This window comes from Nocardia callitridis (genome assembly GCF_039543305.1).
GTDB lineage: Bacteria > Actinomycetota > Actinomycetes > Mycobacteriales > Mycobacteriaceae > Nocardia > Nocardia callitridis.
The window spans coordinates 288,358-344,788 of sequence record NZ_BAABJM010000001.1; the positions used below are offsets into that span (position 1 = coordinate 288,358).

The 56,431-nt window shown below is 66.7% G+C and carries 56 protein-coding genes and 1 pseudogene (1 of these 57 cut by a window edge); 30 read left to right on the forward strand and 27 right to left on the reverse strand.

The window, feature by feature from the left end:
• Positions 1-187: 187 nt before the first annotated feature.
• Positions 188-709 carry a PH domain-containing protein gene (locus tag ABEA50_RS01285; RefSeq protein WP_345493098.1) on the forward strand — a complete coding sequence of 174 codons (522 nt, stop codon included), beginning with the start codon at positions 188-190 and terminating at the stop codon, positions 707-709.
• Complete coding sequence (locus ABEA50_RS01290; RefSeq protein ID WP_345493099.1) at positions 706-2,268, forward strand: PH domain-containing protein; 1,563 nt, start codon at positions 706-708, stop codon at positions 2,266-2,268. The genes ABEA50_RS01285 and ABEA50_RS01290 overlap by 4 nt, the downstream gene beginning before the upstream one ends.
• Before the next feature lie 149 nt (positions 2,269-2,417).
• On the opposite strand, the gene ABEA50_RS01295 is transcribed toward ABEA50_RS01290, so the two are convergent.
• From ABEA50_RS01295 to typA, 7 genes are all read right to left on the reverse strand, one after another.
• On the reverse strand, positions 2,418-2,861 hold the full coding sequence (locus ABEA50_RS01295) for a hypothetical protein (protein ID WP_345493100.1): 444 nt from the start codon (positions 2,859-2,861) through the stop codon (positions 2,418-2,420).
• A 38-nt stretch (positions 2,862-2,899) separates the two neighbouring features.
• Positions 2,900-3,058, reverse strand: a complete 159-nt coding sequence (locus ABEA50_RS01300; RefSeq protein WP_345493101.1) for a hypothetical protein — start codon at positions 3,056-3,058, stop codon at positions 2,900-2,902.
• A gap of 57 nt (positions 3,059-3,115) precedes the next feature.
• Positions 3,116-3,433: a type II toxin-antitoxin system PemK/MazF family toxin gene (locus tag ABEA50_RS01305; RefSeq protein WP_345493102.1), complete on the reverse strand. Its 318-nt coding sequence runs from the start codon at positions 3,431-3,433 to the stop codon at positions 3,116-3,118.
• On the reverse strand, positions 3,427-3,630 hold the full coding sequence (locus ABEA50_RS01310) for a hypothetical protein (protein ID WP_345493103.1): 204 nt from the start codon (positions 3,628-3,630) through the stop codon (positions 3,427-3,429). The genes ABEA50_RS01305 and ABEA50_RS01310 overlap by 7 nt, the downstream gene beginning before the upstream one ends.
• A 19-nt stretch (positions 3,631-3,649) precedes the next feature.
• The gene (gene mshB, locus ABEA50_RS01315) at positions 3,650-4,522 is read right to left on the reverse strand and encodes an N-acetyl-1-D-myo-inositol-2-amino-2-deoxy-alpha-D-glucopyranoside deacetylase (protein WP_345493104.1); all 873 of its coding nucleotides are present in this window, start codon (positions 4,520-4,522) and stop codon (positions 3,650-3,652) included.
• Positions 4,519-6,261 carry an ABC transporter family substrate-binding protein gene (locus ABEA50_RS01320; RefSeq protein ID WP_345493105.1) on the reverse strand — a complete coding sequence of 581 codons (1,743 nt, stop codon included), beginning with the start codon at positions 6,259-6,261 and terminating at the stop codon, positions 4,519-4,521. The genes mshB and ABEA50_RS01320 overlap by 4 nt, the downstream gene beginning before the upstream one ends.
• A 153-nt stretch (positions 6,262-6,414) precedes the next feature.
• Positions 6,415-8,313, reverse strand: a complete 1,899-nt coding sequence (typA, locus tag ABEA50_RS01325) for a translational GTPase TypA (RefSeq protein ID WP_345493107.1) — start codon at positions 8,311-8,313, stop codon at positions 6,415-6,417.
• A 156-nt stretch (positions 8,314-8,469) separates the two neighbouring features.
• Here typA and ABEA50_RS01330 point away from each other — a divergent pair, with 156 nt between their 5' ends.
• On the forward strand, positions 8,470-8,646 hold the full coding sequence (locus tag ABEA50_RS01330) for a hypothetical protein (RefSeq protein ID WP_345493109.1): 177 nt from the start codon (positions 8,470-8,472) through the stop codon (positions 8,644-8,646).
• Positions 8,647-8,702: 56 nt separating this feature from the next.
• Positions 8,703-8,999, forward strand: coding sequence for a 4a-hydroxytetrahydrobiopterin dehydratase (locus ABEA50_RS01335; protein WP_345493110.1), 297 nt, complete (start codon positions 8,703-8,705; stop codon positions 8,997-8,999).
• On the opposite strand, the gene ABEA50_RS01340 is transcribed toward ABEA50_RS01335, so the two are convergent.
• A complete protein-coding gene (locus ABEA50_RS01340) occupies positions 8,938-10,200 on the reverse strand; it encodes a mannosyltransferase (RefSeq protein ID WP_345493111.1) in 1,263 nt (420 codons plus the stop codon). The genes ABEA50_RS01335 and ABEA50_RS01340 overlap by 62 nt on opposite strands.
• A gap of 344 nt (positions 10,201-10,544) precedes the next feature.
• Between ABEA50_RS01340 and ABEA50_RS01345 the strand changes: the two genes are divergently transcribed.
• A complete protein-coding gene (locus ABEA50_RS01345; protein WP_345493112.1) occupies positions 10,545-11,327 on the forward strand; it encodes an Rv1157c family protein in 783 nt (260 codons plus the stop codon).
• 151 nt (positions 11,328-11,478) lie between these two features.
• Positions 11,479-11,841, forward strand: a complete 363-nt coding sequence (locus ABEA50_RS01350) for a hypothetical protein (protein ID WP_345493113.1) — start codon at positions 11,479-11,481, stop codon at positions 11,839-11,841.
• Between the two features lie 22 nt (positions 11,842-11,863).
• Here the strand turns inward: ABEA50_RS01350 and ABEA50_RS01355 are convergent, their stop codons facing one another.
• The 3 genes from ABEA50_RS01355 to ABEA50_RS01365 form a co-directional block, all read right to left on the reverse strand.
• Positions 11,864-12,580: a DUF1906 domain-containing protein gene (locus tag ABEA50_RS01355; RefSeq protein WP_345493114.1), complete on the reverse strand. Its 717-nt coding sequence runs from the start codon at positions 12,578-12,580 to the stop codon at positions 11,864-11,866.
• A 347-nt stretch (positions 12,581-12,927) separates the two neighbouring features.
• Positions 12,928-14,166 carry a hypothetical protein gene (locus tag ABEA50_RS01360; RefSeq protein ID WP_345493115.1) on the reverse strand — a complete coding sequence of 413 codons (1,239 nt, stop codon included), beginning with the start codon at positions 14,164-14,166 and terminating at the stop codon, positions 12,928-12,930.
• A 245-nt stretch (positions 14,167-14,411) separates the two neighbouring features.
• Positions 14,412-15,035, reverse strand: a complete 624-nt coding sequence (locus ABEA50_RS01365) for a CHAP domain-containing protein (RefSeq protein WP_345493116.1) — start codon at positions 15,033-15,035, stop codon at positions 14,412-14,414.
• Between the two features lie 342 nt (positions 15,036-15,377).
• Between ABEA50_RS01365 and ABEA50_RS01370 the strand changes: the two genes are divergently transcribed.
• Genes ABEA50_RS01370 through ABEA50_RS01390 form a run of 5 tightly spaced genes read left to right on the forward strand, consistent with a single transcriptional unit; the run spans position 15,378 to position 20,091 of the window.
• A complete protein-coding gene (locus tag ABEA50_RS01370; protein ID WP_345494600.1) occupies positions 15,378-16,028 on the forward strand; it encodes an ABC transporter permease in 651 nt (216 codons plus the stop codon).
• Positions 16,021-17,295, forward strand: a complete 1,275-nt coding sequence (locus tag ABEA50_RS01375) for an ABC transporter ATP-binding protein (protein ID WP_345493117.1) — start codon at positions 16,021-16,023, stop codon at positions 17,293-17,295. Before ABEA50_RS01370 ends, ABEA50_RS01375 begins: the two co-directional genes overlap by 8 nt.
• On the forward strand, positions 17,292-18,062 hold the full coding sequence (locus ABEA50_RS01380) for an ABC transporter permease (protein WP_345493118.1): 771 nt from the start codon (positions 17,292-17,294) through the stop codon (positions 18,060-18,062). The genes ABEA50_RS01375 and ABEA50_RS01380 overlap by 4 nt, the downstream gene beginning before the upstream one ends.
• The gene (locus ABEA50_RS01385) at positions 18,062-19,033 is read left to right on the forward strand and encodes a glycine betaine ABC transporter substrate-binding protein (RefSeq protein ID WP_345493119.1); all 972 of its coding nucleotides are present in this window, start codon (positions 18,062-18,064) and stop codon (positions 19,031-19,033) included. Before ABEA50_RS01380 ends, ABEA50_RS01385 begins: the two co-directional genes overlap by 1 nt.
• A 50-nt stretch (positions 19,034-19,083) precedes the next feature.
• On the forward strand, positions 19,084-20,091 hold the full coding sequence (locus tag ABEA50_RS01390; protein WP_345493121.1) for an alpha/beta fold hydrolase: 1,008 nt from the start codon (positions 19,084-19,086) through the stop codon (positions 20,089-20,091).
• A gap of 199 nt (positions 20,092-20,290) precedes the next feature.
• On the opposite strand, the gene ABEA50_RS01395 is transcribed toward ABEA50_RS01390, so the two are convergent.
• Positions 20,291-21,745 (reverse strand): MFS transporter, encoded by a 1,455-nt coding sequence (locus tag ABEA50_RS01395; protein WP_345494601.1) that lies wholly within the window; start codon positions 21,743-21,745, stop codon positions 20,291-20,293.
• A gap of 70 nt (positions 21,746-21,815) precedes the next feature.
• Between ABEA50_RS01395 and ABEA50_RS01400 the strand changes: the two genes are divergently transcribed.
• The 5 genes from ABEA50_RS01400 (at position 21,816) to ABEA50_RS01420 (ending at position 25,942) form a co-directional block, all read left to right on the forward strand.
• Positions 21,816-22,298 carry a MarR family winged helix-turn-helix transcriptional regulator gene (locus tag ABEA50_RS01400; protein ID WP_345493123.1) on the forward strand — a complete coding sequence of 161 codons (483 nt, stop codon included), beginning with the start codon at positions 21,816-21,818 and terminating at the stop codon, positions 22,296-22,298.
• Positions 22,299-22,363: 65 nt separating this feature from the next.
• Positions 22,364-22,699 carry a hypothetical protein gene (locus ABEA50_RS01405; protein WP_345493124.1) on the forward strand — a complete coding sequence of 112 codons (336 nt, stop codon included), beginning with the start codon at positions 22,364-22,366 and terminating at the stop codon, positions 22,697-22,699.
• A gap of 559 nt (positions 22,700-23,258) precedes the next feature.
• Complete coding sequence (locus ABEA50_RS01410; protein WP_345493125.1) at positions 23,259-25,286, forward strand: lipase family protein; 2,028 nt, start codon at positions 23,259-23,261, stop codon at positions 25,284-25,286.
• 136 nt (positions 25,287-25,422) lie between these two features.
• Positions 25,423-25,680, forward strand: coding sequence for a type II toxin-antitoxin system Phd/YefM family antitoxin (locus ABEA50_RS01415; protein ID WP_345493126.1), 258 nt, complete (start codon positions 25,423-25,425; stop codon positions 25,678-25,680).
• On the forward strand, positions 25,673-25,942 hold the full coding sequence (locus ABEA50_RS01420; protein ID WP_345493127.1) for a Txe/YoeB family addiction module toxin: 270 nt from the start codon (positions 25,673-25,675) through the stop codon (positions 25,940-25,942). Before ABEA50_RS01415 ends, ABEA50_RS01420 begins: the two co-directional genes overlap by 8 nt.
• A gap of 170 nt (positions 25,943-26,112) precedes the next feature.
• Here ABEA50_RS01420 and ychF read toward each other — a convergent pair whose 3' ends face one another.
• Both ychF and ABEA50_RS01430 read right to left on the reverse strand, forming a co-directional pair.
• Positions 26,113-27,192: a redox-regulated ATPase YchF gene (gene ychF, locus ABEA50_RS01425; protein WP_345493129.1), complete on the reverse strand. Its 1,080-nt coding sequence runs from the start codon at positions 27,190-27,192 to the stop codon at positions 26,113-26,115.
• Positions 27,193-27,257: 65 nt separating this feature from the next.
• A complete protein-coding gene (locus ABEA50_RS01430) occupies positions 27,258-28,184 on the reverse strand; it encodes a quinone oxidoreductase family protein (RefSeq protein WP_345493131.1) in 927 nt (308 codons plus the stop codon).
• A 303-nt stretch (positions 28,185-28,487) separates the two neighbouring features.
• Between ABEA50_RS01430 and ABEA50_RS01435 the strand changes: the two genes are divergently transcribed.
• Together ABEA50_RS01435 and ABEA50_RS01440 are read left to right on the forward strand one after the other, a co-directional pair.
• Positions 28,488-29,324, forward strand: a complete 837-nt coding sequence (locus ABEA50_RS01435) for an AraC family transcriptional regulator (protein WP_345493132.1) — start codon at positions 28,488-28,490, stop codon at positions 29,322-29,324.
• A gap of 10 nt (positions 29,325-29,334) precedes the next feature.
• Positions 29,335-29,766 carry a VOC family protein gene (locus tag ABEA50_RS01440; protein WP_345493133.1) on the forward strand — a complete coding sequence of 144 codons (432 nt, stop codon included), beginning with the start codon at positions 29,335-29,337 and terminating at the stop codon, positions 29,764-29,766.
• A 6-nt stretch (positions 29,767-29,772) separates the two neighbouring features.
• Here the strand turns inward: ABEA50_RS01440 and ABEA50_RS01445 are convergent, their stop codons facing one another.
• The 3 genes from ABEA50_RS01445 to ABEA50_RS01455 form a co-directional block, all read right to left on the reverse strand.
• Positions 29,773-30,585, reverse strand: a complete 813-nt coding sequence (locus ABEA50_RS01445) for a carbohydrate ABC transporter permease (protein ID WP_345494602.1) — start codon at positions 30,583-30,585, stop codon at positions 29,773-29,775.
• 101 nt (positions 30,586-30,686) lie between these two features.
• On the reverse strand, positions 30,687-31,631 hold the full coding sequence (locus tag ABEA50_RS01450) for a carbohydrate ABC transporter permease (RefSeq protein ID WP_345493134.1): 945 nt from the start codon (positions 31,629-31,631) through the stop codon (positions 30,687-30,689).
• A complete protein-coding gene (locus ABEA50_RS01455) occupies positions 31,628-32,968 on the reverse strand; it encodes an ABC transporter substrate-binding protein (protein ID WP_345493135.1) in 1,341 nt (446 codons plus the stop codon). The genes ABEA50_RS01450 and ABEA50_RS01455 overlap by 4 nt, the downstream gene beginning before the upstream one ends.
• 206 nt (positions 32,969-33,174) lie before the next feature.
• On the opposite strand from ABEA50_RS01455, the gene ABEA50_RS01460 reads away from it, so the two are divergent.
• Genes ABEA50_RS01460 through ABEA50_RS01475 form a run of 4 tightly spaced genes read left to right on the forward strand, consistent with a single transcriptional unit; the run spans position 33,175 to position 37,717 of the window.
• Positions 33,175-35,427, forward strand: coding sequence for a carbon starvation CstA family protein (locus tag ABEA50_RS01460; protein WP_345493136.1), 2,253 nt, complete (start codon positions 33,175-33,177; stop codon positions 35,425-35,427).
• Positions 35,424-35,642 carry a YbdD/YjiX family protein gene (locus ABEA50_RS01465; protein ID WP_345493137.1) on the forward strand — a complete coding sequence of 73 codons (219 nt, stop codon included), beginning with the start codon at positions 35,424-35,426 and terminating at the stop codon, positions 35,640-35,642. The genes ABEA50_RS01460 and ABEA50_RS01465 overlap by 4 nt, the downstream gene beginning before the upstream one ends.
• Positions 35,643-35,690: 48 nt before the next feature.
• Positions 35,691-37,211 carry an Ada metal-binding domain-containing protein gene (locus tag ABEA50_RS01470; RefSeq protein WP_345493139.1) on the forward strand — a complete coding sequence of 507 codons (1,521 nt, stop codon included), beginning with the start codon at positions 35,691-35,693 and terminating at the stop codon, positions 37,209-37,211.
• Entirely contained in the window at positions 37,208-37,717 is a 510-nt protein-coding gene (locus ABEA50_RS01475) for a methylated-DNA--[protein]-cysteine S-methyltransferase (RefSeq protein ID WP_345493140.1), read from the forward strand. The genes ABEA50_RS01470 and ABEA50_RS01475 overlap by 4 nt, the downstream gene beginning before the upstream one ends.
• 102 nt (positions 37,718-37,819) lie before the next feature.
• Here the strand turns inward: ABEA50_RS01475 and ABEA50_RS01480 are convergent, their stop codons facing one another.
• Together ABEA50_RS01480 and ABEA50_RS01485 are read right to left on the reverse strand one after the other, a co-directional pair.
• Positions 37,820-40,963, reverse strand: a complete 3,144-nt coding sequence (locus ABEA50_RS01480) for an SMC family ATPase (RefSeq protein ID WP_345493141.1) — start codon at positions 40,961-40,963, stop codon at positions 37,820-37,822.
• Positions 40,964-41,036: 73 nt separating this feature from the next.
• Positions 41,037-42,224: an exonuclease SbcCD subunit D gene (locus tag ABEA50_RS01485; RefSeq protein ID WP_345493142.1), complete on the reverse strand. Its 1,188-nt coding sequence runs from the start codon at positions 42,222-42,224 to the stop codon at positions 41,037-41,039.
• A gap of 410 nt (positions 42,225-42,634) precedes the next feature.
• Here ABEA50_RS01485 and ABEA50_RS01490 point away from each other — a divergent pair, with 410 nt between their 5' ends.
• The gene (locus ABEA50_RS01490) at positions 42,635-43,711 is read left to right on the forward strand and encodes a DUF6542 domain-containing protein (RefSeq protein ID WP_345493144.1); all 1,077 of its coding nucleotides are present in this window, start codon (positions 42,635-42,637) and stop codon (positions 43,709-43,711) included.
• A gap of 317 nt (positions 43,712-44,028) precedes the next feature.
• On the opposite strand, the gene ABEA50_RS01495 is transcribed toward ABEA50_RS01490, so the two are convergent.
• Complete coding sequence (locus ABEA50_RS01495; protein WP_345493145.1) at positions 44,029-45,039, reverse strand: 4-hydroxy-3-methylbut-2-enyl diphosphate reductase; 1,011 nt, start codon at positions 45,037-45,039, stop codon at positions 44,029-44,031.
• Between the two features lie 186 nt (positions 45,040-45,225).
• Here ABEA50_RS01495 and ABEA50_RS01500 point away from each other — a divergent pair, with 186 nt between their 5' ends.
• The 4 genes from ABEA50_RS01500 to ABEA50_RS01515 all read left to right on the forward strand — a co-directional run bounded on the left by ABEA50_RS01500 (position 45,226) and on the right by ABEA50_RS01515 (position 47,835).
• Complete coding sequence (locus ABEA50_RS01500) at positions 45,226-45,843, forward strand: lipid droplet-associated protein (protein WP_345493147.1); 618 nt, start codon at positions 45,226-45,228, stop codon at positions 45,841-45,843.
• Positions 45,844-45,977: 134 nt separating this feature from the next.
• Positions 45,978-47,228 carry an exodeoxyribonuclease VII large subunit gene (gene xseA, locus ABEA50_RS01505; RefSeq protein WP_345493148.1) on the forward strand — a complete coding sequence of 417 codons (1,251 nt, stop codon included), beginning with the start codon at positions 45,978-45,980 and terminating at the stop codon, positions 47,226-47,228.
• A gap of 2 nt (positions 47,229-47,230) precedes the next feature.
• Entirely contained in the window at positions 47,231-47,491 is a 261-nt protein-coding gene (locus tag ABEA50_RS01510) for an exodeoxyribonuclease VII small subunit (RefSeq protein WP_345493150.1), read from the forward strand.
• Positions 47,488-47,835 carry a VOC family protein gene (locus ABEA50_RS01515; RefSeq protein WP_345493151.1) on the forward strand — a complete coding sequence of 116 codons (348 nt, stop codon included), beginning with the start codon at positions 47,488-47,490 and terminating at the stop codon, positions 47,833-47,835. The genes ABEA50_RS01510 and ABEA50_RS01515 overlap by 4 nt, the downstream gene beginning before the upstream one ends.
• A gap of 402 nt (positions 47,836-48,237) precedes the next feature.
• On the opposite strand, the gene ABEA50_RS01520 is transcribed toward ABEA50_RS01515, so the two are convergent.
• The gene (locus ABEA50_RS01520) at positions 48,238-48,804 is read right to left on the reverse strand and encodes a DUF4245 domain-containing protein (protein ID WP_345493152.1); all 567 of its coding nucleotides are present in this window, start codon (positions 48,802-48,804) and stop codon (positions 48,238-48,240) included.
• Positions 48,805-48,924: 120 nt separating this feature from the next.
• Between ABEA50_RS01520 and glpX the strand changes: the two genes are divergently transcribed.
• Complete coding sequence (glpX, locus tag ABEA50_RS01525; RefSeq protein ID WP_345493153.1) at positions 48,925-49,968, forward strand: class II fructose-bisphosphatase; 1,044 nt, start codon at positions 48,925-48,927, stop codon at positions 49,966-49,968.
• Positions 49,969-50,091: 123 nt separating this feature from the next.
• Positions 50,092-51,498, forward strand: a complete 1,407-nt coding sequence (locus ABEA50_RS01530; RefSeq protein ID WP_345493155.1) for a class II fumarate hydratase — start codon at positions 50,092-50,094, stop codon at positions 51,496-51,498.
• Positions 51,499-51,744: 246 nt separating this feature from the next.
• On the opposite strand, the gene ABEA50_RS01535 is transcribed toward ABEA50_RS01530, so the two are convergent.
• The 3 genes from ABEA50_RS01535 to ABEA50_RS01545 form a co-directional block, all read right to left on the reverse strand.
• Positions 51,745-52,590 (reverse strand): acyl-ACP desaturase, encoded by an 846-nt coding sequence (locus ABEA50_RS01535; RefSeq protein ID WP_345493156.1) that lies wholly within the window; start codon positions 52,588-52,590, stop codon positions 51,745-51,747.
• 182 nt (positions 52,591-52,772) lie between these two features.
• Positions 52,773-53,330, reverse strand: coding sequence for an LGFP repeat-containing protein (locus tag ABEA50_RS01540; RefSeq protein ID WP_345493157.1), 558 nt, complete (start codon positions 53,328-53,330; stop codon positions 52,773-52,775).
• 232 nt (positions 53,331-53,562) lie between these two features.
• Positions 53,563-54,942 carry a PhoH family protein gene (locus ABEA50_RS01545; RefSeq protein ID WP_425577500.1) on the reverse strand — a complete coding sequence of 460 codons (1,380 nt, stop codon included), beginning with the start codon at positions 54,940-54,942 and terminating at the stop codon, positions 53,563-53,565.
• Positions 54,943-55,228: 286 nt separating this feature from the next.
• Between ABEA50_RS01545 and ABEA50_RS01550 the strand changes: the two genes are divergently transcribed.
• Entirely contained in the window at positions 55,229-55,501 is a 273-nt protein-coding gene (locus ABEA50_RS01550) for a hypothetical protein (protein WP_345493158.1), read from the forward strand.
• A 78-nt stretch (positions 55,502-55,579) separates the two neighbouring features.
• Here ABEA50_RS01550 and ABEA50_RS30870 read toward each other — a convergent pair.
• From ABEA50_RS30870 to ABEA50_RS01565, 3 genes and pseudogenes are all read right to left on the reverse strand, one after another.
• Positions 55,580-55,663: pseudogene (locus ABEA50_RS30870) on the reverse strand (preprotein translocase subunit SecA); the annotation flags it as partial.
• Positions 55,664-55,751: 88 nt separating this feature from the next.
• On the reverse strand, positions 55,752-56,186 hold the full coding sequence (locus ABEA50_RS01560) for a limonene-1,2-epoxide hydrolase family protein (RefSeq protein ID WP_345493160.1): 435 nt from the start codon (positions 56,184-56,186) through the stop codon (positions 55,752-55,754).
• A 25-nt stretch (positions 56,187-56,211) separates the two neighbouring features.
• On the reverse strand, positions 56,212-56,431 hold the 3' end of the coding sequence (locus ABEA50_RS01565; RefSeq protein WP_345493161.1) for a TetR/AcrR family transcriptional regulator. 515 nt of this gene lie beyond the right edge of the window; 220 of the gene's 735 nt are visible here — the last part of the coding sequence; its start codon lies off the right edge, out of view; it ends in the stop codon at positions 56,212-56,214.

Genomic DNA, 56,431 nt, shown 5'->3' on the forward strand with positions numbered 1-56,431 from the left:
GGTGAGCACACGGTGGCCGCTCAACACACACACGACCGCGCGGGGCCATCGGCGAGGCGCGGTCGTGAGCGTTCACAACCTCGGGGAACTCGGGCCTATTCCATCCGGCGGCACCGAATGTCTTTCCAGCGTTCACCGCGGGCGACGCTGCGCCACCCCGCCGCGCGGGTCATGGGACCATGGCGAGATGTTCGAGCCATCCGAGCCGAGGGCGGCAGCGCCACAGACCATCATGGCCGCCCCCGCCTGGCGACCGAGCCCGAAGGCCAAGCTGCTGTGGGGGATCAAGGCCGCGATCGTCTGGGTGGTGCTGTTCGTGGTGCAAATCGGCTATGCGATAGCCGATTCCGCGCATCTGGCGATCCACCTCGTGATTCTCGTGCTCACGGTATTGTTCGCCGTCGCACACGTCGTCGGTGTTCCCTCGTGGCGCTACCGGGTCCACCGGTGGGAGATCACCGACGAGGCGGTCTACATCAGGGTCGGCTGGTTCAGTCAGTCGAGCAGGGTCGCGCCGATTTCGCGAGTGCAGACCGTCGACACCGAGCGCGGACCGCTGGAACGGCTGTTCGGGTTGGCCACCGTCACCGTGACGACGGCGTCGTCGGCGGGGGCGGTGCGCATCTCCGAGCTCGACAACGACGTCGCCGAGGAAACCGTCCTCCGGTTGACCAGGATCGCCTCGCTACACCGCGGAGATGCGACATGAGCGAGCCGGTCGCCGGTACACAGGACCAGCAGCCATGGTTACGGCTGGACAAGCGAATGTTGTTGGTATATCCCGTCACCGAGCTGGTGAAGTACATTCCGGTGCTCGTCGTGACGGTGATTCTCGGCACCAACAACGGGAACCCGCTGTGGGGTGTGATCCCCCTTGTCCTCGTCGTCGGATTCGCGCTCGCGCGCTGGTTCACCACGACCTACCGGGTCGGCCCGACCCATATCGAGTTGCGCACCGGGGTCCTTCAGCGCAAGAAGCTCTCGGTGCCGCGCGCACGGGTCAGGTCGGTCGACATCGAAGCCGATCTCCTGCACCGGGCACTCGGACTCTCGGTGCTCGCGATCGGCACCGGCCAGCAGACCGAGGACAAGGACAAGTTCAAGCTCGACGCGCTCGATGCCACGCTGGTGCCCGCGCTGCGTGCGGAACTGCTCGCGCATACCGCGGGCGCGCCCGAACCCGCCGACTCGACCGAGAGCCGGGAAAGTCTGTCCGACAACACTTCCGACACATCGCCCCCGCTGCACGAGATCGGACACTGGCAGCCGAGCTGGGTGCGCTACGCGCCCCTGTCCCTGACCGGGTTCGCGATCATCGGCCCCCTCGTCGGCGTCGCGTTCCAGGTCGGGCTCGGCGAGAAGATCTTCGCCTCGGACGCCGTGCACAACGTCGGCAGCGGCGGGGTGCTCGCGATCGCGCTCGGCATCGTCGCGCTCCTCGTCGCGATCGTGGTGGTCGTGAGCCTGCTCGCCTGCTTGCGTTACCTGACAACGTATTTCGGCCTGCGCGTCACCGAGAACGGTCGCACACTACAGTTGCGCCACGGGCTGTTCACGACCCGGCAGATCACCCTCGACCTCGCCAGATTTCGCGGCGCGACGCTCCAGCAACCGCTGCTGCTTCGCCTCGCCGACGCCGCCGAGCTCAGGGCCATCATGACCGGTGCGAGCCCGAGCCAGAAAATCCTGCCCCAGGCACCACGCGCTGCCGTGGAGCACACCCTGAGCCATCTCTTGTCGCCAACCACGGTGGGCGACAACGAGAAAACGCTGTGGGCACCGGACGACGCCGGGCCCGTTCGCGTACCGCTGATCGCGCACGGCCCGCTCGCGCGCCGCCGCCGCTATATCCGCGCGATGGTTCCGGTCGAGGTCGTCGCCGTCGCGCTCTTGGTGATCACGCTCGTCATCGATGGCGTCTCACCGTGGTGGTGGCTACTGCCGATTCTTCTGGTCCCACCGTCGATCGCACTCGCCGAAGATCGCTATCGCGGCCTCGGCCACGCGGTCATCCCCGCCACCGCGACCACCCCCACCTGGCTGATCACCCGCTCGGGCTCTCTCGATCGCAACCGAGACTGCCTCGAAGCTCCCGGCATCATCGGCTGGACCGTCCACCAAACCTTCTTTCAACGCCGACTCGGCCTGGCCACGGTGATCGCCGCGACGGCGGCGGGCAGCAAGCACTACTTCGTCGTCGACATCCCGCTCGACGACGCGTGGCAACTCATCGAGTCGGTCACCCCCGGCCGTCTCGGTGTCCGCTGAGCCCTTCGGCGCCAACATTTCACGAGCGACTCCGTCATCGTGATCCAGCCCCGAGACGAGGGTCGATCGCGGCGGCGGATCGCAGCAGTCGCGCCCGGTCGATACGACCGGGTCTCATTCGCGGCGAAAGCCGCACTCCGCTGAGGTGTTCAACGGGTTCGAGGGCGTGGCTTTCCGCCGCCAGGGGCTGGTCGATCGCGGCTGAACAGGTTCGCGTTCACGCGGACATAGATGTACAGCAGTGGTGGAACCAGGCCGCAGAACAGCAAAAGGACTGTGCGCCAATTGCTCCCGAGCAGAATGTCACCACCGGGGCCGGTGCTGGCCGAGATCAGGAAGCCGAACGCCCACGCGACGATCGGCAGCGTCATGATGACCATGCGGTGGCTTACCGTGCGCACGCCCATCACCAGCAGCACGTTCACCACACCGGCGAGGACACCCGAGACCGGGACGACCGTCGCGCCGACGTAGGTGGGCAGGAACAGGACTTCCAGCGCGAGGGTGATCAGCGCGTCGAGCACCAGGAAGAAAACGATGACCGGCCCCAGCGCACGCAGTGCAGCCTCGACGCGACCGCGACCGGGTTCCACGGGGGCGCTGTCGCCTGCGTGGTTATCGACCGCCGTCGTCACGGCACCGGTGGGTAGCCGAGGAGGGTGAGCAGGTGGCTCTGCATATCGACGAAACCGTACAGCACCGATAGATACAGGTCATGCGCGGCAGGCCCGAAGGGCCTTGCCCCCTCCACGAGCGCCGCGATGGCGTTCTGGAGATCCCAGTTGTACATGCGTCCAGTCTAGGTCCGCGCGCCGATCGAAGCGGCTGCCAACCGGACCGGAAACACTCAGTTCAACCCCAAGTATCGCCCGATCGTCACATCGAGGCGGGCCATCTCCTCGAGCGAGAGGCATCCCGTCGGCTCGCCCGTCATGTAGTCGACATCTATGGAACAGATCTGATCAACCAGCAGACGCGTTGGCACACCGTCCACTTCGACTTCAGGACGAAACTGCGACGCCCCCGCGCTCGTTGATGTCGGCACTACCGTAACCATGTTCCAGTCGGTCCTCGACAGTACGACACCGTAGCGGCGGCCACGCTGCTCGTGGCCACGATTCGCCGTGCCGACGTCGATGCGGTAAACCAGCCCGCGTATCACCATGCGTCCGGTTCGTTACCGAGGTTCTCACCACTGGCCATGAGTCGGTCGGCATCGGCCTGTGCCACCCGATGCCACCGCTCCCGATCCAGCACCCGTAGAGCACGGCGCAAGACGTCGGAGGACGTCTCACCGGGCTCGGCCAAATCGCGAACTAGTTCCTTGTCGACTTCGGTCGCACGGAACGCGATAGTACTCATAACCGAAGTCTAACAAACGTTAAACGCCAAGGTAGGGGGTGGTGATCCCGGCGAAGAGATCGTTTTCGCGACCGTCAGCATCGACCGGTCCGAGTGCCCCTCGCACCAGGGTGAAGTGCTCCTCGGGCAGTAGTGGCTGGGCGATCAGGTTCGACAGCGCGAACCCACGACCCGACGGCGCGACCGTGACCTGAGTGGCGTGGGCACGGAGCGCGGCACGTTTGGCGGGGAGGGCGGCGCAGATGTCGAGGGTGGTGGTGACGGTGTCGCTCGGGACGCTGGCGAGTTCGTCCTCGCGCGGGAGCCGCCACGCGGACGGAAGCTCGGCCTCGACCAGTGCCGCCGTGCGCTCGCGCAATCGGTCGCCATCGGTGACCGTCCAGTAGAACTTCGGTGTGTCCCAACCGAGTTCGGCGGCGGTGTGCACCGCTTCGGTCGTAATCTCATGTGCGCGAATGTGATCAGGATGACCGTAGCCGCCGTTCGGATCGTAGCCGACCACCACGCTCGGCCGTAGTTCCAGCACGATCTTCGTCAACGCCTCGACCGCCTCGGCACCCGAGCGCACGAAGACGCCCGGCTTGTCCGCCGCCGGTGTGCCCGCCATTCCGGAATCACGCCACCGACCCGCACCGCCGAGGAATCGTGGCGGCGCGGCGTCCAAAGCGTCCAGGGCACTGGTCAATTCGAGAACTCGGTAGCCGCCGAGTTGGTCGGCACGATCGGCGACAAGGCCCGCCCATCGCTCGCCGATCACCTCACCCTCCTCGCCGAGCGTGCAGGTCACCACCGTCACCGGAACGCCGAGCGCGCTGTAGTGCGCGATCGTGCCACCGGTCGTGATCGATTCGTCGTCGGGGTGCGCGTGCACCAGCAGCAGGCCGCCGGTCATGGCAGCTTGTGCCAATTCGCGGCGTCACCGAAGATGCCGACCTGGATCGCTCCGCTCAGCGACGCGCCATCCACCCTGGGACCAGAGGCGGCCACCACATTGTCCTGCACGATCGGCAGCACCGTCGACAGGTCCCACAGCTTCGGTTCCAGGTCCGCGATCACCCGCCCGACATCCTGGCCGCGCAACGCCTCATCGATCGCCGGTTGCAACGCGGGATCACACACCCCGGACAGATTGCTCGGTGCGCGCTTGGCCGCCTCCGCCGTCGCCTGGGTATCCGGTTGGCCTTCGACCGGAGGCAATTCCGCTGGCGGGCAACCGAATCGGGAGGCCAGAGCGTTGGCCGGGTCCGAACCCGCGGTCTCCCAACCGACGATCGCGTCGACGGTACCCTCCACCAATTCCTTGCCGTACAACTCGTCGGCGGCGACGCTGCGCACCGTGGCATCGATTCCCGCGCTGCGCAATTGGTCGGCGGCGGTGTTCGCGACCGCGAGCGCGGTCTCGTCCTTGTCCACCGCGCCGATGCGCACCGACAACGGCTTGCCCTCCTTCACGATCTGCCGCGGGCGTGGCGCGGGCGAGGTCGTCGAGGTGACCGGCGGCGGTTCCGGCGCACGGCCGAACCCGGCCTCGGACAACAGGCCGAACGCTTCGTCGGGGGACTTGCGCGGCGGCGCGGTCGGCGCGTAACCGGGATCCGACGGCGCGAGAATTTGCGCGCGCACCGGGTCCACCCAGTCGCCGGTCTGCGCACCCACCGTCGCCAGCAGCGCGGGATCGAGCAAGGCCAGCACACCGGCACGCACCCGTGGATCGGCCAGGTCGCCGGAGCGCCCGTTGAGCACGAATTGCAGCAGCCGCGACTGCGGCATGATCGCGGTACGCACCGAGGGAATCGCCCCCAATTGGGCACGGGTGGCGACACCACCATGCACCAGGGCCATCTGTACGTCACCGGTGCGCAGCGAACCGGCCAGCTGCGCCGTGGTGCCGCCGCGACGCAGCAGAATCTGATCCGGCACCGCGGGTGTACCCCAGAATCGGTCGTTGCGCTCGAGCATGATCTCGTCGCGACCAGGATCCGAGGACCGGATACCGAAAGGCCCACCGGAGACGCGCACGCCGGTGAACTGTCCGTTCATTCCCCGCGAGAAACCACCCGGCGCGTCCTTCAACAGATGCGAAGGGAGCAGATTGTTGAACAGCTCGCGCCAGCCGGGATACGGCTGGGTCATGGTGACGGTGACGGTTTTGCCGCCGGCCGAGGAATTCACATCGGAGATCAGCCGATACCCCGCCGGGTCCACGACACCGGGTTCGGAGATCATCTCCTGCCACAGGAATCGGAAGTCTTCCGCGGCGATCGGCGCACCGTCGGACCACGACGCCTCATCACGCAGCTTGTAGGTGATGGCGAACGGACCCTCCGCGGTCACATCCGCCGATTCGACCAGCGACTGGTCGGGCACCCACGCCGAGAATCCCGGTGCCTCCGGATTCGGCACCGGCCGAAACGGACTCGGCAACACCAACGAGGCGATCGCCGAGGTGGCGGGTGATTGATCGGACCGAAGATGCGGGTTGAACGCGGTGCCGATGGTGTCGAGCGCGACGATCACGGTCGTCTCGGCCGGTTTCACCACCGTGGTCTTCGGACTATCGGTGCTCTCGATGGGCGGCGGCGGATTCGCCGCGCAACCACCGACCGCGAGCACCACCAGCACCGAAAGCATCGGCAATATCGTGCGCAATATCGTGCGTTTTACCGCGCCCACTTCCACGCTCGGGGACTCTACCGGCCCTCTCGCCACGCGTGGGCTCCGGCTAGCCACCGAGACCACGACACCGTGTCGAACGGTGTCGCGATCCCGGTGTGCGGCAAGCGATTACAGCACCGCCCTGTCACGCGCCTTGCGGCGGGACAGGTCACGGGCACGCTCGTTGGAACCCAGGATCACCTTGCGTACCCTGACCACCTCCGGCGTCACCTCGACGCACTCGTCGCCCGAACAGAACTCCATCGCGGCCTCGAGGTCCAGCTGCAACGGCTTGGCGAGGGTCTCCATCACGTCGGCGGTCGAGCTGCGCATATTGGTCAGCTTCTTTTCCCTGGTGACATTGATATCCAGGTCCTCGGCACGCGGATTGACGCCGACGACCATGCCCTCGTAGGTGTCCGCACCCGGTTCGACGAAGAACTGGCCGCGATCGGAGAGCTGGATCATCGCGAACGGCGTCACCGAACCGGCGCGGTCGGAGACCAGCGAACCGGTGTGGCGAGCGCGAATCTCGCCCGCCCACGGCGCGTAGCCGTGCGAAACCGCGTTCGCGATACCCGTTCCCCTGGTTTCGGTGAGGAAGTCGGTGCGGAAACCGATCAGGCCACGCGAGGGAACGATGAACTCCATCCGCACCCAGCCCGCGGCGTGGTTGCTCATCTGCACCATCTTGCCCTTGCGCGCCGCCAGCAGCTGCGTGATTCCGCCGAGGTGCTCGTCGGGACAGTCGATGGTGAGCTCCTCGAAGGGCTCGTGCACCTTGCCGTCGACCTGCCTGGTCACCACCTGCGGCTTGCCGACGGTCAACTCGAAGCCTTCACGACGCATCTGCTCGACCAGGATCGCCAGCGCCAACTCACCGCGGCCCTGCACCTCCCAGGCGTCGGGACGACCGATATCGAGCACGCGCAGCGACACGTTGCCGACCAGTTCCTGGTCCAGCCTCGACTTCACCATGCGCGCGGTGAGCTTGTGCCCCTGCACCCTGCCGACCAGCGGCGAGGTGTTGGTGCCGATGGTCACCGAGATCGCCGGCTCGTCGACGGTGATGCGCGGCAACGCGACCGGGTTGTCCACGTCGGCGAGGGTGTCGCCGATCATGATCTCCGGAATGCCGGCGATGGCGACGATGTCGCCCGCCACGGCCCGCTCCCCCGGCTGACGCTGCACGCCGACGGTTTGCAGCAGCTCGGTGATCTTCACCTGCTTCACGCCGTCGCCGTGCATCCACGCGACGGTCTGCCCCTTGTTCAGCTCGCCGTTGTGGATGCGAACCAGCGCGAGACGACCGAGGAACGCGGAAGCGTCGAGGTTGGTGACGTGGGCCTGCAACGGCGCGTTCAGGTCACCCTTGGGCGCCGGAATGTTGTTGAGCAGGATGTCGAACAGCGCGTCCAGGTTTTCGGCGTTCGGCGCGTTCCCGTTTTCCGGGCGCTCTTTGGAGGCCTTGCCCTCACGACCCGAGGCGTAGAGCACGGGCAGGTCGAGCGCGAGTTCGGCGGCCTCCGCGGCGGCGTCGTCCAGGTCGGAGGCGAGGTCGAGCAGCAGATCGTGACTCTCCTCGACGACCTCGGCGATGCGCGCGTCGGGACGGTCGGTCTTGTTCACCACCAGGATCACCGGCAGCGAGGCGGCCAGCGCCTTGCGCAGCACGAACCTGGTCTGCGGCAATGGCCCCTCGGAGGCGTCCACCAGCAGCACGACACCGTCGACCATGGACAGGCCGCGTTCGACCTCACCGCCGAAGTCGGCGTGGCCAGGGGTGTCGATGACGTTGATGACGGTTACCGAACCATCGGGGTGATGACGGTGGACGGCGGTGTTCTTGGCGAGAATGGTGATGCCCTTCTCGCGCTCCAGATCTCCTGAGTCCATGACCCGGTCGATGGGCTCGGCGCGTTCGGCAAAGGCACCCGACTGGCGCAGCATGGCGTCGACCAGCGTCGTCTTGCCGTGGTCGACGTGGGCCACGATGGCGACGTTGCGAAAATCGCGTGCAGACGACACGCTGGAATCCTCCTGCTGTTAGGTGTTGGTACCGGCCGACCCCTGCAAACAGGTGGTGAAGCGAAGACTCACCGGCATTGCGGCCAGGTCATAGCGTAGCGGCAATCGGACCAACCCCCGGTGTCAGCCCCCAATACTTAGGTTAAGCTAACCAACGTGGGCAAGGTGAAGGCGAAAGAGGTCTCGAGCCTCAAGCCGAAGAAGAAATGCTGTCGCAAGAAGACGCGCTGCGTGAAATGCCCTGTCGTCGTTATGCGCATGAAGAAGTGCGAAGCCGCAGGCATCAGCGGCAAAGACCTGCGCAAGGCGTTGAAGCAGGCACGCGCGGCCTGAGCGGAATTCGTCGCGCGTTCACCCCGGCTCGGCGCAGACCGGAGTAGAACCGGGTTATGACATCACCGCTGCTGAGCGAGACCGAAATCACCGAAATCCTCACCGAACTGCCGGACTGGACCCGCCGAGGCGAGGCCATCACGCGCACCGTGGAGGCGCCGACATTTCTCAGCGGAATCGAATTGGTCCGCAGAGTCGGCGACATCGCGGAGGCCAACGATCACCATCCCGATATCGATATTCGGTGGCGGCGCCTCACCTTCACCCTGTCCACCCACTCGGCGGGCGGACTCACGTCGAAGGATGTGCGACTGGCTCGGGAGATCGATCGGCTGGCCTCGGCGACCGCTTGACCGCACGCGCCGCCCAGATCATCCACCCCCACAACACGAGCACGCCGAGCAGATCGACCGCCCCGAACCATGCCAGCCACGCGGGCCGGGGGATGGTCCAGATCGACTCCTGCGCGAACGACAAGATCCACGGCACGCCGACCAGCGCGTTCACCAGCCAATACCCGGCAATGATCTTCGCACCGACCACTGTGCGCAGCGGACCGTAGACCAACCACAGCACGGTCGGCAGCAACCACACCCAATGGTGTGACCAGGAGATCGGCGACACCAACAGCCCGAACAGCTGCACCACGATCAGCGTGCCGAGCAGGTCACCCGGCCGCAGTGAACGCCACGTGAAGTAGGCGAGCACGGCCACGATCAGCACGCCGAGGAGCCACCACACCCCGGATTCCACGTCGTAACCGAGGATTCGGCTCAGCGTTCCGCGCAGCGACTGGTTCCACACCGAACCCACCGGGCCGATCCGGTCGGCGTCGCCGAGCAGCGTGCCGAAATACTGTCGTGCTTCGCCCGGCGCGATCAGGAAGCTGCCGCCGACGGTCGCGGCGAAGACCAGTGCCGAGCAGACCACCGTCGCCCAGCGGCGGCGCGCGACGAAGTAGAGGCCGGTGATCGCCGGTGTCAGCTTGATGCCCGCGACAATGCCGACCAGTCCACCCGAGAGCCACCACCGCGAGCTGCGCACCGCGATCATCGCGCCGAGCACGAGAAACACATTGACCTGGCCGTAGTCGATGGTCGTTCGCACTGGCTCGAACCACAGCCCGACCGCCGTCCACCCCACGCTCGCCGCACGCCATCCCGGTTCGCTGGCCAGCCGCGCGCCGAGGATCAATTCGAAGCTGATCCTTACGACGCCGTAGAGCGCGGCGGCGATGGCGAACAACCAGCCGATCGCGACCACCGTGAACGGCAGGTAGTGCAGCGGGAAGAAAACCAGCGCGGCGAAGGGTGGATAGGTGAACGGCAGCGGGAAATCGGGGGTTTTCTCCGCGTAGGTGAAGTCGTAGAGGTGCTCGGTGAGCAATGCCGCCGAGCCGTCGACGTAGACGTGCAGATCGACAAGATTCATGCCGTTGGGCGCCAACAACATCCAGAGCAATCTGGCCGCGATCGAGAGGCCGAGCGCTGGCAGTGCCCAGCGCAGATGTGCTGCGGTCGGGGCGCGGCCCGGCCGGGCACTCTGGAGATTCACATCGCAGGCTTTCGACTCGGCGGCGGTGGGTCGACCCCGACACCCACGATTACGGGGGCGTTCGCGGACAGGAGCGGAGGGCACCGACTAGATTAACGGTCGTGTGTTTCGCCGTTACCGCGCCCTCACGTCGACCACGTGGGTATCAGTGAATAACATTTGCATCAACATTCACATCCGTCACATTCAGGCGCGCTATGTTTCTTTCGTCTATGGCATGAGTCGCGGGCGCTGCGGCTGTACAACCGAGCCGCGATGTCCTTAGAGTGACCCCGAAACGATGACTTTTGGCCGTGTGGCCGGAGCGTCGCCCAGACGTAACCGAGGTAAGGACGGCTAGACCAGTGCTTCGCACCAGAGCATCGCGGATCGCATTGTCCGCGCTCGCCATCGCGGCGAGCGCCACGCTTGCCGCGCCGATGACAGCCGTCGCGCAGCCCGAGCCTGCCGCCACCCCGCACACCGTGCCGATGGTGCCGGAGGGCGTCCCCGTCGACGGTCTGGCAGCGCTGGCACCCGCCGTCGTCGGCCTGATCGCCAACACGAACGAAGTGGCGACAGGACCGCAGGCCACCCTGCTGGGTGCGGCCCGCAATCTGCTTGGGGCCGTGAACCTTCCGCCCGAGATCAAGTCCACGCTGGAACGCATCATCACCTTCCTCGACGGCAGCGGCGGTGGCGGCCCCGAGCTTCCCGGCGACGGTCCGGTCATCGCGCAGTACCTGTACCCGACCATCGGCAAGGGCTGTATCGGCCCCGGCGCCGATTCGGTGGGCACCGCGCTCGCCGTACCGGGTCCCGCGCAGTTGCCACCACCGGGACCGGCCGCCGGCCAGACCGGATTCGTGTTCACCGCGCTGGGCACCACGGCACCCGCACCCGAACAGACCGCGCCGATGACGGTGCAGTGGCTCAACCTCGACTCCCGCAAGTCCGGCGTCGCGACGCTGACCGACGACGCCAAGATCAACCACCCGGACGGGCCAGCGACGCTCTCGGCGATCGCCGACACCGGCCCCGGTCGGATCGTCTCGGTCGTCGCGGGCGGTCTGACCACGCAGGCGGCGGACGCGGCCCCCATCAGCTGCTCCTTCCTGCCGACGCTCGGATTCTTCACCGTCGCTTGAGAAGCTCGATCGAAAGCTGGCGTCCGCACTGCGCGGGCGCCAGACTTTTTGTCGCGGCCCGGCGGCGCGGTTGAGCGCGAAAGACGACACCCATGGCACATTTGAGTGTGATCCCTGTCTCTACGACGAAGAGTGTGGTAGACCGCTAAACATGGCGAAAATCGATCATCCGACCCCGTCGGGTACCTCGATCCGCAGCAGGCGTTCCCGGCGATCGATCCTGTCGATTCGCTCCGAAGGCTCGATCCTCTCGATCGGTTCCGCGTACTCGGTCCTCTCGATCGGCAGCGTCGGCTCCATCTTGTCGATCGGCTCGATCGGGTCGTTCGGTTCGGGCCTGTCGTCGATGTCGTTCGCCAGTCTCGGCTCCGCGTTGTCCGGCCTGTCGCGCTGGTCGCTCATGTCATGGCGCGGCGATCACCAGTCGCCGGAAACCAGCAGGCCGACACTGTGCGTCGTCGGGGACGGCGAAGCGGAATTGCGCGAGACACCCACCTGCCACTGCCAGACCTAGCTCGGCGAGGACAGCACCGCCGCTACCACTGCCCGTAGTCGGCGGTGAGCGCGTTGTTCAGGTCGATACCGATGCCGTCGAGGGAGCGCTTGTCGACCTCGAACTGGTGGAGATTCGCGGCCGGGTGCACAAAACCCTTGGGAGTGCCCCAATTGTGCTGCCAGTACCAGGAGCCGAGGCCGACGGCCTTCGCCAGCGTGATGGTCGGCGCGTTCGCGTACACGCCCACGCGTTCGTCCCCGAGCACAGAATGCCACCCGCGCAGGTAGGGGGCGATCATGGTGACGAAGTCGGCCTTGGTGGGGTTGTCGTCGATCGAGGCGTAGATCGGTGCGTTGTCGGGTCCGCCCGCGGCCTCGTGCAGTTCGAGGCCGCGCTCGGCATGCCGCTTGCCCGCTTCTTCGCCGCCGCGCCAATCGGCGGTCTGCGCCTTGCCGAATTGGTAGCACGAGACCACGGTGAGGCCCGCCGCGTGCAACAGGTCGACTTCGGTGGCGCGCAGGGGTTTTCCGACCATCCATTCCGCGTCGGGACGGCGGTCGGACACGTACCGGATCACCCCGAGGTGCCCCGCGTCCCTGATGGCGGCGGCCGAGGGAATGCCGCCGGAATAGTCGATCAATGTGCCGAGCGCCGCGTCGGCGGCCGTGGCCGCCCCCGCCCGTGCCGCGACACCGACCGCGGCGGCCGCGACCGCGTAGCCGAAGAGTTCACGCCGAGAAACCGAGAATGACCGCACCGTAGGACTCCTTCGCGCAACCCTGTCATGGATGGCAGCGTGCCCGGCGCGCCTTCCCCAAGACCTCGGATTTCCCGAGATCCCTTGCGCGCCGGGAGCCTCGAACGTGCACTCATTTCACCACACCCCCAGGTGAATCGCCAGACCCACTGGAAACACCCACCACATTCGTCACACGGGTGACAGCTGAACCGCCCGCGCGACCACCCGCCCAGCGCTTCCGGTCAGACCGCCGCACGCTGCGCGGACTCGAACGCAACGGGATGGTCGAACGCATCGCGTCAGCGGGCGCGGCACGGCCCGGTGCGGGTGCGGCCCTCAGCGCGAGGACGCCGCGGCGGCACACATCAGACGGCCTTGTCGATCCGCGCGGCGACATCGATGATCCGACCGGATCCCGCCGCGATCTCCTTGCCGATCACCTTCGCGACCTGGGCGATAACCTGCTTCTTGATGCCAGCGAGCATGCCGAGGGTGGCCGCGCGCATGCCGTGCGCCTTGAACTCCATGCTGATGCGCTCGGGATCCGGCGACGACACATCGATGACCAACAGCAACGGATCGGCGGCACGCGCGGTCAGGGTCAGATGCACCTCGACGTCCGCGCGGTATCGGTTGGCCTTGAGCACGTCGACGGTGATGTCCAGGCCCACCGGTATGACCAGATCGAAAGTGGTCGGTTCCCGGGACTTCTCGGTGAGCGAGGGCACCCGCACCGCGCCGTGCACCGTCACCGTCGCCGACTTGCGCGGGCCGGTACGCAACGGCCCGACCTCGATCGGGCGACCGGCCAGCCGCTCGACCACCTCGAACACCCGATCACGCGTGACGACCTCGGTGAAGAAGCGGTGCCCGAACCGGCCGTAATCGGTCCAGTCGAAGGACCAGTCGAATCCCGCCCGCTCACGATGGGGGGAACGGTCGCGCCCGACAATGGCGTCGATGTCGAAGACCCGCTTGCCTCGCGCATGCGGGTCGGCCAACATGGCGTTGACCCGCGCGGCCACCTCACGGGGCACAATGCCCGCGATCGGGTCGAGCAGGAACTCCCACGCCGATTCGACGGCTTGCGCGCGCAAGAAGAGACTGACGTCCTCGGCGGCGACCGGAGGAATGTCGATGACGATGAGCACCGGCTCGGCGGTACGCGCCCGCAGCGTCAGGTTGATCTCCGCACGCGCCTGCAACCGCAATTTCTTGCCACCGAGCAGCAGCTTCAACGTGAAGGTCGCGGGAACGGTCACCGCGTGATTCACGCCGGGCCCGTGATGGGACACGACCGGCTTGCCGACCTTGCCCTCGGCCACGAATCCGGCGAGGCCCGCGGGGCCGATCGAGAGCGGGCCGATCGTCATGCCCCGGCCCGCGATCCCGGCGACGGCGGCCTCGATCCGTGCCGCGGTCACCGCATGGGTGACGAATCGTTCACCGAATTCGGCGTAGTCGAGCCACGGCCGCTCGGTGTCGGAGACATCTACTTCCGGGCGAACTGCGGGGAGGTCGCCGGAAGGACTCGCACCGCGGGAATCGGGCGCCGCGCGCTCGATGCGGGCGAGAGCGCCACTCGGTTCGTCGGTCGGCTGCATGGGATGTTTCGAACCCTCACCTCTCGATGGACACCCGACACGGTACGCGACACATCATGCCCGATCCTGCCCGAACCATAACCGCGAAGATCCCCGCCCTACCGATGAGGGAAGCAGGGCGGGGATCAGCGGCGACACTGCCGGGTGTCGTCGCTCACATGATAGTTCGACCGCGTCGGGTGCCCGCACGCACTCCGCACATCTAGTGTCACTGAACAGCAATGACTTTCGTATTTCCGTGATTGTCACAGTCGGCCGAAACCGACGAAACCGGCGACGTCGGTGAGCGCGAAGCGTTCGACCCGTATCTCGTCGGCTTCGTTGCCACCGATCACGGTGAGCACCCCGGCATCCTCGACGAGCACCATGTTCGTGTGCTGCCCGAACGCGCTGGAACTGTCGTAGAGCAGCACATCACCCGTCCTCGGGCGGTAGTCCTGCCCCGCGGGAACGAACCGACCTTGCGCCTCGTAGTACTCCTGCAACGTCGCGACACCGGGGATCCGCCACGAGCCCGAATTCGGGTTGGACAGTGGCGCACCCGCCGCGCGCATCAGCCAGCTGACGAAATCGGCGCACCACGACTCCTCGACACCCTGGGAATACTTCGTTCCCGCACCGGGATCGGCGAACTCACGCTCGGCCGCCGCGACCAACTCCACCTGGGTCGGCGTCAGCGCCGACCGGTCGATCACCGGAAATTCGGTGAGGCGCTCCCCCAGCAGCGCAGGTCGGGTGTGCGTCTGCCACCAGAGGGCCCCGACCACCAACGCCGCGACCACCCCGATCGACGCGACGACCGCGAGCAATCGCGCGCACCGCGAACCACTCGCACGCACATCCCGTTGTCGCCGAACTCGTTCCGACATCGTTTCCCTCCCCATCGAGATCCACCCCGGTACCTCCGCGGGCCGAATCTCCACTTCTCCGATCAACGCACACCCGTCGCGCCCGGTTCCAGCACCGATGACGCTGGCGGCGCACCCGTCGCCGCCCGACGATCCACTCGACGCGCGGCAGGAGGTCTCGACGCGCGGCAGGAGGTTTCAGCGCCCACCTGATGGGGCACTCTTAAGCAGCCGGTCGATCACAGCGTTGTCGCCGAAGGTCAGTCGGCGCCGCCGGGCCACGCCCCAATGCACCGTGCCCGACGACAAACGCGACGCCTGGCGATAGTCTCCGAAGACGCTCGCCTCGACCGGGAGGTACCCCTGGACACGCTGTGGACGTTCCTCGTGCACCGCAGGCAACAGTTGCTCACCGACTCCTACCTGCACGTTTCGGCCGTGGTGCAATCGGTGATCGTGGCGACACTCATCGCCGTACTCGTCGGAATCCTGGTGTATCGCAGCCCGTTCGGCTCCGCGATCGCGACCGCGCTGGCCAGCGCCATCCTCACCGTCCCGTCGTTCGCACTGCTCGGACTGCTGATTCCGTTCCTCGGACTCGGCGTCGGGCCCACCATCACCGCACTGGTGCTCTACGCACTGCTGCCGATCCTGCGCAACACCATCATCGGCCTCGACTCGGTGGACCCCGCGGTCACCGATGCGGCGCGCGGAGTAGGTATGAACCGCTTACGCGTACTCACCACCATCGAGCTGCCCTTGGCTTGGCCCGCCATTCTCACGGGCATGCGCGTCAGCACCCAGATGGCGATGGGCATCCTCGCGATCGCCGCCTACGCCAAAGGACCGGGCCTGGGAAACCTGCTCTTCTCCGGCCTCTCCCGCGTCGGCAGCGCCAACGCGCTGCCGCAGGCGCTGGTCGGCACGGTGCTGATCGTCGTGCTCGCACTCGTACTCGACGGGATCTTCGTCCTGATCGGGCGACTCACCACCTCGAGGGGACTTCGTGACTGACACCGAAACCCATGCCGACCCCGGCGCATCGGCCGACTCAGGACATTCGGCGGTCTCCGGCGTCGAGATCGTGCTCGACGCGGTCACCAAACGCTATCCGGGGCAACGCGAACCCGCGGTCGACAACGTCTCGATGACCATCCCCGCCGGTGAAACCGTGGTGCTCGTCGGCCCTTCCGGCTGCGGCAAGACCACCACCATGCGGATGATCAACCGCCTGATCGAGCCGTCCTCGGGCACCATCACCATCGACGGCCGCGACGCGCTGTCGATCGACCCCGACCGATTGCGCAGGGGCATCGGCTATTCCATCCAGCAGGCGGGTCTGTTCCCGCACCTCACGGTCGCCAAGAACGTCGCGACAGTGCCGGGACTGATCGGCTGGGACCGCAAGAAGATCAACGCGCGCACCGACGAAATGCTGGAACTGGTCGGCCTCGATCCCGATACCTACCGCAATCGGTATCCGCGCCAACTCTCCGGCGGACAGCAACAGCGCGTCGGGGTGGCGCGCGCGCTGGCCGCCGACCCACCGTTGCTGTTGATGGACGAGCCGTTCGGCGCGGTCGACCCGATCACCAGGGGACTGCTGCAAGATGAATTGCTGCGCCTGCAAAGCGAACTCGGCAAGACCATCGTGTTCGTCACCCACGATTTCACCGAGGCGGTGAAACTCGGCGATCGCATCGCGATCCTCGGCAACCAGTCGCGCATCCTGCAATACGACACCCCTGCCGCCATTCTCGCCGACCCCGCCGACGAGACCGTGGCCGGATTCATCGGCGCCGACGCCTCGCTCAAGCAACTCACACTCACCAGGGTCGAAGACGTCGACCTCGGCGAATGCCCAACGGCGACCGAGGACCAACCCGTCGAAGGACTACGTTCGGCCATCGCCGAGCGCGAATGGCGCTGGGGCCTGGTGCTCGACCGGCAGCGTCGGCCACTGCGCTGGGTATCCACCGACCATCTCGCGCACGCGAGTTCACTGCGCGAGATCGGGCTTCCGGTCGGCGAAACACTCACCCTGCGTTCGACATTGCAGGACGCACTGGAGGCATTGCTTTCCGAGCAGACCGCCACCGCGGTCGTCACCCGCAAGCGCGGCGAATACGCGGGTCTGATCTCGATCGACACCCTCGTCGGTCACCTGTCGAACATGCGGGCCGAGTACGCGCACGGCACGAACGACGCGCCCGCCGAGCAGGGCGGCGCCGTCAGCGGCACCGGAGCTACCGCGATCGCCGGAGCGGACGACGCGACATGACCTCGACAACCGCGAGCGCGACCGCGCCGAACGCCCAACGGGCCGAACGTCTCCGGTTGTTCATTCAGCCCGTCGTGGTGCTGCTGCTCGCCGCGGGAGTGCTGGTGTGGGCGTTCGCGCGTGAGCTCACCGCCACCCAACAGGCCAGCCTCACCGTGGCCAATGTCGCCACCGTCACCTGGCAGCACATCCTGATCACGGTGACCGTGGTGGTGATCGTCGTGGCTATCGCGGTACCGCTCGGCACCCTGCTCACCCGACCCGGATACCGGCGTCTCGCACCGTTTTTCGTCGGCATCGCCAATATCGGTGCTGCCGCGCCCGCGATCGGTCTGATCGTGCTGTTCTATCTCGCCACCCGCACCACCGGCTTCTGGATCGGGGTGGCGCCGATCGCGTTCTACGCCCTGCTTCCCGTGCTGCGTAACACCATCCTCGGCTACCAGCAGGTCGATCCCACGCTCATCGACGCGGGCCGAGGCCAGGGCATGTCGGCGCGAACGGTGTTGCGGCGCATCGAATTCCCGCTCGCGATTCCCTATATCCTCGCCGGATTGCGCACCTCGCTGGTACTCGCGGTCGGCACCGCGACGCTGTCGTTCCTGGTGAGCGCGGGTGGGCTCGGCATCCTGATCGACACAGGGTACAAGTTGCGCGACAACGTCACCCTGGTCGTCGGCGCCGTGCTCGCCGTCGCACTCGCCCTGCTGGTCGACTGGCTCGGCGCGCTGGCCGAACAGTACCTCGGCCCGAAAGGGATGAAGTGATGCGATCGTTGCGCCACACCGCCCTCGCGGCCGGACTGCTGCTGTTGGCCTCGTGCGGGCTGCAATCCGGTAGCGCCGTCCCACTTCGGGTCGGTCCGGCCAGTATTCAACCGATCGAGGCACTCGACGGCGTCCCGATAACCGTCGGCTCGAAGGACTTCAGCGAACAGAACATCCTCGGCTACCTCATCGAATTCGCGTTGTCGGCGGCGGGAGCGGAGGTTCGTGACCTCACGAATATCCAGGGCTCCAACAGTGTTCGCGACGCGCAACTGCACGGCCAGATCGATATCTCCTACGAATACACCGGCACCGGTTGGATCAACTACCTCGGCAATGAAAAGCCCATCCCGGACGAAAAAGGCCAGTTCGACGCCGTCCGCGATGCCGACTTGGCCGAAAACGGGATCGTGTGGACCGATATGGCGCCGATGAACAATACGTATGCGATCACCACCAGCAAGCGCACTTCGCAGGAATCCGGCGTGCGCACGCTCTCGGAATTCGCGCGGTTGGTCGAGACCAACCCCGCCGCCGCGTCGATCTGTGTCGGCACCGAATTCAATGTTCGACAAGACGGACTGCCGGGTGTGATCGAGGCATACGGAATCGACTCCGGAAAATTGCAGAAGCAGATCGTGCAGGATGCCGTGGTGTTCCAGGCCACGGCCGACGCGAAGCAGTGCAAATTCGGATCCGTCGCCGCCACCGACGGACGCATTCCCGGCCTGGATCTCATGCTCCTGCAAGACGATCGCACCTTCTTCGCGAAATACAATGCGGCACTGGTGATGCGGCAATCCTTCGCCGAAGCACACCCCGACATCGCCACCGTCATGGCGCCGATCTCGCGACTACTCACCAACGAGACCATTACCGAACTGAACCGCCAGGTCGATGTCGAAGGTCGCGAACCCGCCGATGTCGCGCGCGACTGGCTGGTTGCCGAGGGATTCGTCACAGCCCGGTGACCTGCACATAGTTGATAGCTTCATCACGTAATTCGAATAGGCGAACACCAATGAACCGCAACGAAACCGACGCCGTGAACAGCCGTGACGCGACCCCGGATTCGGCCGAAGACGGATTACTCGCCTACGCTGCACGAGTGGCAGACGATGACTTGTTCCTCGAGCCGAATATAGGAAAGCCCACCGAGAAGGTCGGCTATTTCGCCGACCAGGCGGGTTTCGACCGATTCTGCGCCGCGTACACCCACGGTATGGCACAACTGCCGGACTACGCAGAACGCGTAGCCGTGCCCACTTCCTTCGGCCCCGTTCGCGCCTACCGTTTCGGTGACGGAGGTGGTATCCCCGTTGTCCTGCTGTCCGGTCGTCAGGCCTCGACACCGATGTGGCGGTCGAACCTGCCCTCGCTGATTCCGGGGCGCACGATCTGGTCGATCGACAGCATCGGTGAGCCGGGTGCGAGCACCCAGCGTGAACCGTTGGTCGCGGCCTCCGAGCAGGCCGCCTGGGTGGCCGAGGCGCTCGCGGGACTGGATTTGGAGCGCGCACACCTCCTCGGCGCGAGTGTGGGTGGCTGGCTCGCCCTGCGCGTCGCGATCCACCGCCCCGAACGCGCGGCCTCGGTGACCCTGCTCGACCCCGCCAACTCGTTCGCACCGCTGAGCTGGAAAATGGTCGGCGTCTCGTTGGGCACCGTGATCCCCGGTGTGCCGGAATCGATTCGACACCGATTGTTGAGTGAGATCTCCGGTGGCGGGGAGGTCGACGAGACCATCCCCGAGGGTCGCCTGATCGCTTCGGGAATGCGCGACTACCGCTCGGCGCAACCGCTGCCGGTGCGGCCCACCGCCGCGGAACTCGAGGCGATCAACGTGCCCGTGCTGGCCCTCTTCGGCGGCCGCAGCATCGCACACAGCGCGTCACGGGCCGCCGACACCGCGCGCACCATTCCCGGCGCCCAGGTGGAGGTGTGGGACGACGCCTCGCACGCGATCTCCGGGGAATTCCCCGATCGCATCACCAAACGCTTCACCGAGTTCACCACGCCGATTCCCTAGGAAACGCGGTCTCACAGATCTCGGGCTCACAGATCTCGGGCGTGAACCGGCCGGGGGGGCGCGTCACGTTCTCGAGACCGTGGATTTCGACCCTCTCGACCGGAGTCTGCTCACCGGCCAACGCCGATGACAACGTCGACTCACTCGCATCGTTCGGCCCAACCAGTGCGACCACCGGACCGGCTTCGACCTCGAGTGATCAGGCGTAGCCCTGCGTCGTCGCCGCGTCGGGCGCCTTCCGCATCGGAATACATGCGGTGAGCGCGATGCCGACCAGTGCGGCGACCATCGCGATCAGGAACGTCATGTGGAAACCCTCGCGGCTGGGCAAGGCGTGCCCGCCCAGCGTGGTCGTCATGTGCGCGAGCACCACACCCATCACCGCCGCCGAGGTCGACGTACCGATCGAACGCATCAACGAGTTCAGGCCGTTGGCCGCCGCCGTCTCCGTGATCGGCACCGCGCCCATGATCAGCGCTGGCATCGCCGCGTAGGCGAGGCCGACACCGCCCGCCACGATCACGGAGGCGAGGATGATCTGCCAGACACTGTTCATCATGACAACGGCACATAAATAGCCGGTAGCTATAACAATGGCGCCAAGCGCGAGGGTGACTTTTGGTCCCCTGATCGCCGAAATTCGGGCCGAAACCGGCGAAAGCAGCATCATGACGAAACCGGTCGGCGCCAACGCCAATCCCGCGGTGATCATGGAAAGGCCGAAACCGTAGCCGGTCTCCTTCGGCGCCATCAGCAATTGCGGGAAGGTCAGCGACATGCCGTAGAGCGCGAACCCGACCGCGATGGACGCCATATTGGTGAACAGCACCCTCGGGCGCGCCGAAACCCGCAGATCCACCAGCGGAGAACGCTGCCGCAATTCGAAGGCGCCCCACGCCAGGAAAACCACCAGCGACACCGCGAACAGCACCAGTATGCGCGTGCTGATCCAACCCCAGTCCGCGCCCTTGCTGATCGCGACGAGCAGCGCGAGCAGCGCGATCGAGAGACCGACCGCGCCACCGAAGTCGAAACGCGCGGGAGTACGCACCGGCGATTCCGGGACGAACACGAAAACCAGTACCGCACAGACGACACCGAGCGCCGCCGAGGTCCAGAACAACACGTGCCAATCCGCGTGCTGCGCGATCGCCGCCGCGACAGGCAGGCCGATCGCACCACCGACACCGAGCGTCGCGCTCATGATCGCCATCGCCGAACCGACACGCTCCGGCGGCAATTCGTCGCGCATGATGCTGATGCCCAGCGCGATCGCACCGACCGCGGCACCTTGCAACGAGCGCCCGATGATCTCGAGGACCAGCGAGGACGACGCCGCGCACACCACCGAACCGAGCACAAGCAGAACCAGATTCGAGAACAGGATGCGGCGCTTACCGAACATGTCGCCGAGCCTGCCGCTGATCGGTGTCGCCACCGCGCCCGCGAGCAGCGTCGCGGTGATCACCCAGGAGGCATTGGACGCCGAGGTGTGCAGCAGGCCGGGCAGCGAGGGAATGAGCGGGATGACGAGGGTCTGCATCAGCGAGACCACGACACCGACCGTGCCGAGCGTCGCGATCAATATGGCGGGCGCGGGCGTGCGTCGATCCTCGGTGGAGACGGTCGGAGACGCGTCGGCAACAGTCACTATGTGTACGCTACATACGATATGTATGGTGCACAATTTGAATCGGCGTGACCGACACGACATAGTGTTCGCCATGTCCGACTCCGGTGTCGCCGACGACGTGGCGTTGTCCCGCTTGGTCTTCGAATTGGCGTTGTTCGCCAGACACTTCCCGGCCTCACTGCTACGCCGCCCCGGATTCCACCTCGACCGCTCGGCATTCCTCATCCTCACCCGACTGGAATCCGGCTGCGCACTGAGCCTGCGCGAACTGTCGCAAGCCTTCCAACTCGACATCTCCACGATCAACCGACAGGTCGCCGCGATGCTCAAGCAGGAACTCGTCGACCGCGTGCCCGACCCCGACGGCGGCATCGCGCGCAAGATCCGCGCCAGCACCAAAGGACTGGAGCTACTCGCCGCCGACCGCGCGCAAAGCTGCGACAACATCAACACCGTCGTCGCCGACTGGTCCGACCTCGACATCGGCGAATTCGGCAGGCTCATCGCACGTTTCAACGAATCCGTCGAACACCTCGAACACAATCCCTGGCCGCGACCACCGGAAATCCACTGAGCCGCCCGTCCGCCACGCCGAACTGACACGCGGCCACACCGCAGGTCAGCACTATGCTCGGCGCGATGAAAGGGCTGCGCGCGCAGGGCAACAGTCCGCCGCGAACACATCAGCCCGCCTGGTGGGACAACTACCTCATCGCACTGGCCGGGCTCGTCATGGCGGCGGGACTCCTGTTCGCCGCGATCACCGCGGCCTACGCGCGGGCCTACGTTCTCGCCGTCGCGCTTGCGACGGTGGCGGTTCCGTTCGCCGTGCCCACGCTGGTTCAGATCGTCAGTGAGCTGCTTGTGTATTTGAAGATCGTGGCGGGGGTTGTTGCGGTGGTTGTGCTTCTGCCTGCGCTCGCGGTGAGTCCGGTGGTACGAGGGAAGATGAAGAGGTGGTGGAGGGGGCGCTGAGGCTCGGGCGGGTGACCGACTGTGTGCTGGCTGATGGCTTTGTGGCTCGAGGGCGGGTTGGCACGTGAGTTTTCTGCGGTGCCGTGCGGGGTGATCGCGACCGCGGTCGACAACGTCATGGTGCACGGCGTGGAGATGTTCGGGCGCAAGGACGGGGTGCGGGGTGATACGCGGGGGCGAGATACTCCTCGCTGTATTTTTGGCGGCTGGCGCCGCGTGGTTCGCGGCCCCGAGGTCTCGCGCTCGAGCACCCGTTTCTTGCTCCTGCGTCGCCTGCGAGACGGGTACTCGAACGCGAGACTGCCGCGAACTTACCGTGCCGGTCTCGCTTCGCTCAGAACACGTGTCTCGGCGGCTAGAGGTAGTGCTGAGTTGGGTTCGGGTGGTGGGGGTTTCACCGGGGCGAGAGCCGTGTGCATACAAGATCACAAGGGCATAGGTGCGATGTATGCCGCATTGTCGGCTGATGGTGGCCTGCTGATCTTGGGTAGCGGGGGTGCTGGATGAGGAGTCGTATGGTTGGCGGGTGGGCGGTGTTGCGGCGGACGGAGAGTCTCGGATGGGCGGGTTTGGGCGTAAGTGGGATGTGCGGGGGCTGGTGTGGGTGATTTCCGGGGTGGCGGTGCTGGTTTCGGCATTGCTGCTGTATCGGCCGTTCGGGGTTTCGTTGGTCGCCGGTCGGGTGGTGGTTGCCGTTGCGATGCTGGTGGTCGCGGGTTCGGTGGGCTGGCGGTGGTGGGCGGCGCGCCGTTCGGTGGAGCACGGCGACAGCATCGATGGTGAGCGGGACACTGCCAGCGTCACAACAGCTTCGGATGCACGTCCGGCAACCTCGGGCGCCGCGACCGCTTCCGACGAGCCGTCACAGGGCTCCCCGGCGGCGCGCTCCGGCTGGGCAGCTCGGGGCGAGTCCACATCGGTTCGTCGCAGCAGCGGGGTGAAGCTGTTGACGTCCTCCGCATCCAGCGACCCCGATCGGGACCGACGCTCGCGACGGGTGCTCGGGATCGAAGCGGTCTTCGCGGTCGGCGCTGCCATGCTCGGGTTTGCCGCGATCGGCGCGTCGGCTTCGGTGGCGATGGTGTGGGTCGGCGGGTTCTTTGTCGGTGTCGGCCTTTTCGAGCTGATCGCGGGTGCGCGCCGAGATGATCCGTTGGCCGCTTCGGCGGCGCTGGCGGGGTGGTGGGTGTTCATCGGTGTCGTCGTCGCGACGTTTCCGTTCCGGACGGGGCTGGACTTCACCGCGTATACCCTTGTCGCGCTGGTAGTTACCGGGATCTCGATGGTGGTGCGTGGTGTTCGACTCACCCTGCCGCTGCCGAGGGCGAGTGCGCTGCGTTGGTGGCGGCCCGTCGCGGCGGCGGTACAGCTCGTTGTCTTGATCGTCGGTGTGGGGTTCTACGTGAACCTTGTGGCGCAAGCCGCGAACGAACGCACCGAACAGACCAGGCTCGACGCGTTTTACGAAGTGCCCAAGGACATTCCGGCCGGCGCGCCGGGCACCGTGATTCGTTCGGCGCCGCTCACACCATCCGGTGTCGACGGCGACGGATGGCGAGTTCTGTACTGGTCGCAGGACCGCAACGGGACGCCGACGGTGTCCTCCGGGTTGGTGTTCGCACCGCACGGCGGCACCACCAACCGGCCGATCATGAACTACGCGCACGGCACCGTCAGCCTCGGCGCCGAATGCGCGCCGAGCCGCCGCGGCGCGGTCGCCGAGACCATGCCCTGGCTCGAGGACGCCATCGCACGCGGTTGGGTGGTCGCGGCCACCGACTACGCGGGTGCGGCGGGCACCGACGACGACGGTGAGCACTACCTCGTGGCCGCCGACCAGGGCCGCGACACCCTCAACGCCGCGCGCGCCGCCCGCAACCTGCCCACCGGCGCTGGCACCGACATGCTCATCTACGGCGTGTCCCAGGGCGGGCTCATCTCGTTGGCCGCCGCCGCGCTAGCTCACGATTACACGCCGGAACTGCACCTGGTCGCCGACGGGGCCGGCGCCCCGGCCTCGGACCTCTCGGGCATCCTCGCCGACGATCCGCCGAGTCTGCTGCACGGCTGGGCGGTCACCCCATTCGTGATCAACCAATTCCCCAAGGTGTATCCGCAACTCGATCCGAACGCGCTACTCACACCGCAGGCCGCCGCCCGTAACCGCGAAGCGGCCGCCGCCACCTGCACCGGCACCCCCGCCGCCGCCCTCCTGCCCCGCCTCGCCGTCCTCACCGGCATGGGCGACTACTTCGCCATCGACCCGCTCTCGAACCCCGCCTGGCGCAGCGCCTTCGACGAAAACCGCGCCCCCGACCTGCCTCCCGGCGTCCCCGTCTACCTCTCCCACGGCCTCGCCGACGAACTCATCCCCGCTAAATTCACCGCCTCCCTCACCCGCCGCTACTGCGCCGCCGGAATCCCCGTCACCACCCAGTGGGTCCCCGACACCGGCCACGACCTCAACACCGAAAAAGCCGTCTACCCCAAGATGTTCCAGTGGTTCGCCGACCACCTCACCAACACCCCCACCCCCAACACCTGCGCCGACCCGCTCCCCGTCGAACCGGCCGACGGGGTGCGGTGAGGCGCTCGTCTGATCGTGAAGCCACGCGTCAGCTAATGAGCTGCCCCCTGAGACGGAGCACTCCAGCAACCACACTTGCACGATTGCGTTGCAAGTCGTACGATATCTCGTACAACTTGCAACGAAGGGTTTTGCGATGTCCGCGCTACCAATATCGACCGTTCGTCAGCAGCTGTTCTCCCTTGTACAGCAAGTAAACGACGACCACGACACCGTCACCGTGGTGACGAAGAGTGGCGAGAACGCGGTACTCGTCTCTGAATCTGACTGGAATTCCATCCAGGAAACGTTGTACGTTCTCGCCACCCACGGCGGGGTTCGCCTGCTCGAATCCGCACGCGAGGCAGATCGAGGAGAGTTCGAAACGCGAGAATTGCTGGACCCGGATGCCTGACCGCAAGCTCGTCTTCACGTCCTACGGCTGGGAGACCTACACGTCCTGGCTCGCCCGCGATCGATCCGTTCTGAAGGCCGCGAACAAACTGATCGCCGCAGCGCTAGCCGACCCGTTCGCGGGTATCGGGAAGCCCGAACCACTCAAACACCAACTCGCAGGAAAGTGGTCGAGGCGTATCACCCGAGAGCACCGGTTGGTCTACTTCGTGACCGACACCGAGCTTGTCGTTGTCGTTGTCGGCGGGCACTACGACGATTGACCGCCTGGCCTCGCACATTTGCACCTATCCGGAAAATGCGTCGACGCGGCGACACCTGCCAGGATGACGGCGGCGCGTGCGGCGTTGGAATAGCGCCAAAGATACGAAACAGCGCTCCGAGCCCACGCATTCTCACAGTCCGGCGTAACTCTCAGACACCGGCGCAACGGCTACACGTTGAACCTGAACTCCACGACATCCCCGTCCCGCATCACGTAATCCTTCCCCTCCATACGCACCTTCCCCGCCGCCTTGGCCGCAGTCATCGCCCCCGCATCGACGAGGTCGGTGAAGGCGACGACTTCGGCCTTGATGAAGCCGCGTTCGAAGTCGGTGTGGATGACGCCTGCGGCTTTGGGGGCGGTGTCGCCCTGGTGGATTGTCCAGGCGCGGGCCTCTTTCGGGCCCGCGGTGAGGTAGGTCTGGAGGCCGAGGGTGTGGAAACCGGCGCGGGCGAGGGCGTGTAGGCCGGGTTCGGTTTGGCCGATGGATTCGAGGAGTTCCAGGGCGGACTCGTCATCGAGTTCGAGGAGTTCGGCTTCGACCTTCGCATCTAGGAAGACCGAATCTGCCGGGGCCACACTGGCTTTCAATTCCGCGACCTTCGCCTCGTCGGTGAGGATCGACTCGTCGGCGTTGAAGACGTAGAGGAACGGCTTGGTGGTGAGCAGTGAAAGTTCTTTCAGCAGTTCGGTATCCACCTTGTCGCCTGCGGCGAACAGGGTGGTGCCGTTGTTGAGGAACTCCTGCGCGGCCTTCGCCGCCTCCGCGACCGGCTTGCGGTCCTTCTTGATCTTGGCTTCCTTCTCCAGCCGCACGACCGCCTTCTCCAGGGTCTGCAGGTCGGCGAGGATGAGCTCGGTTTCGATCACTTCGATATCGGAGGCGGGGTCGACCTTGCCGTCGACGTGCACCACGTCGTCGTCGGCGAAGACCCGCACCACCTGACAGATGGCGTCGGCCTCGCGGATGTTGGCGAGGAACTTGTTGCCGAGGCCCGCGCCTTCGGAGGCACCCTTGACGATGCCCGCGATGTCGACGAACGACACGACGGCGGGCACGATGCGCTCGGAACCGAAGATGTCCGACAGTTGGTTCAGCCGGGGATCGGGCAGTGGAACCACGCCGACATTGGGCTCGATGGTCGCGAACGGATAGTTCGCGGCAAGCACGTCGTTCTTGGTCAGCGCGTTGAACAGCGTCGATTTTCCGACGTTGGGCAGGCCGACGATTCCGAGGGTGAGACTCACGAGGACTGGAGTCTACGCGGTGAGCGCGCCCGCCCGGCCCTCGCCCGTCGCCGACCCGCGCGCCCTCACGGAACAAGCACCACTTTGCCGAGATTGGTGCGCTGCTCGATCACCCGGTGCGCCTGCGCCGCGTCCGCCAAGGCGAAGCGGGCGTGCACAGCTGGACGTACTTGCCCGGAGTCGTAGCAGTGCCAGAGTTCGGTGCGCCATTTCTCGTACAACTCGGGTTGCCCCATGGCGATGCGCGCCATCTGGAAGCCGATCACCGATTTGCCGCCGACCAGCAGGTCGTAGGCCTGGATGGTGCCGCCACCGGAGCTGTAGGACACTAGTCGGCCGCCGGGGACGATCGCCGCGATGGCTGGGGTGAGCAGGTCGCCGCCGACCGCGTCGAGCGCGTAATCGACGGGTTCCCCCCAGGACTGCTGCCCGTACTCGATCACCTCGTCGGCGCCGAGACCACGCACGAACGCGGACTTGTCGAGGTTCGACACCGCGGCGACCACACGCAACGCGCCACACACGCGCGCCAACTGGAGCGCGAGATGACCCACACCGCTGGCAGCGGCGGTGACCAGCACGGATTCGCCGTCCTTGGGGTCGGCGGCATCGAGCGCGCCGAGTGCGACAAGGCCGCTACGGACCAATGCCACGGCGTCGACGGCGCAGGCCCCGTCCGGGATCGGTGAAGCCATCGCCGCGGACAACAGCGCGTAATCGGCGTAGCCGTGTCCGAACACCAGCCCCGTCACCCTGTCGCCCTCGGCGTATTCGGTGACACCCGCACCGACCGCGACGACCGCGCCCGCGACCTCACCGCCCAGCGCGATGGGCTCGCGCTGCTCGCGAACCTTGCGCACCACCGGCAATGTCACGCCGATGGCCTCGACACGAACCAGCAGTTCGCCGGGACCTGGCGTCGGTTCGGGGACGCAGACGAGTTCCAACACTTCGGGACCGCTCTCGCCGCGCTCGTATTGGACCCGACGCATCAACACCTCCAGGGATCATTTCGACCGAGCAACGGTAGCGACCTTGGGTTTGACACGACAGTGAATTTCATCGGATGAATCGCGTGTTGGGTCGCGGAGTGCGGTCGCAGACGCTCGGAACAGGTGTTTCGGCGGCTTTTTGAGTGGCTGGATTTTGTTGGGGTGGTGGGTTTCACCGGGTGGTTGGTGGCGTGTGTGCAAGGTTGGCACTGCATTGGGCGCAGTTGGGCTTGGGGTTGGAGGGGTGGGGTCGCTGGGAATGATGGGGCGTGACCGTGTGGTGTGGGGAGTAACGTCGGCCGCATGGAGCCGACCTCGGAGGTCGTGATGGCGCGGCCTGCGCCCGTGCTCGGGGCGTTCATCGATCGGTACGTGGGGTACCGGATGGTGGGTTTCGCCCCAGGGCTGCATCGGGGACTGCCGTCTCGACATATGACATTCATCGTCGGGATCGGGCACACCATCGACGTGATCGCGCATACCGACCCGGCGCAGTCGCCGGGCGCGTACCGCGGGGTATTGAGCGGATTGCAGGCCAGCAATGCCTTGATCGCGCACGACGGATACCAGGAGGGCATCGGGATCGAGCTGACACCGCTGGGGAGTCGCGCGCTGTTCGGGATGCCCGCGGCCGAACTGTGGGACACGACGGTGGAGTCGGCGCACGTGCTCGGGCCCCCGGGTGCGCGATTGTGGGAGCGGTTGCAGTCGACGACGCGGTGGTCGCGGCGGTTCGCGGTGTGCGACGAGGTACTCGGCGATCTCGTGCGGCCCGATCGCGTCGTCGGCCCGGAGCTGACCTGGACGTGGCAGCGCATCGTGCGGTCCGGCGGCACCGTGCGGATCGGCGGGTTGGCCGCTGGAATCGGTTGGAGCAGACAGCATCTCACCCGAAGATTCGACCAGGAGTTCGGCCTACGACCGAAACTCGCGAGCAAGATCACCCGCTTCGAACGCGCACGCAGAATGCTGGGCGACGCCCCGTCCTACAGCACGATCGCGCAGGTCGCGGCGGTGTGCGGTTACTACGACCAGGCGCACCTGAATCGCGATTTCGCGGAGTTGGCCGGTACCAGCCCTACGATGTGGCTGGCGGAGGAGATTCCATCTGTCCAAGACGAGCCGGGGTTCGCGGGGTGAAACTCGGGACATGACCGAATCAACGCAATCCACAGCAACGAATACGACCACCAAGAGTGCGGTCTGGCCGTGTCTTTCCTTTCGTGACGCGCGGGCGAACGCCGAGTTCCTTGTCCAGGCGTTCGGCTTCGAGATCTCGGCGCTCTACGCCAGGAACGACGACCCATCGATCGTCGAGCACGGTGAATTGCGCTGGCCGCTGGGCGGCGGCGTGATGTTCGGTAGCGCACTGCCCGACGGCGGCCCGTTCAAGGGCCGCGCGCCGGGTCAAGACTCGGTATACCTCGTGTGCGATAACCCCGACGGCTTGTTCGAACGCGCGCAAGCCGCAGGGGCCGAGGTGGTGCGGGGGCTACGCGACGAGGATTACGGTTCGCGCGGTTTCAGCGCCCGCGACCCGGAGGGCAATGTGTGGAGCTTCGGCACCTACTGGGGTAGCTGAGTAGCTTCACCGCCCGCCGAGCCCCGACATGGCGATGCCGCGGATGAAGGCGCGCTGCGCGAACGCGTAGATCGCCAACAACGGCAACAGAATGATGATCGAGGTGGCCATGAGCAGTGGCCAATCGGTGGTGTATTGCCCCTGGAGACGGATCAAACCCAGTGTGACCGTGGCGATGTCGTTGTTCTGGATCATGATCAACGGCCAGAGGAAATCGTTCCATACGGTGATCCAGGTGAGCACCGCGAGCACCATCAGCGCGGGTCTGGTGTGCGGCAACAACACTCGCCAATAGACCTGCCAGGTGGAGCAGCCGTCGAGAATGGCGGCCTCCTCGAGTTCGGCGGGTAGCGAGGCGAAGAACTGGCGCATGAGATAGGTGCCGAAGGCGTTGCCGAACAGGCCGGGCAGGATCATCGCCCATGGCGAGTCCACCCAGCCGAAGGTACGCATCAGGATGAACTGGGGCAGCACCGTGACGGTCAACGGGACCATGAGAGTGCCGAGGTAGGCGAGGAAAAGGGTTTCACGGCCGCGAAACCGCAAGCGCGCGAACGCATATCCGGCCAGTGAGCAGAAGAAGACCTGACCCGCGGTGACACACAGGGCGTACCCGGTGGTGTTGAGCAGCATCCGACCCAGCGGCAGTGTGTCGAACACCTCGCCGTAGTTCGCCCAGCGTGGCTGCTCGGGCACGAGATTGGGTTGCCCCAGTTCACCGTCGCGTTTGAGCGACCCGGATACCGCCCACAGAATCGGCGCCAGCGCGCACCATGCGATGGCGACCAGGATCAGATACATTCCGGCGCCGCGCAGCATCCGGCGGACGGTCGCCCGCTGCGCGGTGGTTCCGGGGGAATCCTTTGTCGCGAGCACGGTGTCGCGGTCCTGGGTGTTGCGCCGCAGCACGTCGGAAACACTCACGCGTCCACCTCTCCTCGGCGCGCGAACCACAATTGCGCCACCGTGAGCACCAGCAGGATCGCGAACACCACCCACGCCAATGCCGCGGCGTAACCGACCTCGAAGAACGCGAACGCGTGCTGGAACAGCATGATGCCGAACAGGTAGGTGCCGGTCTCGGGTTGCCCCTCCCCGCCGGTCAGCGCATAGGCCTGGTCGAATGCCTGCACCGTATTGATGACGGTGATGACGAAGACGAACGACAGCGGCCCGCGGATCAACGGCAGGGTGATGGCGAAGAACCGGCGCACCCCACCTGCCCCGTCGATCCGCGCGGCCTCGTACAACTGCTCGGGCACACCCTGCATGGCGGCCAGCAGGATGACGGTCGCGAACGGCACGCTCTTCCACACCGTGACCACGCTCAGCGAGACCAACGCCCAGTTCGGGTCGGTCAGCCAGGGCACAGGATCGATGCCCACCCACCCCAAAGCGATGTTGAGCAGCCCGTTGTCGGTGGTGAAGATGAACCGCCACACCACCGCCATCGCGACCGTCGAGGCGACCAGCGGCAGAAAGGCTATGGTGCGAAAAAGCGCTATTCCCTTGAGTTTTCGGTTCAGTGCCGCGGCGACGGCGAGCCCGATCACCACGGTGGGCACCAAGGTCATCACGGTGAACAGCGCGGTGTTGCGCATCGCGATGAGAAACAGCGGGTCCGAGCCGAAGAGTCGGCGGTAGTTGTCCAAGCCGACGAACCGCATGGGCCCGAACAGATCCCACGAGTGAAAGCTCAGATAGAACGAGAATCCGAGCGGAAACAGCAGGAACACCGCGACCGCCGCCAAGTTCGGCGTGATGAACAGCCATGCCGCACGTTCCCGTTTGACGGCGAGGCGGGAGGCCACGCCGTCGTGCGGCGCCGAACGGCGCGGCTTGCGCGCCCGCGTGACGGTGCTCATGAGGTGGCCTCCAGCACACCGTTGACGTCGGCGGTGAACTGCCCGGCCAGCGAATCCGCGGAGTCGGCGCCGCGGAACACTCGGTTGGTGCTGCGCTCGGCCAACGCCTTGATCTTGCCCCAGGACGGAGTGATGGCCAGTGGCCGTGAGTGATCCGGCCCTTCGGTGAACACGCTCATGTTCTCGACATCTGGGTGTGCCTCGGCGAAACCGGGCGAGTTCATCGCCGATTTCAGGACGGGGACGAATAATCCGGAGGCCGCGATGATCTCCTGCCCCACCGGACCGGTCGCGAATTTCACGAATTCCCAGGCCTGTTCGATGCGCGGGCTGTCGGCGGCGATCGAAAGACCCGTCGACCCGACGTCGGTCACCGCGCCGGGCCCGCCGTGCGGTCCGACCGGGAGCACCGTCACGTCCAGCGGCACCTCATCGATTCCGGTGAATTCCGAATACAACCAGTGCCCACCGAGCGCCATCGCCGCGCGCCCACCCTGGAACATGTCGTTGGCCGACACCGACATCTGATCACCGACCTGCGGCGCCACCCGGTGTCGCACCGCGAGATCGGCGTAGAACTCGAACGCTTCGACGAACCTGGGGTCGTCGGAATTGGTCTTGACCGGATCGACCGACGGCGTGAACCATTCCACGCCGTTGTTCAACGCGAAGCAGGCGGCCGAGTAATACGGCACCCACGGGTCGGCGAAGCCCCACACCTTCGTGCGACCCGAAGGTTCACGACGAGTCAGAGCCTTTGCCGCATCCAGGAATTCGGCGTAGGACCAGGCGTCGTCCCAATGCGTCGGCGGCGTGATCCCGACTTCGTCGAACATCGCGCGGTTGTAGTACAGGAATACACCCGACCATTGCTCCGGCAGCGCGTACTGGCCACCGTGGTAGGCGAAGGTGTCATACATCGCCGGATAACTGTCGGCACGCAACGACGCCGCGTACTGCGGCTCCTTGTCCAACAGGGTATTCAGGTCGAGCAGGACACCGCGGTCGGCGAGACTCGCGTACAGCATCTCCCACGCCATCAGCACGTCAGGACATTTGCCGCCCGCGCAGTAGGTCATCATCTGCTGCAACGGGTCCGGGCCGGACAGGATGGTGCGAATCTTGATGTCGGGGTGCAGTTTCTGGAATTCGTCGATGATCTTCAGCCGCACCTTCGCTTCTTCCGGTCTGGCCTGGAAGAAGAAGGTGAGGGCGTCGTCATCGGTCGAGCAGGCCGTGGTCGACGCCAGCGGCGCGGCGAGAAGCGGTGCGGCCAATGCGGAACCCAGCAAACTTCTGCGGCTGATTCGGGCGGCGGGCGGACGCGGTTGCAGCACGGACTCCTTCGAAGCGGGTGTGTGGCTTCTTCGGTGGTACACCAGGGCAACGAGATTGCGACCCGGCAATGTGACACCTGTCACCATGAACAATATTTCACGTGCGCCGGTCACGGGTACGGAATCAACACGACGCCGCGCGGCGATCGGCTACGTTGATGACTGCTCGAGCAAGATCCTGCGTGTTTTACAGGGGAGTAGAAGCGATGGCGACCATCGAATACCTGCGGACCGACCCCGATCTGCCGCCCGTCGGCGTGGTCGATCGGTCACCGATCACACCCGCGAAGAAGGCGATCTTCGCGGCCATCGCGGTGGTCGGCGCTATCGCGTGGGTGATCCTCGCCGTCTCCCGCGGCGAGTCGGTGAATGCCGTGTGGATCGTGATCGCCGCGGTAGCGACCTACATCGTCGCCTACCGGTTCTACGCGCGCTTCATCGAACGCAAAATCGTCAAGCCGCGCGACGACTTGGCCACGCCCGCCGAGATTCTGGAGAACGGCAAGGACTTCATGCCGATGGACCGGCGGGTGCTCTACGGGCACCACTTCGCCGCCATCGCCGGTGCGGGTCCGCTGGTCGGCCCGGTACTCGCCGCGCAAATGGGTTACCTGCCCGGCACCATCTGGATCATCGTCGGCGTGGTGTTGGCCGGTGCCGTCCAGGACTACCTGGTGCTGTGGGTGTCGATGAAGCGTCGGGGCCGCAGCCTCGGCCAGATGGCGCGCGACGAACTCGGTGTTGTCGGCGGTTGGTCGGCGATCATCGGCATTCTCGTGATCATGATGATCCTGCTCGCGGTGCTCGCGCTGGTGGTCGTCAACGCGCTCGCCGACAGCCCGTGGGGTGTCTTCTCGATCGGCATGACCATCCCGATCGCCCTGTTCATGGGTATCTACCTGCGCTACATCCGGCCCGGCAAGGTCGGCGAGGTCTCCGCCATCGGTTTCGTGCTGCTGATCCTCGCGATCCTGTCCGGCGGCTGGGTCTCGGAAACCAGTTGGGGCGCCGACTGGTTCACTTTCTCCCCGGTCACCCTGTCGTGGCTGCTCATCGGCTACGGCTTCATCGCCTCGGTGCTTCCGGTGTGGTTGCTGCTCGCGCCGCGCGACTACCTGTCGACGTTCATGAAGGTCGGCACCATCGCCCTGCTCGCCGTCGGCATCCTGGTCACGCTGCCGGTGTTGAAGGCGCCCGCGGTGTCATCGTTCGCCGCGGCGGGTAACGGTCCCGCCTTCGCGGGCAGCCTGTTTCCGTTCCTGTTCATCACCATCGCCTGCGGCGCACTCTCGGGTTTCCACGCGCTCGTCTCCTCCGGCACCACCCCCAAGCTGTTGGAGAAGGAATCGCACACCACGATGATCGGCTACGGCGGCATGCTGATGGAGTCGTTCGTCGCGGTGATGGCGATCATCACCGCGTCGATCATCGATCAGCACCTGTACTTCGCGATCAACGCGCCAGCGGGGCTCACCGGTGGCACCGCGGCCAAGGCCGCCGAATACACCAACGGACTCGGTATCGCGGGACCACCCGCGACCGAAGCCGAATTAGCCAAGGCCGCAAGCGATGTCGGTGAGGCGAGCATCATCTCGCGCACCGGTGGCGCGCCGACGCTGGCGATCGGCATCGCCGAGGTGTTCCACAAATTCCTCGGCGGTGAGAGCCTCAAATCGTTCTGGTACCACTTCGCGATCATGTTCGAGGCGCTGTTCATCCTCACCACCATCGACGCGGGCACCCGGGTCGCGCGCTTCATGGTCTCGGATGCGCTCGGCAACTTCGGTGGCGCGGCACGCAAGTTCCGCGACCCGTCGTGGCGGGTCGGCGCCTGGGTGTGCTCGGCCGTGGTCGTGGCGGCGTGGGGGTCGATCCTGCTGATGGGTGTCACCGATCCACTCGGCGGCATCAACACGCTGTTCCCGCTGTTCGGCATCGCCAACCAGTTGCTCGCGGCGATGGCGCTGACGGTCGTTCTGGTGATCGTGGTGAAGAAGGGCCTGGTCAAATGGGCCTGGATCCCGGGCATTCCGTTGGTGTGGGACCTGCTGGTGACATTGACGGCATCGTGGCAGAAGATCTTCTCCGCCGACCCGAAGGTCGGCTACTGGCAGCAGCACAGCCTGTGCCAGACCGCGCAGGAAGCGGGCAAACTATGCCTGACCGCGAAGACACAGGAAGACATGTCCGCGATCGTGCGCAACACCTTCATCCAGGGCACCTTGTCGGTGGTGTTCGCGGCGCTCGTGGTGATCGTGACGATCGCGGGCGCGCTCGTCGCGTTCCGCGCGTGGCGCAGTGGCGTGGTCTCCGACACCGAGACGCCGGAGGAGCCCTCGAAGATCTTCGCGCCGAGTGGCCTGCTCGCCACCGCCGAGGAGAAGCAGGTGCAGCGCGAATGGGACGAGTTGATCGCCGAGGGCAAGGTACGAGCGCCCGGCGCGGCGCACGCGCAATGACCCCGATGAGCCTGCGCGGTGTGGCGCGCGCCTGCGCGAGCGGCGCGCGGGCGGGCGCGTGGTGGTTCAACGGCATTCTCGGCGGCGGCGATTATCAGCGCTACGTCGAGCACATGCGGCGCAACCATCCAGGCAGCGAGGTGGCGAGCGAGCGGACGTATTGGCGCGAACGCTACGCCGAGGCGGACGCGAATCCGGCCACGCGCTGCTGCTGAACGGTGGTGGCTGATTTCCGCTAGCGCGGCGGATGTTCAGCTGCCATTGTGGGTGTCGTGACCTTCACGACGTTGGACTTCGAGCAGTGCTATCGCGCTGTCTCGACCAGAGACGCACGATTCGACGGACAGTTCTTCACGGCGGTCAAGACCACCGGAATCTATTGTCGCCCCTCGTGTCCGGCGATCACACCGAAGCAGACCAACGTCTCGTTCCTACCCACCGCCGCCGCGGCGCAACAGGCGGGCTACCGCGCGTGCCGCCGCTGCCTGCCCGACGCGGCACCCGGCTCGCCACTGTGGAACACCCGCGCCGACCTGGCCGCGCGGGCGATGCGGCTGATCGGTGACGGCGTGATCGAACGCGGCGGAGTGCCCGCCCTCGCCGCAACGCTCGGCTACTCACAGCGGCAACTGACCAGGGTGCTCACCACCGAACTCGGTGCTGGCCCGCTCGCACTGGCCCGCGCGCATCGGGCACACACCGCGCGCTTGCTGATCCAGACCACGAACATGCCGATGTCCGACATCGCCTTCGCGGCGGGCTTCGCCAGCATTCGCCAGTTCAACGACACCGTGCGGGAGGTGTTCGTGGTGAGTCCCAGCGTCATGCGCGCGGAGGCCCAGCGCGCGGGCACCAAGCAACGGGTCGTCCCGGCGACCAACGGCTCCCTCACCCTGCGGCTGCCCTACCGTGCGCCGATCGATCGCGCCTGGTTGGAATGGTTCCTCGCCGCGCACGTGGCACCGGGCGTCGAACTGTGGGACAACAACACCTACACCCGCAACCTGCGCACCCCGCACGGACACACCACCGCGCGCCTGAGCTTCCAGCGCGACCATGTGCGCGCCGAACTGGCCATCACCGATATGCGCGATCTGGCACCGACCGTCGCTCGGCTGCGTCATCTCCTGGACCTCGACGCCGATCCGGTGGGGATCGACGAGGCGATCGGCGCGACGGAAAACCCTGGCGACCGACCCACCCTGCCGCCAGGCATCCGCGTGCCCGGCTGCCTGGACGGCCCGGAGTTGTTGCTGCGCACCATGATCGGACAACAGATCTCGGTGGCCGCCGCGGCCACCCACACCGCGCGGCTGGTCGCGGCACTCGGCGAGCGGGTGGAAGGCCCACTGCCGCTGCTGTTTCCGACACCCGAGGTGGTCGCCGAACGAGGCACCGAGGTGCTCACCGGTCCAGCGCGACGAGTCCGTTCGATCGTGCGCGCCGCCGAAGCGCTCGCCTCCGGTGATCTCGTGCTGCACCAGGGTAAACCCGCCGCCGAGTTGCGCGACGACCTCCTCGCCTTGGAAGGAGTCGGCCCCTGGACCGCCGACTACGTGACGATGCGGTTGCTCGCCGACCCGGATGTGCTGCTCGGCACCGATCTGGTGGTGCGCCAGGGCGCGACACTGCTCGGCGTCGACCTGGCCGACACCACACGGTGGGCGCCGTGGCGCTCGTATCTGTCCATGCACCTGTGGAAGGCCGCTCTCGCGGCGCGAAACACTCCGACCGAATCCATCGCGGCCGCGGCCGCCATCGCGAAAGCGGGGATCTCCGTATGACCACCACCGTTCGGCACGCCGACGTCGCCACCGTCGCGACCCCGCTCGGCCCGTTCACCACACTCACCGACACTGACGGCATGGTCCTGGCCTCCGGCTGGACCGGCGACGCCGAGAACCTGCGCACCCTCGTCCACGCCGCGTTGCGCCCGCAGGAATTGCGCCGCCGCGACGACCTCGGCGAGGTCACCCGCGCGGTCACCGCGTATCACGAAGGCGACCTGACGGCGATCGACACGATCCCGGTGCACCAGCGTTCCGGCGAATTCCTCACCCACGCCTGGGATGTGCTGCGCAAGGTACCCGCGGGCAGCCCACTCACCTACACCGAATTCGCCGCCGTCGCCGGCCGCCCCCAGGCCACCCGCGCCGCCGCCAACGCCTGCGCCCGCAACGCCGCGGCCCTGTTCGTCCCCTGCCACCGCATCCTGCGCATCGGCGGCGCCCTCGGCGGTTTTCGCTGGGGCTTGCCCGCCAAGCGATGGTTGCTCGAGCACGAGGGGTGAGCAGCGTCGAGCCCGTGATTGCCACGCGCGGCGTCCGTGCTTCCACAAACTCGCTCGTCGGACAAATACGGTGGGTGAGGATCGCCGTTCGCCGGGTGCCGCTCAGGCCACAGTGGCACGCAGGTGTGAGCCTTGGCGACCGCGCAGGACGTGTAGGCGGCTCGGGATGCGTTGGCGCATCTCGTCGACGTGGCTGACGACGCCGACCACCCTGCCGTTCTCACGCAGTTCGTCGAGTACGCCCATCACCGCGTCGAGGGTGTCGGCGTCCAGACTGCCGAAGCCCTCGTCGATGAAGAGGGTGTCGAGCATGACGCCACCGGATTCGGCGGCCACCGTGTCGGCCAGGCCGAGCGCCAAAGCGAGTGCCGCCATGAAGGTTTCACCGCCGGAGAGGGTTTTCGCCGGACGCACGAGGCCGGTGTAGTCGTCGCGGATGTCCAGGCCGAGGCCGCCGCGACGGCCACGTGGTCCCGCCCGATCGGAGTGAACGAATTCGTAACGGCTACCGGACATTCGACGCAACCGCACCGACCCCGCTTGCGCGACTTCCTCCAGTCGAGCGGCAAGGACGTAGGAGCGCAACGACATACGGCGATTGTTCGCGCCACGGCCGGCGACCACGTCGGCCAAACCGTCCAGCTCCTCGAATACGCGCTGCGCGGGCTCGATACGCTCCACAGCCGCCCACAGTTGGCCGGTAAGGCCCTCCAACTGATTCACCCGCCGCTTCGCCTCGGCATGGACGGCGACAGCCTCGTCCAATCGCGTGCGCGCCTGCGCGAGGGCCGCGTCTACCTCGGCCGCATCGTCGGGTTCGGTGTCCGCCGCCGCCCGCACTTCGGGCTCGGACAGCACCGCTTTCGCCGCGGAATACGCGCTCTCGGCGGCCGCGAGCACGGCCTCGATCTCTTCCTGCCGCGCCGAGGAACGCGCCGCGTCGGCGACGAGTTTCGCGTACGCGCCCAGCCGCTCGACCGCTGCTTCTATGCGGGCGGCATCGTCGGGAGCAGCGGCGTTATCGTCCTGCGTCGCAGTGGGATTGTCGGACATGCTCTCGGAGTCCCAGACCCAACCCGCCCCTTCCTCGATGACGAAACCCGCTGTCCGCGCGAGGTTCGCCACCCGAGCGGCGACCGAGGACACTCGCGCGTGCGCATTCAGCACGTGCGAGCGCGCCGCACGCAACGCTGTCGCCTCCGCGATCATCGCCTCGAGGCGAGCCGCCCTGCGCTCGATCACACCGTCGGCACCGGCGGCCGCGCGCAGCCGCTGCGTGAGCTCGGCCAACCGCGCCGTGCCCGTCGCGATCTCGGCGGCGACCGCACCGCGCCGACTCTCCAGCTCGCGCGCCTCGTCGTGCAGGCGGGACTCGTCGGCACGCAACCGGGTGAGCTCACCATCCCGCTGGTCGAGCAGACCCGCGAGATCCCTGGTGTCCTGGTAACTGTCGGCGACCCGGTTCAGCTCCCTGGTCAGCTGCGTCATGTCGCTATCCCCGCCGCGCGCGGACAATGCCTCGATCTCCCGTTCCAAGGCCGACAGACGCGCCTGCACCCGATCGCGGGCCGCCTCCGCGGCACGCTCGGCCTCGACGGCGACGTCCTCGGTTTCCTTGGCGACAGCGGTCGCGGCGACCTCGGCCGGAGCCGGGTGCTCGACGCAACCGCATACCGCACAGGGCATTCCGGCGTCGAGCTGACCGGCGAGTTCGGCCGCCATCCCCGCCAACCTGCGCTCACGCAGGTCGAGCACACGCTCCTTGGCATCGTTGTGTACCGCGCGGGCGGACTCGAGTTCGTTGGTCGTCCGGTCGTGATCGTTTCTGCGCGCGGCCAATTCGACGGCCGCCGTGGCGGAGCTCTGCAACCGTTCGCGCTCGGCCGCGATCGACGGCAAGGTCGTGGCCGCGGTACGCGCCTGCTGTAACGCCGCCTCGGCCGCGGTGAGTGCGGCGGGCAACCGGTCGCGTCGTTCGGCGAGCTGTGCCCCGCGCGCGGTGAGCTTCTCGTCCTCGACGCGCCACGTGGCCAAGTCCGCGGCGAGCCGATCCGCCGCCGCGGCATCCGCTCGGACCTCGTCCAGCACGCCGACCTGACCGCTCCACTTCCGAACAGCGGCGTCCAGATCCGCGTCCGGGTGCACCAACGGCACGTCGGAATCGGCGTTCACCAGCCGCGCGCCCGCGAGATCCGCGCCAGCGGGCTCCAGCAGCAGCGCCGCCAATCGCGCTGCCGCCGATCGGGATTCCTCCTCGCGCCGGCGCCCCTCGCGCACCTCGTCCCGCGCCTCGTCCAATGCCACAGCCACCGGTTGCGCCCGCCGGGCCGTCTCCAGCTCCGACCGCAGTGCCGTGCGCCGATCCGCCCCGGCGTCGTATTCGGCGAGCTGTGCCGTGGCCACCGCCCTGCGCCTGCGCAACTCCCGCAGCTGACGTTGCCGTTCGCCGCGCGCGTAGGCCGCCTCCGAATCCGCCTTGCGCCGCCCGACTTCGGTCGTGGCCTCGGTCAGGTCGGTTCGTGCGGTGGCGAGCAGCTGCTGCGACCAGTTCACCGCTTCCAGCGGGCCAACGGTCTCGGTGGCCGGCTCACCCGCGGCGATGGTCACCTGCCCGACCAGACGGTCGATCGCTTGCTTCTGCGACTCCAACTCCGCCGCCGAGGCCCGACGACGATCCGCCAACCACGTTTCGGCGGTGCCGAAACGTTCGGTGTCGAAGAGCTTTTCCAGCAGCTTCTCGCGTTCCTCGTTCTCGGCGCGCAGAAAGCGCGCGAAATCGCCCTGCGGCAGCAACACCACCTGGAAGAACTGGTCGGCGCTCATCCCGAGCAGACGCACGATCTCGGTACCGATATCGGGCAGCCGCGAAAGGTTCTGGCCGTGGCCGTCCAACCAGGCCAGTGTCGCCTTCGCGTTCTCTTTGCGGGTGCCGTCGCCACGCAGCTTGGGTCGCTCGAATTCCGGTGTCCGGGTGAGCCGTAGCCGTCGGCCGCCGAGCGTGGCCTCCAGGGTCACCTGCGGCGGTGTCTGTGGCGGCGCGTGGTCGGAATGCAACCGCTTGTCCCCCCGTGCGCCGGGCACCTTGCCGTAGAGCGCGAAGGCGATCGCGTCGAGCACCGTGGTCTTGCCCGCCCCGGTCTGCCCGTGTAGCAGGAAAAGCCCGTCGGCACCGAGCGCGTCGAAATCGATCGCCGTGGTTTCGGCGAACGGCCCGAACGCCGTCATTTCCAATCGGTGCAGCTTCATCTCACCAACCGGTGCCTGCGCCGCGCAACCGAGTCGATCACGGCGCCAGGATATCTGGTTACGGCCGAGGCGGTCACGCCGTCAGCTCGTCGGCGTCGGCGAAACCGGCACCCGCCACGGTGACCTGGTCGGGTTCGGCGACCGCCGCCGCGAGCGCGCGCTCCAACCACACCACCTCGTCGTCGCTCGGCTCGCCACGCACATCGGCCAGAAAGCTCTGTGCCACCTCGATATCGCGGCGTCCGTGCACCCGTTCACGATAGTGCAACTCCGGATTGCTCTCGGGACGAATCCATTCCACGTGCACCGCGTGCGGGAATCGTTCCCGCAGCTTGCGCATGGGATCCACCGGGCGGGTGTCGTCGGTGAGCACAGCCGACACGTAATCGGCCTCGTGGTCGGCGTATACCGGCTCGGCGCACAGTTGTTCGAGCGTCCCGGTGAGTGTGCTCAGGCCGCGCACCACGGGCACATCCCTGCGTCGCACCGACGTCAGCCCCTCGGCGTCGAAGTCGATGATCCATACGGCCTTACGGTGTGAGCTCTCGCCGAACGAATACGGCAGCGGAGAACCGCTGTAGCGCACCGACTCCGCGAGTGTTTGTGGCGAATGCAAGTGGCCCAGCGCCACGTAGTCGATGCCGTCGAAGGCCGACAACGGCACCGTCTCCACTCCCCCGACCGAGATCGTGCGCTCCGAGCCGGTGGCTGTCGCACCCACGACAAAGGCGTGCGCGAGCACCACCGTGCGTGTTCCTGCCCGGCGCGCGATGTCGGCGCGGATCCTGCCCATCGCCGCGTCCAGGATGTCGGCGTGCGAACGAGCCTGCGGTACCTCGAGTTCGGCGCGGGTGATCTCCGGCTCCAGATACGGGATGCCGTAGCAGGCGATCTCACCGTGTTCGTCGGACAAGACGATCGGCCGGTCGACGTCGGCGACCGTGGTGCGCAGGTGCAATCCACCCGCGGCGGCGAAACTCGCTCCCGCGCCGAGCCGGGCGGGTGAATCATGGTTGCCCGAGGTCGCGACGATCTTCGCGCCCGCGGCGTGGATGGCCTCGAATCCTCGGTTGCACACCGCGATCGCGTCGGCACTGGGAATGGAGCGGTCGTACACATCGCCGGGGAGCAGCACCACGTCGACGGATTCCTCCCGCACCATGTCCGCGATCGCCGCGAGTGCGCGCGCTTGATCGGCAAGCAGATCGACCCCGTGAAAGGTGCGCCCGATGTGCCAGTCCGACGTGTGCAGCATCCGCATGTCGCGAAACCTAGGCGAGCCCACCGACACAATTCAATTGCCGCGCCCGCCGTGTCGGAGTATCCGCGAATGACGCGGCGTGTCGTGGGGCGTGTCCGTGAGCGCATGGACTATGTTGCGCGACCCGAAGACTCGCGGCCAGGACGGGGCCGGGACACACCGCGCCGGATTGTCCGAAATAGCTCGAACCCCTTCTCGGTGATCCACACAACCGGACGAGCACCCACCGCATCACCCCGGAGCGCGCGAAACGCCGACACCGTGCACCGCCGCACCCGGAATTCGGTGGGCGAGAGCGAGCGGCTATACCTCGAGCGTGCGGGCCTACATCATGCCAACCGACCTCGATCGTTATCGGCATCGGCCCTGCCGTAACACAACCGACCACGTTGACGGTTAGTGTTCAATACGTGGCTGCTTCCCAACGTCTGCAATCCAGGGTGCCCGCGCCGCAGCGTTCGATCGTTCCGACGGTGCCGGGTCTCCCGGTGGCCGCGGCGGTCTCGATCGCCGTCGTCTGCACGATTCTGGGGTTCTCGATCGACCTGCTCGGTGGCGGTTCCGACCTGACGGGCGCCTTCGCGACGTTGTATGTCCTCGGATGTGTGGTCGCGGTCTGCGTCGTGCGATACCGCGGATTGTTCAGCACCCTGGTGCTGCCGCCGCTGTTGTTGTTCCTCGCGGTCCCCTTGGCTTACGAGTGGTTGACCGGACACACCTCGACCTCGATCAAGGACATCCTGCTCAATCTCGCCATCCCGCTGGTGAACCGTTTCCCGGTGATGATGCTCGCGACCATGCTCGTGCTACTCGTCGGCGGTATTCGCGTGCTGATGGAACGCCGCGAGAAAGCCGCAGCGGAGCAGAGCGGCCGACCGCGCCGCAGCGAGACATTGAGTCGCGCGGCAGCAAAGCGCAAGCCCGAACGCACCCTCGGCCCCACCAAGCCGACTTCGGCCAGTGCGGCGCGGCGCCGCCCACGCCGTTCCGCCAAGGAAAGCGACGACTTCGACCAGGACGAGACACCCGCGCGAACCGGTCGGCGCGCTGCCGCCAAGGTCGCTGACGCCCCACCACGCGTAGCCACACCGGCCCGCGCACGCGAAGGCACACGGACGCCGACTCGTTCCGGATCCAGGCCGCCGGCGGGCGCCATGCCACGCGGCGAAGGCCGCCCACCCACCGGTGCGATGCCACGCGGCGAAGGCCGCCCACCGGCCGGAGCCAAACCACGCGGGGACGGCCGTCAGCCCACCGGTGCGATGCCACGCGGCGAGGGCCGCCCACCCGCTGGCGCGATGCCACGCGGCGAGGGCCGCCCACCGGCCGCCGCCCGGCCACGCGCTGACGGTCGCCAGCCGACGGGCGCCATGCCGCGCGGCGAAGCACCTCGCCGCCGCAACGACCCGCCCCACCCGCAACCCAATGTCCGCTACCGCGACCGTGATTCGGGCCGTGGCGACCGTCGCAGGCCGGAAAACCTATAAAGCTCGCGCGCACGTTTCACTGCCTGAACACCATTTCGCCAACCCCACTGCGCCGAAACACCCGAGAGTCACCCGAGCACACACGTTCCCGCCCTCGTCTCCGACTGCTGGCCAAGCGCCGCCGCAGTCCAAGTCAGTGAAACGCTCGGTTCCAGAGCGAGCGATACTGCGCCTCCAATCCGAATGGACAACGGCAAGCAGTCCGCGATCCCCAAGATCAACAGGACACGGGCGTGGGGAATGCCCCACGGTGACACCATTGAGTCCTGGTGATCTTGATTCCCCCGTTTGGTGGCTTTGTGTGTGGATCGTGCTAACTAGTCGCGAGCCGGGCGTAATTCCCTCGGCAACGCGAATACCAACGTCTCGTTCGCGGTTGTCACCGACTGCACCTCGCCGTAACCGTGTTCGGCGAGCAGGTCGAGCACGCCGCGCACCAGAATCTCGGGGACCGAGGCGCCGGAGGTGATGCCGACCGTGCGCACCCCGTCCAGCCAGCCGAGATCCACCTCACGGGAGTAGTCCACCAGGTGCGCGTCCCGCGCGCCCGCGTTCAGCGCGACCTCCACCAGCCGCACCGAGTTGGAGGAGTTGCGCGAGCCGACCACGATCACCAGATCGCATTCCGGTGCCATCGCCTTCACCGCGACCTGACGGTTCTGGGTGGCGTAGCAGATGTCGTCGCTCGGCGGATCCTGCAAACCGGGGAAGCGTTGACGCAGCCGGTGCACGGTCTCCATCGTCTCGTCGACGCTCAGGGTGGTCTGCGACAGCCACACCACCTTGGACTCGTCGCGCACGGTCACCTTGTCCGCCGAATCGGGACCGTCGACCAGTTGCACGTGCTCGGGCGCCTCGCCCGCGGTGCCTTCGACTTCCTCGTGGCCTTCGTGGCCGATCAGCAGAATGTCGTAGTCCTGCTTGGCGAAGCGCTTGGCTTCCTGGTGCACCTTGGTGACCAACGGGCAGGTCGCGTCGATGGCGTGCAGGTTGCGGCTGGCCGCGGACTCGTGCACGGTCGGCGCGACACCGTGCGCGGAGAACACCACGACCGAGCCTTCGGGCACCTCATGGGTCTCGTCGACGAACACGACACCGCGTTCGCGCAGCGTCTCGACAACGTGGCGGTTGTGCACGATCTCCTTGCGCACGTAGATCGGCGCACCGTGCTTCTCCAGCGTCTTCTCCACCGTTTCCACCGCACGATCGACACCGGCGCAATAGCCGCGCGGTTCGGCGAGCAGCACGCGCTTACCGGCACCGGGCTCGGCGGTCGTGGTGCCCGCCGAGCGAGCGATTCCGACGTTCAGGGGTATGGCCGAGGACATGACGACCAGCTTACGTGCGCATCGCGGCTGTCGTCTCGGCGCGGCATGGTAAGTACCGTCACCGCTGCCGCCGCCGGGTCGGGCGATCGCCACCTCGAAGCCCGGCTCCATGCGGCGAATCCGCCGGATTCGAGACGATGACACTTTCGTGTTTGCAGAGCACGCCATTTCGGGCAGGCTAGGACCATGTTTCGACCACCGTTTTTGGCCCGGGTTGCCGCCGGTGCCGCCGTATACGCGCTCGAAGAGACCCGCCGCTTACCCGCGACCGCGGTTCGTCTCCCGATCACCGCGGTCAGCCAGCTGCTGCAAACCTCCATGCACCTCCAACAATTCGTGACGAGTCTCGCGCTCAAGGGCGACACGGTCTTCGATCGACTGGCGCCCACGGAGGATCAGCCGGAGTGGGCGACCTTCGACGAGGACGAAGACAACGCCGCCGACCCGAACGCCACGGCGCGGGCCAGCCGGTTCGACCTGTACACCGCCGACGAGCCCGAGCCGGAAACGGCGAAGTTCCACGGTGCCACGCCGGTGCTGGCCGCGGTCGCCGACGAACCGGTCGCCGACGAACCGGCGACCGATCGCCCGCAGAGCACGCCGAGCGTCGAGGAGGTCGCCGAGCCCGAGGTCGCCACCCGCTACGATTACGCGGATATGACACTGGCCCAGTTGCGCGCCCGCCTGCGCATGCTGACCCTCGACGACCTCGCCGCCCTGCTCGACTACGAGCAGCGCACCAGGGCCAGGGCGCCGTTCGTGACCATGCTGACGAATCGGATCGCCACCGTGCAGGCACAGTGACCGAATCCCGCACCCCGCACTCGTCGACGGTTGGCCGGAACGAGTCCGGCCAACCGGCAGCGACCGCACGGCCCGACGACCGTTCCGCCGCAACGACTTCGACCCCGTCGAACTCCGCGGAGCACCCGTTTCCCGTGCGTTCGGTCGCCGTCAAGGTCGCGCAGTGGATCGACCGGCTCGGCAGCATCTGGGTGGAGGGGCAGATCACGCAGATCAATCTGCGCCCTGGCACCCGTACGGCGTTCCTGGTCTTGCGCGATACCTCCGCGGACATGTCGCTGTCGGTGACGTGCGATCCCGGCCTTATCCGCTCGTCGCCGATCCCGCTGCACGAGGGCAGCAGGGTGGTGGTGTTCGGCAAGCTCTCGTTCTATACCGGGCGCGGCACATTGTCGTTGCGCGCGTTGGAGATCCGACCGGTCGGTGTCGGCGAACTGCTGGCCAGGATCGAACGCCTCAAGGCGCTGCTCGCCGCCGAAGGATTGTTCGACACCAGACTCAAGCGGCCCGTTCCGTTTCTGCCTTCGACCGTCGGTCTGATCACCGGTCGAGCCAGCGCCGCCGAACGCGATGTCTGCACGGTAGCTGAAAATCGTTGGCCCGCAGTTCGTTTCAAGATCCACAATACGGCGGTACAGGGCCCGACCGCGGTAGCTCAGATCGTGCGCGCGATCGCCGACCTCGACGCCGACCCCGACGTGGACGTCGTCGTGCTGGCCAGAGGCGGCGGCAGCGTCGAGGATCTACTCCCGTTCTCCGACGAAGCGCTGTGTCGCGCCATCGTCGCGGCCACCACCCCCATCGTCAGCGCGATCGGGCACGAGCCCGACAGCCCGCTGTGCGATCTCGTCGCCGACGTGCGCGCCGCGACCCCCACCGACGCCGCCAAGCGCCTGGTACCCGACGCGGCCGCCGAGTCCGCGGGCGTGCGCGAATTGCGCGAACGCTCGGCGGCGGCGCTGCGCGGCTGGGTGCAACGCGAAACCCACGCGCTGAACCAGTTGCGGTCGCGCCCGGTGCTCGCCGATCCGCTACGCGAACTCGGCCACCGGCATGACGAAGTGGCCAGGCTGCGCGCTTCGGCGCAGCGTTGCGTCGAGCAGTTCGTCCGCACCGAGGCCATCGCGACCAGGCATTTGCGCGAGAAACTCACCGCAGTGGGCCCGGCGGCGACCATGGCGCGCGGCTACGCTGTTGTGCAGCGTGTCAATGGCACCGAACGACAGGTGGTGCGGTCGATCGAGGATGCGCCGACCGGCAGTCAGCTGCGGGTACGCGTTGCCGACGGCGCGCTCGACGCCGCCGTGCTCGGCGCCAAGGCACTGGGTCGCTCGAAGCGCCCTGCCACCGACAAGACCGACGACACCGACGCAGGGAGGAACTGACCGTGGCCGCATCCGGGAAGACCACCGACACCGAAACGGCACCCGAGCTGGCCGAGATCGCCACCTTCGGTTACGAGCGCGCCCGCGACGAACTGGTCAATGTGGTGAAGATGCTGGAGCAGGGCGGCATGGACCTCGACGACTCACTGGCACTGTGGGAGCGCGGCGAGGCACTGGCCAGCCGGTGCGAGGAACATCTCGCCGGTGCGCGCGAACGCGTCGAGAACGTCCTCACCCGCACCGAAGAGTCCGACGACGCATGACCCGCATCCGGCGCGCGACCCCCGACATCCACACCGACGACATCGCGCGCAGCCGCGAGTTCTATCGGCAACTCGGTTTCGAGGAGGCGATGGATCTCGGCTGGGTGGTCACGATGGTGTCGCCGACCAATCCCACCGCCCAGGTGCTGCTGGTCAGCCGCGATGCCGAACAGCCGAGTCCGAACATGAGCGTCGAGGTAGACGACGTCGACGCCGTGTACGCGGCCATGACCGCCGCCGACGCCGACATCGTCTACCCCCTGCGCGACGAGCAGTGGGGCGTGCGCAGGTTCTTCGTCCGCGATCCGAGCGGCACCATCGTCAATGTGGTCAGCCACAGCTGATCCGGCTCGCGGTCAGACGTAAGACCCGCGGCCCCAAGCGCATACCCGCGGCACGGCGGTCGGCGGGGTCCGCACCACTCTCGTAGTCCGTGATCGAAGCACGGATAGTCGCGGCAAGCGTCGCCGTTTCGCTCTCGATCGCCCCGGCCGCGATCACACCGCGTCCCATACCCGACACCACAGCACACGAGGTCAGCGCAGGCGCCCGGCTTCAATTCGAGCACAACGCGGCGCCGTGCGCTGAGAGCCGAGGCGAGCCGTCACCAATCCACTCTCGGCCGACACAACCGCGATCGCACCACATCTCACCCCGACACCACTCACACGACGTCGGCGCAGGCAGCCAACTTCAACCCGAGCACACACAGCGCCGCACCAGCAATAGCAGTTCGCGACCAGAGACTACTTCCGCAAAGGCTCAGCCGCGTCGATCGCCCGCGCCAACGTGTCGAACGCCGCGTGGTCGCCGGCGCCGGTGATCAGCACCCGCGTGCCACCGAGATCGGCGATCCAGGCCGTTTCCTCGCCCTTGTCGGAGTAGACAACCCACTTCCGGTCGCCGATCTGCTCGACACCGGAGGCGTAGCGCGAGTCGAGCACGAACCGCGCCAGGCCCTCCTCGCTGGCACTGCTCTGACTGAAGCGCATGTAGGTGTCCTGGTGGGTGACATACCCGACGGTGCTCACGGGTCCGCCCCCGGTGCCGCTGATGTTCTCCCTGCTGCCGGAGTTCGGTGTCCACTCGGCGGGCACGGCGGGGTCGCGGATCGGGAAGTCCAGGGTGTGCGCGTCCGACTTCAGCGCCGTGTGCACATCGAATTTCGGAATCTGGCCCTGCGTCGGACCATTTCCGGCGAAGCTGCACTGGCTGGCCAGGCCCGCGAAGACGACGGCGATCAGCACCAACGGGATCAGCGACCAGAACAGGTCGCGGTAGTCGTTGAGGATGCGCGGCTTCGGGGAGGACACGCCCCCAGTATCCACTCGGCGCACGGCCGTTCCTGGTGCGGGCCCCATGCGTGCACGGACCCGCCGGTCCGAAATGAGACAATCCTCCGGCAAGCACCGACCCACAGGAGGCACCCCGCAATGACGGCATCTTCTTCGAAACCGAGCCGCCGCGAGGCGCCCGACCGCAACCTCGCACTCGAACTGGTCCGCGTCACCGAGGCCGGTGCGATGGCCGGGGGCCGCTGGGTCGGTCGCGGTGACAAAGAAGGGGGCGACGGCGCGGCTGTCGATGCCATGCGTCAGCTGGTCAACTCGGTGTCGATGCGCGGCACCGTCGTCATCGGCGAGGGCGAGAAGGACGAGGCGCCCATGCTTTTCAACGGCGAATCGGTGGGTGACGGCACCGGCCCCGAGGTCGACTTCGCCGTCGACCCGATCGACGGGACCACGCTGATGTCGAAGGGTTCGCCCGGAGCCATCGCGGTATTGGCCGTCGCCGAGCGCGGCGCGATGTTCGACCCGTCCGCGGTGTTCTACATGAAGAAGATCGCCGTCGGACCGGACGCCGCCGATGTGATCGATATCTCGGCGCCGATCGGTGAGAACATCCGCAGGGTCGCCAAGGCCAAGAGCTCCTCGGTCTCCGACCTGACCGTGTGCATTCTCGACCGGCCTCGGCACGCCGAGTTGATCCAAGAGGTGCGCGACGCGGGCGCGCGAATCCGGCTGATCTCCGACGGTGACGTCGCCGGTGCGATCGCCGCGGCCCGCCCCGAGTCCGGCACCGACATCCTGGTCGGCACCGGCGGCACTCCGGAGGGCATCATCGCCGCGGCCGCGATTCGCTGTCTCGGCGGGGAATTGCAGGCCACCCTCGCCCCTACCGACGACGCCGAGCGCCAGAAGGCGATCGACGCCGGGCACGATCTCGACCGGGTCCTCACCACCGTCGACCTGGTCTCCGGTGAGAACGTCTTCTTCTGTGCCACCGGCGTCACCGACGGCGACCTGCTGCGCGGTGTGCGCTACTACGGCGGCGGGGCGTCCACCCAGTCGATCGTGATGCGGTCGAAGTCGGGGACAGTCAGGATGATCGACGCCTACCACCGGCTCACCAAGCTGCGCGAATACTCGTCGGTCGACTTCGACGGCGACGAGCAGGCGGCGGCGCCGCTGCCCTAGCGGCACAACGCAATCGCGCCGGGGCGCCGGGCCCGCTTCGTGGCCCGGCGGGCGCGCAAAGTGTGCTCGATGCCTCGCGCGCGCTCGCCCCACAAGCTTCTCCCGCGGCATATGGTCGAAAACATGACGGAGGAGACGCAGCAGTATCGGATCGAGCACGACACCATGGGCGAAGTTCGGGTACCCGCCGACGCCTTGTGGCGGGCGCAGACCCAGCGTGCCGTGGAGAATTTCCCGATCAGCGGACGGGGTCTGGACCGGGCGCAGATTCGCGCGCTCGGCCTGCTCAAGGCCGCGTGCGCGACGGTCAATCGCGACCTCGGCCTGCTCGATGCCGAGAAGGCCGAGGCCATCGTCGCGGCGGCCGGTGAGATCGCCGACGGCAAGCATGACGACCAGTTCCCGATCGATGTGTTCCAGACCGGTTCCGGCACCAGCTCGAACATGAACGCCAACGAGGTCATCGCCTCGATCGCCAAAGCCAACGGTGTCACCGTGCACCCTAACGACGACGTGAACTTGTCCCAGTCGTCCAACGACACCTTCCCCACCGCAACGCATCTCGCCGCCGCGGAAGCGTTCGTCAAGGATCTGATTCCGGCGCTCGACCATCTGCGTCTTGCCCTGCTCGACAAGTCCACCGAGTGGCGCACCGTGGTGAAGTCGGGTCGCACACACCTGATGGACGCCGTTCCGGTGACCCTCGGCCAGGAGTTCGGCGGCTACACCCGCCAGATCGCCGCGGGTATCGAGCGCGCGACCGCCGTATTGCCTCGCCTCGGTGAGCTGCCGATCGGCGGCACCGCGGTCGGCACCGGGCTGAACGCGCCGGACGGTTTCGGCGGACGGGTCGTCACCGAACTCGTGCGCTCCACCGGAATCGACACGCTACTCGAGGCCGAGGACCATTTCGAGGCGCAGGCCGCCCGCGACGGACTCGTCGAGGCCTCCGGCGCGCTGCGCACCATCGCAGTCAGCCTCACCAAGATCGCCAACGACATCAGGTGGATGGGTTCGGGCCCGCTGACCGGCCTCGGCGAGCTGCGACTGCCGGATCTGCAGCCGGGCAGCTCGATCATGCCAGGTAAGGTCAATCCTGTTCTGCCGGAAGCGGTTACCCAGGTGGCGGCGCAGGTGATCGGCAACGACGCGACCGTCGCGTTCGCCGGTGCCGGCGGCCATTTCGAGCTCAATGTCTACATTCCGGTGCTGGCACGCAACTTGCTGGAGTCGATTCGATTGCTGGCCAACGTTTCTCGGCTCTTCGCCGATCGTTGTGTTCGGGGTCTCGAAGCCAACGTCGAGCACTTGCGCACCCAGGCCGAGTCCTCCCCCTCGATCGTGACCCCGCTGAATTCGGCGATCGGCTACGAGGAGGCGGCGGCCGTCGCGAAAGAGGCGTTGAAGGAAAAGAAGACGATCCGACAGACCGTCATCGACCGTGGCCTGATCGGCGAGAAACTCACCGAGGAAGAACTCGATCGCCGCCTCGATGTGTTGTCGATGGCGAAGGTCGACGAAGCGAAATAATTCCCCGCCCGGCGCCGCAACAGCCGAGCGCCACGTTGGACACCCTCTTCCTACTCCAACGTGGCGCTCGGCCGTGGGCCCACACGAGGTGGACGCCCGTTAAATCGGCCCTGGTCGACCGCTGTTACACCGACCGTTGCCACTCTGATCCGACCACGGACCGCCGCCGATCACGTGCCATGACCGGCCGAAAATCCCCCGCCGCGATCTCGCTGACGCACCGGGGGAAGTTCGGACTCGTCGGGTTCAGTCGCGCAGGCGAGCCAGTTCTTCGCGCGCCTGCTCACCGTCGGCACCGAGGTCGGTGCGGGTGAATACATTCCACCGCCGCAACAGCGGGGCGAAGACCAGCTTGTCCTCGTCGGCGCGGTTGTAGATGCCCGCTTCGGCCAGTACGTCGTCGCTGCTGCGGCCGTCGGCCAGCGTCAGCGAAGGCACCCGGAAATCGGCGATCCGGTCGGCGATGGCCCGCACCGTCTGATCGGGCGCGAGGTCGAGCGCCGCGGCGACGAGGTCGGCGAAGAACGTCGACTGCAGTTCGTCGTCCAGCGCGATGCGGTCGGCGATCGCGGTGACGAGCGGGTTCTCGCCGAGTGCCGCGATATTGCGATGCCGGATGGCCGAGGCCGCCTCTTCGAAGGTGCAGGTGGCGAGCACATCGAGCAGGTGAAGGGCCGGACGACGGAAGCCTGCCGTCATGTGGTCCATTCGCCGCCGCTCCAGGTCCACCGGGTCCACCGACCTGGTGACCATGAGGTAGTTGCGGAGCGTGATCTCGTGGCGGTTCTCTTCCGCGGTCCACCGGCCGACCCAACGCCACCACGGACCGGTGCGCAGGTACTTGCCCAGCTCCCGGTGGTAGGAGGGCAGGTTGTCGGCGATCAGCACGCTGACGGTGAGCGCGAGCTTCGCGGTCTCGCTCAGCTCGGATTGCGAAGGGTCCCAGTCGGTTCCGCCGAGAAACGCGAAGTTGGACCCGTCGTCCCACGGCACGTAGTCCTGCGGCTGCCACCCGTCGGCGGCGTCGATGTGACGGCGCAGGTTCAATTCCACGTCCATCGCGAGGGATTCGAGTAACTCGCGGTCGGTCATAAGAGTGTGCACCTGAGACAACCTAGCGGTTCGGCCCGCGGCGCGGGGAGTCGAGTACGGCACTGGGCTCGAGCTTGTGAGACCTCACAGACCAGGGACTATCCCGGAAATCGAGGCACAGGACAGACCACGGCCCTCCGTGGACGGCGCGAAGCACCGTCCACGGAGGGCCGGAGAGCGTATTACTTGGGGGTGACGGTCGTCTGACCGTCGACCCAGGTGATGGTTCCACCGGTGAAGTCGCTCTGCTTGCCGCCCTGGATGTCCTGCTCGTCGCTGGTCGGGTAACCGAGCTCGCCGCTGGCGCCGCCGTTCTCTTCCCACGCCTTGCGGATCTCGCCCCAGACGATGTGCGGCTCGCCTTCCTTGGGCTCGTAGATCGTGCCGCCGGTGAAGTCCTGGAACTTGCCGTCCTCGGGGGCGCTCTCCTCCGCTTGCAGCGGTGCGCCGAGGGTGCCCTCGGGGCCGCCGCTGCCCACGTACTTCTCGTAGATGCCGCCGGAGACGGTGATCTCCTCGCCGTTCGGCGTGGCGACCTTCGTTTCCTGGCCGGCTTCGGCCCCGGAGGTCGACGTGGCGCTCTCGCCACTGGCCCCGGACTCGGTCGGCGTTTCCGCGCCATTGGTGGCGCTCTCTGCCGCACCGCCGACGGCGCTGGTGGCGGAGCCGACGGCGTCGCTGGCCGGGTTGTCGTTGTCGTCACTGCAGCCGATGGCGACCAGCGCGGCCGCGGCGATCAATGCGGTAAATCCAGCCGTACGTCGAGCGAAGTGGTGCATTTCCATCCTCCCGAAAGGTGGCTACCAAGGGGACGGCACCGACCAGGTGCCGTCTGGTGCAGGATAAGGCCGATGCAGGGCAACGGCCCAGCGAATCGAAAAAGAACACGCTAGGCCGTTGCCGAACACCATATCGTTGCGAATATTACCCGTTTTACAGGCGAGTAAAACGCACGCTGGACAATTGCGCCCCTTAGGAAGTGGGGCCGTACTCCTCCAACATCTCGGTAACCAGAGCCGCGATTGGCGAGCGTTCGCTCCGCGTCAAGGTGATGTGTGCGAAAAGTGGGTGCCCCTTGAGCTTTTCGATCACCGCGGCGACACCGTCGTGCCGCCCGACGCGCAGATTGTCGCGCTGGGCCACATCATGGGTCAGCACGACCCGCGACCCCGCGCCCAACCGACTCAGCACAGTGAGCAGCACATTGCGTTCCAGCGACTGCGCCTCGTCCACGATCACGAAGGAATCGTGCAGCGACCGACCCCGAATGTGGGTCAGCGGCAACACTTCCAACATGTCGCGGGCGAGCACCTCCTCCAACACCTCACGGCTGGCGAGCCCGTCGAGAGTGTCGAAGACGGCCTGCGCCCACGGCCCCATCTTCTCGCTCTCACTGCCGGGCAGATAACCGAGTTCCTGGCCGCCGACCGCGTACAACGGACGGAAGACCACCACCTTGCGCTGGGCGCGCCGCTCCAGCACCGCTTCGAGACCGGCGGTCAACGCGAGCGCGGATTTGCCGGTACCCGCCCGCCCACCGAGCGAGACGATCCCCACGCTCTCGTCCAGCAGCAGGTCCAACGCGATGCGCTGTTCGGCGGAACGACCGTGCAGGCCGAACGCCTCCCGCTCACGCACCAATTGCACGCGTTTATCCGGCGTTATCCGGCCCAGCGCGCTCGAACTGCTACCGAGCAGCCGTATCCCGGTGTGGCACGGCAGTTCTCGAGCCTGATCCAGATCCAGCACCTGCTCGGCGTAGAGCTGATCGACCTGCTCCTTGCTCACATCGAGTTCGACCATCCCCGACCATCCGGAGGTGACCACGTCCTGCGCGTGATATCCGTCGGCCTGCAAGCCCACCGCACCGGCCTTGACCCGCAACGGAATATCCTTCGACACCAGCAGGACCTCGCGACCCTCGGCCGCGAGATTCAGTGCGCAGGCCAGGATTCGGGAATCGTTGGTGTCGGTGCGGAATCCGACAGGCAGCACCGTCGGGTCGGTGTGATTGAGCTCTACCTGGAGCGTTCCGCCTTCGGTGCCGATCGACACCTGCTGGTCGAGCCTCCCGTTCTGCACGCGTAGATCGTCGAGGTTGCGTAAAGCCTCCCTGGCGAACCAGCCCAGTTCGTGATGGTGTCGTTTGCCTTCGAGTTCGGTGATGACCACCAGCGGTAAGACGACATCGTGTTCACCGAACCTGGTGAAAGCCCAGGGATCCGAGAGCAGAACCGAGGTGTCGATGACGAAGGTCTTGACGGGTGAACGATCGGGACGAACCCCTTGGGTACCGGGGCCGTCCGAATTGACAGTCGCCGAGGAGGCGGAAACGGAGCGTGCAGCAGTCACGGTGGCTCCTCTGTGTTCGCGCGGCACCCGCTACGAACGATCGCGCTGGACCGGTCGGACCTGATGGACTCCGACGACTACCGTCGTCGGATGCCACGAGGGCCGGGTGCCGGCCCCCTCGAACTGATGCGCTCAGTCACGGTCAGGACCTCCCGTGCGAACCACACCGCCGCGGTCCGCACCAATGACGCTACCGCCGAACACCCGTTCCGCGCTTGGGCACTGATAGGCATGTCTGTGAATTCATGGTTAACCGGGGTGCCGGGAAACCGATACAGTCGAGGTCATGACCGGTAACGAGAATCTGGAGAGGTTGTCTTCAAAAGAACTGCACGACCGGGCGGTAGGGCTGGCCGTGCGGCACGGCGACGTGAAATTTCTGTGGCGACTGCTCACCTCGATCCCCGCCGCCGAGGCGGCGACGGGCAATCTGGGAGCGAGCGAAGCCGACATCAAATACGTCGTGCCGATGCTCGACGACTACATCCACGCGGGCGACGGCGAGATCGCCGAAGTGCTACGGCCGTTCTATCTCGACTACCTCACCGAGCACTCCTGAATCACGGTGGTGCGAGCGCACAGCACGAAACGCGGTCGCCGCGCCGCGGTGCGCGACCTGGAGTGTGTCCGGCCACGTGCCGGCCTCGGCGATGATCTGGGCTTCCTTCTCGTGGAACTTCGCGTTGAGCACGTTGTGCGCGACGCCGCGCTGAGCGAAGCGGCCGTCGCCGACATCACCGCGCACCGAACACTGGGATGCCTGGCTCGACCCCGACCACCCCGCCCCCGCCACCCTGCTGGCGACACCGTCAGTTTTTGCGCAGTGCGGCGCGCCAGAGCCCGACCGCGGTGCCGCGCAGCAGGTTCTCCCAGCTGAAGTGGTCGTGCCACAAGATGATTCGGCCATCGCGCAGTTCGAAGGTGCCGCTCACCCAGAACGCCACTCGCACGGGACCGACGCGGAGGATGTCGGTACGGTCGGTCAACACCACAGCACCCCCGTCGTCGGCGATGTGATGGATTTCGGCGGAGAAGCCGACCCAGTCGCGGCCCATCCCGCGCAGGAATCGTCCGACCCGGTACTCGCCACGCACGTCGGGCAGCGAGGTGTTCTTCCACACGACATCCGGGTGCAGTAGCGCCACGGCCTCGTCGAGGGCGGGAAGTTCCAGCGCGGCGAAGAACTCACGCACGGTCGTGCTGGCGTCTTGCGCCAATTCTGATCCCTCTGATCCCTCGGTCATGATTCGACCTTAGGCGCCCGAGGCGCTAGCTGCCCAGCCCTTCGCGGCTGTCGATGAGCACGGCGAGCCCGTCGAGGATGCGCGCTATCCCGAAGTTCAGCGCGTCGTCCCTGCGGCCGTTGGCCGCGTTGGCCGCCGCTTCCTCCGCGAACGCCGCGCGGACGGCGGGATATCGGTCGCCCACGATCGTCATCGTCTCGGCGAGACTGGTGGCGAGCTGCTCGCTCGCCGCGCCGTCGGCCACC

What these genes read in the sequence shown, in the direction of transcription:
- ABEA50_RS01285 (WP_345493098.1), top strand. Translation starts at nt 188, where the DNA reads ATGTTCGAGCCATCCGAGCCGAGGGCGGCAGCGCCACAGACCATCATG.
- ABEA50_RS01290 (WP_345493099.1), top strand. Translation starts at nt 706, where the DNA reads ATGAGCGAGCCGGTCGCCGGTACACAGGACCAGCAGCCATGGTTACGG.
- ABEA50_RS01300 (WP_345493101.1), bottom strand. Translation starts at nt 3,058, where the DNA reads ATGTACAACTGGGATCTCCAGAACGCCATCGCGGCGCTCGTGGAGGGG.
- ABEA50_RS01305 (WP_345493102.1), bottom strand. Translation starts at nt 3,433, where the DNA reads ATGGTGATACGCGGGCTGGTTTACCGCATCGACGTCGGCACGGCGAAT.
- ABEA50_RS01310 (WP_345493103.1), bottom strand. Translation starts at nt 3,630, where the DNA reads ATGAGTACTATCGCGTTCCGTGCGACCGAAGTCGACAAGGAACTAGTT.
- mshB (WP_345493104.1), bottom strand. Translation starts at nt 4,522, where the DNA reads ATGACCGGCGGCCTGCTGCTGGTGCACGCGCACCCCGACGACGAATCG.
- ABEA50_RS01320 (WP_345493105.1), bottom strand. Translation starts at nt 6,261, where the DNA reads ATGCTTTCGGTGCTGGTGGTGCTCGCGGTCGGTGGTTGCGCGGCGAAT.
- ABEA50_RS01335 (WP_345493110.1), top strand. Translation starts at nt 8,703, where the DNA reads ATGACATCACCGCTGCTGAGCGAGACCGAAATCACCGAAATCCTCACC.
- ABEA50_RS01350 (WP_345493113.1), top strand. Translation starts at nt 11,479, where the DNA reads ATGGCGAAAATCGATCATCCGACCCCGTCGGGTACCTCGATCCGCAGC.
- ABEA50_RS01360 (WP_345493115.1), bottom strand. Translation starts at nt 14,166, where the DNA reads ATGCAGCCGACCGACGAACCGAGTGGCGCTCTCGCCCGCATCGAGCGC.
- ABEA50_RS01365 (WP_345493116.1), bottom strand. Translation starts at nt 15,035, where the DNA reads ATGTCGGAACGAGTTCGGCGACAACGGGATGTGCGTGCGAGTGGTTCG.
- ABEA50_RS01380 (WP_345493118.1), top strand. Translation starts at nt 17,292, where the DNA reads ATGACCTCGACAACCGCGAGCGCGACCGCGCCGAACGCCCAACGGGCC.
- ABEA50_RS01385 (WP_345493119.1), top strand. Translation starts at nt 18,062, where the DNA reads ATGCGATCGTTGCGCCACACCGCCCTCGCGGCCGGACTGCTGCTGTTG.
- ABEA50_RS01390 (WP_345493121.1), top strand. Translation starts at nt 19,084, where the DNA reads ATGAACCGCAACGAAACCGACGCCGTGAACAGCCGTGACGCGACCCCG.
- ABEA50_RS01400 (WP_345493123.1), top strand. Translation starts at nt 21,816, where the DNA reads ATGTCCGACTCCGGTGTCGCCGACGACGTGGCGTTGTCCCGCTTGGTC.
- ABEA50_RS01405 (WP_345493124.1), top strand. Translation starts at nt 22,364, where the DNA reads ATGAAAGGGCTGCGCGCGCAGGGCAACAGTCCGCCGCGAACACATCAG.
- ABEA50_RS01410 (WP_345493125.1), top strand. Translation starts at nt 23,259, where the DNA reads ATGGGCGGGTTTGGGCGTAAGTGGGATGTGCGGGGGCTGGTGTGGGTG.
- ABEA50_RS01415 (WP_345493126.1), top strand. Translation starts at nt 25,423, where the DNA reads ATGTCCGCGCTACCAATATCGACCGTTCGTCAGCAGCTGTTCTCCCTT.
- ABEA50_RS01420 (WP_345493127.1), top strand. Translation starts at nt 25,673, where the DNA reads ATGCCTGACCGCAAGCTCGTCTTCACGTCCTACGGCTGGGAGACCTAC.
- ABEA50_RS01430 (WP_345493131.1), bottom strand. Translation starts at nt 28,184, where the DNA reads ATGCGTCGGGTCCAATACGAGCGCGGCGAGAGCGGTCCCGAAGTGTTG.
- ABEA50_RS01435 (WP_345493132.1), top strand. Translation starts at nt 28,488, where the DNA reads ATGGAGCCGACCTCGGAGGTCGTGATGGCGCGGCCTGCGCCCGTGCTC.
- ABEA50_RS01440 (WP_345493133.1), top strand. Translation starts at nt 29,335, where the DNA reads ATGACCGAATCAACGCAATCCACAGCAACGAATACGACCACCAAGAGT.
- ABEA50_RS01445 (WP_345494602.1), bottom strand. Translation starts at nt 30,585, where the DNA reads ATGCTGCGCGGCGCCGGAATGTATCTGATCCTGGTCGCCATCGCATGG.
- ABEA50_RS01450 (WP_345493134.1), bottom strand. Translation starts at nt 31,631, where the DNA reads ATGAGCACCGTCACGCGGGCGCGCAAGCCGCGCCGTTCGGCGCCGCAC.
- ABEA50_RS01460 (WP_345493136.1), top strand. Translation starts at nt 33,175, where the DNA reads ATGGCGACCATCGAATACCTGCGGACCGACCCCGATCTGCCGCCCGTC.
- ABEA50_RS01465 (WP_345493137.1), top strand. Translation starts at nt 35,424, where the DNA reads ATGACCCCGATGAGCCTGCGCGGTGTGGCGCGCGCCTGCGCGAGCGGC.
- ABEA50_RS01475 (WP_345493140.1), top strand. Translation starts at nt 37,208, where the DNA reads ATGACCACCACCGTTCGGCACGCCGACGTCGCCACCGTCGCGACCCCG.
- ABEA50_RS01480 (WP_345493141.1), bottom strand. Translation starts at nt 40,963, where the DNA reads ATGAAGCTGCACCGATTGGAAATGACGGCGTTCGGGCCGTTCGCCGAA.
- ABEA50_RS01485 (WP_345493142.1), bottom strand. Translation starts at nt 42,224, where the DNA reads ATGCGGATGCTGCACACGTCGGACTGGCACATCGGGCGCACCTTTCAC.
- ABEA50_RS01495 (WP_345493145.1), bottom strand. Translation starts at nt 45,039, where the DNA reads ATGTCCTCGGCCATACCCCTGAACGTCGGAATCGCTCGCTCGGCGGGC.
- ABEA50_RS01500 (WP_345493147.1), top strand. Translation starts at nt 45,226, where the DNA reads ATGTTTCGACCACCGTTTTTGGCCCGGGTTGCCGCCGGTGCCGCCGTA.
- ABEA50_RS01515 (WP_345493151.1), top strand. Translation starts at nt 47,488, where the DNA reads ATGACCCGCATCCGGCGCGCGACCCCCGACATCCACACCGACGACATC.
- glpX (WP_345493153.1), top strand. Translation starts at nt 48,925, where the DNA reads ATGACGGCATCTTCTTCGAAACCGAGCCGCCGCGAGGCGCCCGACCGC.
- ABEA50_RS01530 (WP_345493155.1), top strand. Translation starts at nt 50,092, where the DNA reads ATGACGGAGGAGACGCAGCAGTATCGGATCGAGCACGACACCATGGGC.
- ABEA50_RS01535 (WP_345493156.1), bottom strand. Translation starts at nt 52,590, where the DNA reads ATGACCGACCGCGAGTTACTCGAATCCCTCGCGATGGACGTGGAATTG.
- ABEA50_RS01550 (WP_345493158.1), top strand. Translation starts at nt 55,229, where the DNA reads ATGACCGGTAACGAGAATCTGGAGAGGTTGTCTTCAAAAGAACTGCAC.
- ABEA50_RS01560 (WP_345493160.1), bottom strand. Translation starts at nt 56,186, where the DNA reads ATGACCGAGGGATCAGAGGGATCAGAATTGGCGCAAGACGCCAGCACG.